The organism is Cupriavidus sp. 05N38, assembly GCF_056397345.1.
The window spans coordinates 1-50916 of sequence record NZ_JBFTNF010000051.1; the positions used below are offsets into that span (position 1 = coordinate 1).

The 50916-nt window shown below is 69.1% G+C and carries 43 protein-coding genes and 1 pseudogene; 24 read left to right on the top strand and 20 right to left on the bottom strand.

From position 1 onward, the window contains the following. Window positions 1–146: 146 nt before the first annotated feature. From AC1DK4_RS29235 to AC1DK4_RS29250, 4 genes are all read right to left on the bottom strand, one after another. Window positions 147–1319 carry an acyl-CoA dehydrogenase family protein gene (locus tag AC1DK4_RS29235; RefSeq protein ID WP_477131936.1) on the bottom strand — a complete coding sequence of 391 codons (1173 nt, stop codon included), beginning with the start codon at window positions 1317–1319 and terminating at the stop codon, window positions 147–149. Window positions 1320–1326: 7 nt separating this feature from the next. Further along, window positions 1327–2313, bottom strand: a complete 987-nt coding sequence (locus tag AC1DK4_RS29240; RefSeq protein WP_441617017.1) for a tripartite tricarboxylate transporter substrate binding protein — start codon at window positions 2311–2313, stop codon at window positions 1327–1329. 106 nt (window positions 2314–2419) lie between these two features. Further along, a complete protein-coding gene (locus AC1DK4_RS29245) occupies window positions 2420–3397 on the bottom strand; it encodes a tripartite tricarboxylate transporter substrate binding protein (protein ID WP_441617114.1) in 978 nt (325 codons plus the stop codon). A gap of 77 nt (window positions 3398–3474) precedes the next feature. After that, a complete protein-coding gene (locus AC1DK4_RS29250) occupies window positions 3475–3885 on the bottom strand; it encodes a cupin domain-containing protein (protein WP_441617019.1) in 411 nt (136 codons plus the stop codon). A 244-nt stretch (window positions 3886–4129) separates the two neighbouring features. Between AC1DK4_RS29250 and AC1DK4_RS29255 the strand changes: the two genes are divergently transcribed. Continuing rightward, window positions 4130–5059, top strand: a complete 930-nt coding sequence (locus AC1DK4_RS29255) for a LysR family transcriptional regulator (RefSeq protein ID WP_441617021.1) — start codon at window positions 4130–4132, stop codon at window positions 5057–5059. Window positions 5060–5090: 31 nt separating this feature from the next. Here AC1DK4_RS29255 and AC1DK4_RS29260 read toward each other — a convergent pair whose 3' ends face one another. Continuing rightward, window positions 5091–6221 carry an alkene reductase gene (locus AC1DK4_RS29260; protein ID WP_441643252.1) on the bottom strand — a complete coding sequence of 377 codons (1131 nt, stop codon included), beginning with the start codon at window positions 6219–6221 and terminating at the stop codon, window positions 5091–5093. Window positions 6222–6563: 342 nt separating this feature from the next. On the opposite strand from AC1DK4_RS29260, the gene AC1DK4_RS29265 reads away from it, so the two are divergent. The 3 genes and pseudogenes from AC1DK4_RS29265 (at window position 6564) to AC1DK4_RS29275 (ending at window position 9414) form a co-directional block, all read left to right on the top strand. Continuing rightward, window positions 6564–7301 (top strand): Gfo/Idh/MocA family protein, encoded by a 738-nt coding sequence (locus AC1DK4_RS29265; RefSeq protein WP_441617025.1) that lies wholly within the window; start codon window positions 6564–6566, stop codon window positions 7299–7301. A 60-nt stretch (window positions 7302–7361) separates the two neighbouring features. Continuing rightward, window positions 7362–8603, top strand: coding sequence for an MFS transporter (locus AC1DK4_RS29270; protein WP_441643253.1), 1242 nt, complete (start codon window positions 7362–7364; stop codon window positions 8601–8603). A gap of 113 nt (window positions 8604–8716) precedes the next feature. Next, window positions 8717–9414: pseudogene (locus AC1DK4_RS29275) on the top strand (oxidoreductase). An 81-nt stretch (window positions 9415–9495) separates the two neighbouring features. Here the strand turns inward: AC1DK4_RS29275 and AC1DK4_RS29280 are convergent. Further along, window positions 9496–10581, bottom strand: coding sequence for a ferritin-like domain-containing protein (locus AC1DK4_RS29280; protein ID WP_441617029.1), 1086 nt, complete (start codon window positions 10579–10581; stop codon window positions 9496–9498). A gap of 414 nt (window positions 10582–10995) precedes the next feature. Here AC1DK4_RS29280 and AC1DK4_RS29285 point away from each other — a divergent pair, with 414 nt between their 5' ends. Next, a complete protein-coding gene (locus tag AC1DK4_RS29285; RefSeq protein WP_441617031.1) occupies window positions 10996–11676 on the top strand; it encodes a TetR/AcrR family transcriptional regulator in 681 nt (226 codons plus the stop codon). On the opposite strand, the gene AC1DK4_RS29290 is transcribed toward AC1DK4_RS29285, so the two are convergent. Then, complete coding sequence (locus tag AC1DK4_RS29290) at window positions 11677–12687, bottom strand: GlxA family transcriptional regulator (protein WP_441617033.1); 1011 nt, start codon at window positions 12685–12687, stop codon at window positions 11677–11679. 201 nt (window positions 12688–12888) lie between these two features. Between AC1DK4_RS29290 and AC1DK4_RS29295 the strand changes: the two genes are divergently transcribed. From AC1DK4_RS29295 to AC1DK4_RS29320, 6 genes are all read left to right on the top strand, one after another. Further along, a complete protein-coding gene (locus AC1DK4_RS29295; protein ID WP_441617035.1) occupies window positions 12889–13947 on the top strand; it encodes an ABC transporter substrate-binding protein in 1059 nt (352 codons plus the stop codon). Further along, the gene (locus AC1DK4_RS29300; protein WP_441617037.1) at window positions 13928–14974 is read left to right on the top strand and encodes an ABC transporter permease; all 1047 of its coding nucleotides are present in this window, start codon (window positions 13928–13930) and stop codon (window positions 14972–14974) included. Before AC1DK4_RS29295 ends, AC1DK4_RS29300 begins: the two co-directional genes overlap by 20 nt. Next, entirely contained in the window at window positions 14968–15795 is an 828-nt protein-coding gene (locus AC1DK4_RS29305) for an ABC transporter ATP-binding protein (protein WP_441617039.1), read from the top strand. Before AC1DK4_RS29300 ends, AC1DK4_RS29305 begins: the two co-directional genes overlap by 7 nt. Before the next feature lie 42 nt (window positions 15796–15837). Further along, the gene (locus tag AC1DK4_RS29310) at window positions 15838–16767 is read left to right on the top strand and encodes a type 2 periplasmic-binding domain-containing protein (RefSeq protein WP_441617041.1); all 930 of its coding nucleotides are present in this window, start codon (window positions 15838–15840) and stop codon (window positions 16765–16767) included. A gap of 66 nt (window positions 16768–16833) precedes the next feature. Beyond that, window positions 16834–18111 (top strand): acyl-CoA dehydrogenase family protein, encoded by a 1278-nt coding sequence (locus AC1DK4_RS29315; protein WP_477131937.1) that lies wholly within the window; start codon window positions 16834–16836, stop codon window positions 18109–18111. Window positions 18112–18118: 7 nt separating this feature from the next. Further along, the gene (locus tag AC1DK4_RS29320) at window positions 18119–19561 is read left to right on the top strand and encodes an FAD/NAD(P)-binding protein (protein ID WP_441617045.1); all 1443 of its coding nucleotides are present in this window, start codon (window positions 18119–18121) and stop codon (window positions 19559–19561) included. A gap of 82 nt (window positions 19562–19643) precedes the next feature. Here AC1DK4_RS29320 and AC1DK4_RS29325 read toward each other — a convergent pair whose 3' ends face one another. Together AC1DK4_RS29325 and AC1DK4_RS29330 are read right to left on the bottom strand one after the other, a co-directional pair. Continuing rightward, entirely contained in the window at window positions 19644–20486 is an 843-nt protein-coding gene (locus AC1DK4_RS29325) for a substrate-binding domain-containing protein (RefSeq protein WP_477131938.1), read from the bottom strand. A 144-nt stretch (window positions 20487–20630) separates the two neighbouring features. After that, the gene (locus AC1DK4_RS29330; RefSeq protein WP_441617049.1) at window positions 20631–21554 is read right to left on the bottom strand and encodes a LysR family transcriptional regulator; all 924 of its coding nucleotides are present in this window, start codon (window positions 21552–21554) and stop codon (window positions 20631–20633) included. Window positions 21555–21839: 285 nt separating this feature from the next. On the opposite strand from AC1DK4_RS29330, the gene AC1DK4_RS29335 reads away from it, so the two are divergent. After that, a complete protein-coding gene (locus tag AC1DK4_RS29335; RefSeq protein WP_441617051.1) occupies window positions 21840–23057 on the top strand; it encodes a GGDEF domain-containing protein in 1218 nt (405 codons plus the stop codon). Here the strand turns inward: AC1DK4_RS29335 and AC1DK4_RS29340 are convergent. Further along, on the bottom strand, window positions 23054–24163 hold the full coding sequence (locus AC1DK4_RS29340; protein ID WP_441617053.1) for an AraC family transcriptional regulator: 1110 nt from the start codon (window positions 24161–24163) through the stop codon (window positions 23054–23056). The genes AC1DK4_RS29335 and AC1DK4_RS29340 overlap by 4 nt on opposite strands. 169 nt (window positions 24164–24332) lie before the next feature. Between AC1DK4_RS29340 and AC1DK4_RS29345 the strand changes: the two genes are divergently transcribed. From AC1DK4_RS29345 to AC1DK4_RS29365, 5 genes are all read left to right on the top strand, one after another. Beyond that, a complete protein-coding gene (locus tag AC1DK4_RS29345) occupies window positions 24333–25466 on the top strand; it encodes an acyl-CoA dehydrogenase family protein (protein WP_441617055.1) in 1134 nt (377 codons plus the stop codon). 63 nt (window positions 25467–25529) lie between these two features. Further along, window positions 25530–27056 (top strand): CoA-acylating methylmalonate-semialdehyde dehydrogenase, encoded by a 1527-nt coding sequence (locus tag AC1DK4_RS29350; RefSeq protein WP_441617057.1) that lies wholly within the window; start codon window positions 25530–25532, stop codon window positions 27054–27056. A 25-nt stretch (window positions 27057–27081) separates the two neighbouring features. Further along, window positions 27082–27984, top strand: coding sequence for a 3-hydroxyisobutyrate dehydrogenase (gene mmsB, locus AC1DK4_RS29355; RefSeq protein ID WP_441617059.1), 903 nt, complete (start codon window positions 27082–27084; stop codon window positions 27982–27984). After that, window positions 27981–28751 carry an enoyl-CoA hydratase gene (locus tag AC1DK4_RS29360; RefSeq protein ID WP_441617061.1) on the top strand — a complete coding sequence of 257 codons (771 nt, stop codon included), beginning with the start codon at window positions 27981–27983 and terminating at the stop codon, window positions 28749–28751. The genes mmsB and AC1DK4_RS29360 overlap by 4 nt, the downstream gene beginning before the upstream one ends. Before the next feature lie 8 nt (window positions 28752–28759). Continuing rightward, on the top strand, window positions 28760–29917 hold the full coding sequence (locus AC1DK4_RS29365) for an enoyl-CoA hydratase/isomerase family protein (RefSeq protein ID WP_441617063.1): 1158 nt from the start codon (window positions 28760–28762) through the stop codon (window positions 29915–29917). Window positions 29918–29926: 9 nt separating this feature from the next. On the opposite strand, the gene alaC is transcribed toward AC1DK4_RS29365, so the two are convergent. The 4 genes from alaC to AC1DK4_RS29385 form a co-directional block, all read right to left on the bottom strand. Then, window positions 29927–31183, bottom strand: coding sequence for an alanine transaminase (gene alaC / locus AC1DK4_RS29370; protein WP_441617065.1), 1257 nt, complete (start codon window positions 31181–31183; stop codon window positions 29927–29929). Window positions 31184–31336: 153 nt separating this feature from the next. Continuing rightward, the gene (locus tag AC1DK4_RS29375) at window positions 31337–31843 is read right to left on the bottom strand and encodes a winged helix-turn-helix transcriptional regulator (protein WP_441617067.1); all 507 of its coding nucleotides are present in this window, start codon (window positions 31841–31843) and stop codon (window positions 31337–31339) included. Between the two features lie 146 nt (window positions 31844–31989). Beyond that, window positions 31990–32805, bottom strand: coding sequence for a siderophore-interacting protein (locus tag AC1DK4_RS29380; RefSeq protein ID WP_441617069.1), 816 nt, complete (start codon window positions 32803–32805; stop codon window positions 31990–31992). A gap of 81 nt (window positions 32806–32886) precedes the next feature. After that, window positions 32887–33603 (bottom strand): PadR family transcriptional regulator, encoded by a 717-nt coding sequence (locus AC1DK4_RS29385; RefSeq protein WP_441617071.1) that lies wholly within the window; start codon window positions 33601–33603, stop codon window positions 32887–32889. Window positions 33604–33872: 269 nt separating this feature from the next. Here AC1DK4_RS29385 and AC1DK4_RS29390 point away from each other — a divergent pair, with 269 nt between their 5' ends. Together AC1DK4_RS29390 and AC1DK4_RS29395 are read left to right on the top strand one after the other, a co-directional pair. After that, window positions 33873–34088 (top strand): hypothetical protein, encoded by a 216-nt coding sequence (locus AC1DK4_RS29390; RefSeq protein ID WP_441617073.1) that lies wholly within the window; start codon window positions 33873–33875, stop codon window positions 34086–34088. Between the two features lie 175 nt (window positions 34089–34263). Then, complete coding sequence (locus tag AC1DK4_RS29395; RefSeq protein ID WP_441617116.1) at window positions 34264–36570, top strand: patatin-like phospholipase family protein; 2307 nt, start codon at window positions 34264–34266, stop codon at window positions 36568–36570. Between the two features lie 281 nt (window positions 36571–36851). Here AC1DK4_RS29395 and AC1DK4_RS29400 read toward each other — a convergent pair whose 3' ends face one another. After that, on the bottom strand, window positions 36852–37616 hold the full coding sequence (locus AC1DK4_RS29400) for a TetR/AcrR family transcriptional regulator (RefSeq protein WP_441617075.1): 765 nt from the start codon (window positions 37614–37616) through the stop codon (window positions 36852–36854). Between the two features lie 201 nt (window positions 37617–37817). On the opposite strand from AC1DK4_RS29400, the gene AC1DK4_RS29405 reads away from it, so the two are divergent. The 3 genes from AC1DK4_RS29405 to AC1DK4_RS29415 all read left to right on the top strand — a co-directional run bounded on the left by AC1DK4_RS29405 (window position 37818) and on the right by AC1DK4_RS29415 (window position 41878). Beyond that, window positions 37818–38969 (top strand): branched-chain amino acid aminotransferase, encoded by a 1152-nt coding sequence (locus tag AC1DK4_RS29405; protein ID WP_477131939.1) that lies wholly within the window; start codon window positions 37818–37820, stop codon window positions 38967–38969. A gap of 409 nt (window positions 38970–39378) precedes the next feature. Then, window positions 39379–40371, top strand: coding sequence for a Bug family tripartite tricarboxylate transporter substrate binding protein (locus AC1DK4_RS29410; RefSeq protein WP_441617079.1), 993 nt, complete (start codon window positions 39379–39381; stop codon window positions 40369–40371). A gap of 4 nt (window positions 40372–40375) precedes the next feature. Next, a complete protein-coding gene (locus AC1DK4_RS29415; protein ID WP_477131940.1) occupies window positions 40376–41878 on the top strand; it encodes a M20/M25/M40 family metallo-hydrolase in 1503 nt (500 codons plus the stop codon). Here AC1DK4_RS29415 and AC1DK4_RS29420 read toward each other — a convergent pair. Then, window positions 41875–42783: a LysR family transcriptional regulator gene (locus AC1DK4_RS29420; protein WP_477131941.1), complete on the bottom strand. Its 909-nt coding sequence runs from the start codon at window positions 42781–42783 to the stop codon at window positions 41875–41877. The genes AC1DK4_RS29415 and AC1DK4_RS29420 overlap by 4 nt on opposite strands. Before the next feature lie 304 nt (window positions 42784–43087). Next, a complete protein-coding gene (locus AC1DK4_RS29425; RefSeq protein ID WP_477115795.1) occupies window positions 43088–44245 on the bottom strand; it encodes a porin in 1158 nt (385 codons plus the stop codon). Window positions 44246–44553: 308 nt separating this feature from the next. On the opposite strand from AC1DK4_RS29425, the gene AC1DK4_RS29430 reads away from it, so the two are divergent. Further along, complete coding sequence (locus AC1DK4_RS29430; RefSeq protein WP_441617087.1) at window positions 44554–45807, top strand: alkyl sulfatase dimerization domain-containing protein; 1254 nt, start codon at window positions 44554–44556, stop codon at window positions 45805–45807. A 41-nt stretch (window positions 45808–45848) separates the two neighbouring features. Continuing rightward, window positions 45849–46859, top strand: a complete 1011-nt coding sequence (locus AC1DK4_RS29435) for a Bug family tripartite tricarboxylate transporter substrate binding protein (protein ID WP_441617090.1) — start codon at window positions 45849–45851, stop codon at window positions 46857–46859. Window positions 46860–46896: 37 nt separating this feature from the next. Here the strand turns inward: AC1DK4_RS29435 and AC1DK4_RS29440 are convergent, their stop codons facing one another. The 3 genes from AC1DK4_RS29440 to AC1DK4_RS29450 form a co-directional block, all read right to left on the bottom strand. Beyond that, window positions 46897–48309, bottom strand: coding sequence for a DUF2252 domain-containing protein (locus AC1DK4_RS29440; RefSeq protein ID WP_441617092.1), 1413 nt, complete (start codon window positions 48307–48309; stop codon window positions 46897–46899). Between the two features lie 38 nt (window positions 48310–48347). Continuing rightward, window positions 48348–48935 (bottom strand): hypothetical protein, encoded by a 588-nt coding sequence (locus AC1DK4_RS29445; protein WP_477131942.1) that lies wholly within the window; start codon window positions 48933–48935, stop codon window positions 48348–48350. A gap of 194 nt (window positions 48936–49129) precedes the next feature. Continuing rightward, the coding region (locus tag AC1DK4_RS29450) for a spermidine synthase (protein WP_477131943.1) at window positions 49130–50916 on the bottom strand (1787 nt) is incomplete at its 5' end.

Consider the following 50916-nt stretch of genomic DNA (forward strand, 5'->3'; position numbering starts at 1 on the left):
GCTGTCGCCAGCGGCGCGTTTTTTATTATTTTCATCGCTGAAAGAATGAGACGCCCAGGAGCGGGATTGCCAGGATAAACGCTAAAGAATCGCGGCCCGCACGTCCCGCCCCGGCACGCGGATGCCTTCGCTCCGTGCCTTCGGTTTCAGTACGACTTCGGCAAACCCAGTACCCGCTCGGCGATATGGCACATGATCAGCTGGGCGCTGACCGGCGCGATGCGGGGGATGTACGACTCCCGCAGGTAGCGCTCCACCTGGTACTCGCGCGCATAGCCCATGCCGCCCAGCGTCAKCACCGCSGTCTGGCAGGCCTGATGCGCGGCCTCGGCGGCGAGGTACTTGGCGGTGTTGGCCTCGGCCCCGCAGGGCTTGCCCTGGTCGTACAGCCACGCGGCCTTCCACACCATCATGTCTGCCGCCTCCAGCGCCATCCAGGCCTGCGCCAGCGGGTGCTGGATGCCCTGGTTCTGGCCGATCGGCCGGCCGAACACGGTGCGCTCGCGGGCGTAGCGGGTGGCCGCCTCCAGCGCCGCGCGGCCCAGGCCCACGGCTTCCGCGGCGATCAGGATGCGCTCCGGGTTGAGCCCGTGCAGGATGTACTCGAAGCCGCGCCCTTCCTCGCCGATGCGGTCCTCCACCGGCACCTGCAACCCGTCGATGAACAGCATGTTCGAGTCCACCGCCGCGCGGCCCATCTTGTGGATCTCGCGCACTTCGATGTGCTTGCGGTCCAGGGACGTGTAGAACAGGCTGAGCCCCTGGGTCGGCTTGGCCACCTTGTCCAGCGGCGTGGTGCGCGCCAGCAGCAGCATGCGGTCGGCCACCTGCGCGGTGGAGATCCAGATCTTGCGCCCGTCCACGCGGTAGCTCTTGCCGTCCGCCGACAGCACGGCCTGGGTCTTGAGATGCGTGGTGTCGAGCCCCGCGTCCGGCTCGGTCACGGCAAAGCACGCCTTCTCGGTGCCGGCGATCAGCGGCGGCAGCGCAGCCTCCTGCTGGCGCGCGCTGCCGAACACCACCACCGGATTGAGCCCGAACACATTCATGTGGATGGCGGACGCACCGGAGAAACCGGCGCCGGAGGCCGACACCGCCTGCATGATCAGCGCCGCCTCGGTGATGCCCAGCCCGGCACCGCCATAGGATTCGGGCATGGCAATGCCGAGCCAGCCGGCCTTGGCCATGGCCTGGTGGAAGGCTTCGGGAAACTTGCCTTGCTCGTCCAGGCCCGACCAGTAATCGGCGCCGAAGTCGCCGCACAATTGCGTCACCGCCTCGACGATGGCGCGTTGCTCGGGGGTTCTTTCAAAGTTCATGCCTGCCTCATTCCGGCTGGATGCCGGCGTCCTTGACCAGCTTGGTCCACTTGACCAGTTCGCCGGCCACGAAACCGGAGAACTGCTTGGGCGATTGCCCGAATGCCTCGAAGCCCAGCGCCTCGAAGCGTGGCGCCACTTCCTTGCTCGAAGCGATGCGCGAAAGCGCCTGGTTGAGCTTGTCGACCACCTCGGCCGGCGCATGCGCGGGCGCGAACACGCCGTTCCACGAGGTGATGTCGAATCCCTTCAGTTCCGGCGCGTCGGCCAGCGGCGGCAGATCCGGCAACAGCCGGCTGCGCTGCGCCGTGGTCACCGCCAGCGCGCGCAGCTTGCCAGCCTTGACGTTGGCAATGCCAGCCGCCACGTCGACGAACATCATCGGCACCTGCCCGGCGATCACGTCGGTCATGGCCGGGGGCGTGCTCTTGTACGGCACGTGCAGCAGGTCCAGCTGCGTCAGGCGCCCGAAGGTCGCACCCGACACGATGCCGGTGCTGTTGCCACTGGCGTAGGACATGCCCGGATGCGTGCGCGCATAGGCGATCAGCTCCGGCACCGTCCTGACCGGCAGCTTGGGGTTGACCACCAGCATGAACGGCAGGTTGCCCATGCGCGCCACCGGCGTGAAATCGCGGATCGGATCGTACGGCAACTTCTTCATCAGGGAAGGATTGGCCGAGTGCGTCGTGTTCGTGGTCATGAACAGCGTGTAGCCGTCCGGCGCCGCCTGCGCGACGATCTCGGCGGCGATGGCGCCATTGGCGCCCGGGCGGTTATCCACCACCACGTTCTGCCTGAGGGCGTCGCCCAGCTCCTTGGCGGTGATGCGCGCCACCGCATCGGTGCCGCTGCCGGCGGCAAACGGCACCACCAGTCGGATCGGCTTGGTGGGATAGGCGTCGGCGGCTGCCGCATGCGGTGCGGCAAACGGCACCGCCGCCAGCGCCAACGATAAGAAAGCCGCGCGCCGCCGCGTGGTGAACATTGCCATGTCTTTGTCTCCTGTTGTTTCCGGCCGTATCCGGGTTGATCCCCACTGCGTCCCGTTGCCGCCGGCTGCAAGGGTCGCGCCGGCCATGCGTGATCGACGGCCACGCTCAAGGCGCGGTCTTGTCCTTGTAGTTGGTGTCCTTGACCAGCCGGGCCCAGCGTGCGGCGTCGTCGGCGATGATGGTGGCGAACTGCTCCGGCGTGCTGCCGACCGCCTCATAGTCGATGGCTGCCAGCCGCGCCTTGATATCGGGCTGCGCGACGATGCGCACGATCTCCTGGTTCAGCCGCGCCACGATCTCCCTGGGCGTGCCGGCGGGCGCCAGCAAGCCTGCCCAGGAATTGAAGTTCAGCCCCTGGATACCCGCTTCCTGCATGGTGGGCACATCGGGCAGCGCCGGCGAACGCCTGGGCGACAGCACCGCCAGCGGCCGCAGCTTGCCGGCGCGGATCATCGCCATCGCGTTGAACGGATCGATGGTCATGTCCACCTCGCCGGCCACCACCGCCTGCATCTGCGGCCCGGTGCCGCGGTAAGACACGCTGACCACGTCCGGCGTGCCGGCGGTCGCCTTGAAGGTCTCGCCGATCAGCTCGATCATGCTGCTGCCCGCCGACAAGCTCAGCGGCCGGCTCTTGGCACGCGCCAGCGCCACGAATTCCTGCACCGTCTTTGCCGGCACCGAGGGATGGACCACCATGACAAAGCCGATGCTGCTGATCAGGCTGATCGGCGCAAAGCTCTTGAGCGGCTCGTAGCCCGCCTTGTAGAGCACCGGGCTGAGGGTCTGCGCGCCGGCCGTATTGAGCAGGATCGTGTAGCCATCGGGCGCGGCGCGCGCCACCGCGTCGGTGCCGATGATGCCGTTGGCGCCCGGGCGGTTTTCCACCACCACCGGCTGCTTCAACGCCTCCGCCAGCTTCTGCGAGACCAGCCGCGCCACGACATCGGTGGCCCCGCCCGGCGCGTACGGCACCACCATGCGGATGGGCCTGCTGGGGTAGCCGTCACTCCAGGCCGCGCCCGGCAGGCAGGTCAATAGCGCCGCGCACAACAGCCACCGGCGTCGGGAAGACAAGGTCATCTGCATCTGTCTGCATCTCCTTCCAGGCTTGAACTACGAACGTCGCAAGCGCACACCCGCGCCGCGGGCGGCAAGGCTCAGGCCGGACGGATCACACGCTGCGGCGATTCCTCGTAAGGCGGGGCGTAGATCACCAGCAACTTGACCGGCTCGTCGCTGATCACGGTAAATACATGCATGGCATCGGCCGGGAAGAAGCAGCAGTCGCCTGGGCCCAGTTCGCGCGAAAGCCCGTTCACCTCGGCGCGTGCCCTGCCCTCCAGCATGTAGCAGACCTGCTCGATGCCGGGATGCGCGTGCGGCAAGGCGCCCTTGCCACGCTCGATGGTGCCGTGGATGACCTCCAGCTGGGTGGCGCCCACGTTCTCCCGGCCGATGATGCGGCGGTTCAGCGTGCCGACGTGATTGGCAGGGTGATAGCCGGCGACATCCTCGGTACGGACGAAGAAGTTTGGCTGCGCGGGCAGCGGGGTTGGCGATGAGGCCATCGATCGTCTCCTTGCCGGCCGCGCTGCACGCTGATGGAGCATGAACGTGTGGGACCGGCTATTTTCATGTTTGTGAACTAGATTTTATACATGTGAAAAACCTAGTCAACTACTTATGGGGAAATAAGGCGGCCCGCAGACACCGCGCCGGACGGCGGGACGCGCCGGGCCCCTCGCCGCGCGCCCGCCCCTGCCGATATAGAATCCAGTGCACGACATAGCACCTGGGCGGACTGGAACGATCATGGACAACTTGGCGGCCCTCAATGTCTTCGTGCGCGCGGCAGAGGCGCGCAGCTTCACCGAGGTGGGGCGGCAGCTCGGGGTCTCGCCATCCGCCGTCGGCAAGACGGTCGCGCGCCTGGAGGAGCGGCTCCATGTGCGGCTGTTCCACCGCAGCACGCGGAGCATCTCGCTGACGCCCGAAGGCGGGATCTTCCTGGAAAGCTGCAAGCGCATCTTCGCGGAGCTGGAAAACGCGCAACTGGAACTGGCGCAGTCGCGCGGCGCGCCGAGTGGACGGCTGCGCGTCAGCATGCCGCTGGTGGGATCGGTGCTGACGCCGGTGGTCGGCCGCTTCATGGCTGCCTATCCCGAGATCGAGATGGACCTCGATTTCAGCGACCGCCTGGTCAACGTCATCGAAGAAGGCTTCGACGTAGTGGTACGCACCGGCGATGTAGGCGACACCCGGCTGTCGGCGCATACGCTGAGCCAGTACCAGTTGAAACTGTTCGGCTCGCCCGCGTACTTCAAGCGTGCGGGCGTCCCCCGCCGGCCGCACGACCTGAAGTCCCACGCCTGCCTGCACCACAAGTTCCCGACCAGCGGCAAGCTCGAGCGCTGGCCGTTCGCGGCGGATGCAACGGACCCCGACTTCGAGCTCCCGGTTTCCGCCACGGCAAGCTCGGTGGAACCGCTGGTGGAACTGGCCGAACAGGGGCTCGGGATCGTCTGCGTGCCGGACTACTCCGTGCGCCGGCAGCGTGCCGAAGGCACCCTGGTCAGCGTACTGGACGATTACCTCGATCACACCGGCTGGCTGCGCGCGGTGTGGCCTTCCAGCCGTTACCTGTCGCCCAAGGTGCGGGTGTTCGTCGACTATCTGGTCGAGCATCTGCTGCCTGAACAGAAGCCAACGCGCCCGCCGGGTGCGCGCGCGCGGCAAGCCTAGGCCCGCCACGCGCTCCCGGCAAGTAGGCGGATCAGGCGGCCTGGCGATTCCCGTCCTGATGCTCCCGGGCCTCCGGATAGGTCGGGAAGTCGTTGTAGCCACGCTGATCGCCGCCCCAGAAAGTATCCCGGTCGTACGGGTTCAGCGGCAGGTCCTGGCGCAGGCGATCCGGCAGGTCCGGGTTCGCGGAAAAATGGCGGCCGAACGCGACCAGGTCCGCGTGGCCGCGCTCCACGATCTCCTGCGCGTCGTGACGCTCGAAGCCACCCGCCGCGATGATCGGGCCCTTGAACAGCGCGCGGATCTGGGCGGCGGCCACCGGCGGCTTGCCCTCTTCCGGCGCCTCGCCGCCGGCGATACGCGGCTCGATCACATGCAGATAGGCCAGCCCGAAGCGATTGAGCTGTTGCGCAACGTAGCCGAAGGTCTGCTGCGGATCGCTGTCGGACATCGAGGCCCACGTCCCGCTCGGCCCGATGCGCACGCCCACGCGGTCGCCGCCCCAAACCGAAGCCACCGCCTCGACCACTTCAAGCAGCAGGCGCGCGCGGTTCTCCACCGGCCCGCCGTAGGCATCGGTACGCTTGTTGGTGCCGTCCTGCAGGAACTGGTCAAGCAGGTAGCCGTTGGCGCCGTGGACTTCCACGCCGTCAAAGCCCGCCCGCATGGCGCGCCGCGCAGCCTGGCGGAACTCTTCGACGATGCTCGGGATTTCTTCCAGCGCCAGCGCGCGGTGCGGCGATACGGGGACCCAGCCGTGCGCAGTGAATACCACCTGTTCGAACGGCACCACCGAAGGCGCTACCGGCGGCACGCCACCGGTCATGTCGACATGGCTCTGGCGCCCGACATGCCAGAGTTGCAGGAAGATGCGGCCGCCCCTGGCATGCACCGCGTCGGTGACCTTGCGCCAGCCTTCGACTTGCGCGTCCGAATAGATGCCGGGTGCGCCGAGATAGCCACGGCCCACCACGGAGACCGTGGTTGCCTCGGCGATCTGCAGGCCGCCTTCGGAGGCACGCTGGCCATAGTGGGTGGCCATCAGCGCACCGGGCACATCGCCGGGCTGCTCTGAACGCAAGCGCGTGAGCGGTGCCTGGACGACACGATGCGTGAGTTCGACGGCACCGATGCGGGTCGGGGTATAGAGCTTGCTGGTCATGATGATGGACTCCTGGCAGTGAATATCAGTGAATATCGTGCAGGGAATGTTGTGCACGGAATGCGATCTCCCGGTGCCGCCGCCCCTTGCTTTGCCTGCAGCAGCGGGCGCCGGCCTCATGACCCGATCTGGCGCCCGGCGGCCGCGGCGGTAGAGGGCCAGCAGGCAAATCACTGCGGACACCAGTGTCCAAAGTCACCCCCGGCCAGGGCAGTGGCGCCTGCCGGGGCCGCCCCCGATTACTTCCATGGCGCTCCAGAGTGTTCGGAGTCCGCGAGCGTTTTTCTTTTGCCTCCCCGCGCCTAGACTGCCTTCCTCGTCAAGCACGGATCCAGAGGCATCATGACTTCACACCCCATCGCCGCACGCGCCACGGGCGGCGCGCCCATCCGCGTCGGCATCATCGGCATCGGCAACTGGGCACGGCACGGCCACCTGCGCGTGCTGAGCCTGCTGCGCGACCGCTATGCCTTGTCGGCCATCTACAGCCAGCGGCGCGAGGCCGCAACGGCAGCTGCCAGGCAATACGGCTTCCTGCACGTCGCCGATTCGCTGGAAGCACTCGTGGCGCATCCCGAGGTCGACCTGGTCATCGTCCTTACCACCGCCCCGCAGCATGAGAGCGCCGTGCGCGCGGCCATCGCCGCCGGCAAGGACGTCTATTGCGAATGGCCGCTCTCGACCAGCACCGCGGCTTCGGAACAACTGCTGCAACTGGCGCAAGACCGGGGCGTACGCCACGTGGCTGGCCTGCAGCGCCGCCATGCGCCACACAACCGCTACCTGCGGGATCTGCTGGCGCAGGGCTACGTGGGCAAGCTGCGCTCCGTGCGCATGCACGTCAGCATGAATTACTTCCAGGCGCTGAGGCCGCTTGCGCTGCGCTGGACGGCGCCGCCGGAGAACTTCTCCAGCGTGATCGCCATCTATGCCGGCCACTTCCTCGACATGTTGCTGCATGCCACGGGGTGGCCCCGCTCGGTCGCGGCGCCGGATTTCGAGGACGCCGTGCGCATGCACAGGCTGCTCGACGCGGCTGCCGAATCGTCCGCAAGCGGCCGGCGTACCGACGTGCCCTGAGCCATCGTCGCCTCGTCCCGAAGCATCCCATCAAGCGCATCCCATCAAGCGCACCCCATCATGAACGCTCCATCAATGCACACTTCCCGACCACAAGCCGCCTTGCCGTGGTCCGTCTACTGGATGGCCTTCGGCGCCTTCGCCATCGGCACCGAAGGCTTCATGCTTGCCGCGCTGCTGCCGGAACTGGCGACGGATCTCAGCGTCAGCGTACAGACCGCGGGCCAGCTCGTCACGGTGTTCGCGCTGGCCTACGGCCTGAGCTCGCCGGTCCTGACGGCCCTGTCCGGCAACCTGGGCCGGCGCACCCTGCTGCTGCTCAGCATGTCGGCCTTCGCCGCGGCCAACCTGCTGGCCTGGGCGGCACCGGGCTACCTGGCGCTGATGGCCGCGCGCATCCTGCTGGCAGGCGCGGCGGGCTTGTTCGTGCCCGGCGCCAATGCATTGGCCAGCGTCATCGCCGGCCCGGAGCGCCGCGGCCGTGCCATCGCGGTCGTCAATGGCGGCATCACCGTCGCCATCGCACTGGGCGTCCCGCTCGGCGCCACCATCGGCCACCGGCTCGGCTGGCGCATGACGTTCYTGGCGATCGCCGCGCTCGCCGTGGTGGCCACGCTCGGCCTGGCGCGCGGCCTGCCGCGCGGCATCGGTGCCGGCGTGGCGACGGCCACGCTGCGCGAACGCCTCGCCGTGGCGAAGCGGCCGGTGATCCTGCTGACGCTGATCAGCACCGCCTTGTGGGCCACGGGTGCCTATGTCGTCTACACCTACCTCGCCTTGTTCCTGGCGCAGGTCGCCGGATTCGGCGGCACGCAGATCAGCGCCGTGCTGTTCCTGTGGGGCGTGGCCGCGGGAATCGGCGTGATGACCGGTGGCAGCCTGGCCGACAAGCTGGGGGCCGCGCGCGTGATCGTGCCGGCCATCGGCCTCTCGGCGCTCGCCTTCCTGACGCTGTCCTTCAGCGCGGACTTCCTGTCGCCGTCGAGCGCCACGCTGCCGGTGCTCGGCGCGGTCGCTGCCTGGGGCCTGGCGCACTGGGCCTTCTATCCCGCGCAGCAGGCCAGGCTGGTGGCGCTCGCCGGCCTGCAGGCGACCCCGATCGTGCTCTCGCTCAATGCCTCGTTCATGTATCTCGGCTTCTCGGCCGGCGCGGCCCTGGGCGGCATCGTCGTCGCCAGGGCTTCGGTGGCGGACCTCGGCTGGGTCGCGGGCCTCTGCGAGATTGCCGCGCTGGGCCTTTCCGTCGCGTTGCTGCGCACGCGCAGCCGCAAGCCAGCCATGCCATGTCCCGCCGCGACCTGACACCCACATGGCATCCGACCGTTGCGATCGCCGGACACGGATTGCCGAACCAGCGCCCGCCTGAACCAGAACCACAACCACAACCAGAACCAGAACCAGAACCAGAACCCACCATGTCGAAGCTCTTTTCCCCCCTCCAGCTTGGCCCCTACAGCCTGAAGCATCGCATCGTCCACGCCCCCATGACCCGCCTGCGTTCCGATCCGGACGACACGCCGAGCGAGATGATGGCGCGGTACTACAGCCAGCGCGCCTCGGAAGGCGGGCTGATCATCACCGAGTCGTCACACACATTGCGCTCGGGCCGCGGCTACCTCGGCGGCCCGGGCATCTATGAAGACAGGCACATCGCCGGCTGGCGCAGGATCGCCGATGCTGCAAATGGGGCGCGATCTCCGACAGCAACCCCGAAGCCACCTTCGCCTATGCCGCCGGGCAGCTGAACCGCTTCGGGCTGGCCTACCTGCACGTGGTCGAGCCGCGCGTGATGGGCGTCGAGACGCTCGATGCAGATCGCCCGCCGGTGGCCGCGGTGTTCCTGCGCAAGATCTTCAAGGGACCGGTGATCGCCGCGGGCGGATTCGACAAGGCTGGCGCAGATGCGATTCTCGCCAGGGGCGATGCCGACCTGTTCGCATTCGGCCGCTTCTACGCTTCCAATCCCGATCTGCCCGAGCGCCTGCGGCGCGACCTGCCACTCGCCCCCTACGACCGCTCGGCGTTCTGGGGCGGCGACGAGCGCGCGTATGTCGACTACCCCGAATACGGCGAGGCCGGCGCACCAGATGCGCTGGCAAGCGAGGCCGGATAAGCCGCTGCGGACAGCGCCGACCGGCATGCGCTGCGGGGAGGCGCCTCCCGCCTCCCCGCACGCGGGCCCGGCGTTGCGGCGTCAGTTCGCCGCAGGCGATTGCGCGCTGTCGATGGAGGCCATCACATGGCGGCGCGCATCGAACTCCTCGGCAATCTTGTGGTCCTGGGCAAATTGCGCCTCGACATCGATATTGGCAAATTCGATGGCCCCCATGTCGGCAAACGCGTTCTGCACGCGCGGGCTCCACAGGCCGATGTCCTTGACCGTCGGGACGATGCGGCTGAACAGGCGCTGGCGGAACTGCCGCATCGTATCCGACTCCCGCACTGCCTTCGCGCACTCGTCTTCCGGCAGGCCGAGGCGGCTCCATACCTCTTTCTGGTCGAAACGGTCACGCATCAGGTAGCAGGCCTCGATCACGAAGTCTTCGCGTTCCTTCTGCTCGGCCTGGGTCAACTGCGGATAGTAGCCGCGCAACGCGGTACGCCCGAAGGCGACATGGCGCGCTTCATCCTGCATGACGTACGCATTGATCGACGCCGCCAGCGGATTCTTCGAATAGTCCCGGATCCGCTGGAACGCCGCCAGCGCCAGCCCCTCGACCAGCACCTGCATGCCGAGGTAGCAGAAGTCCCAGCGCGAGTCCGTCAGGACGCTCTCGAGCAATGACTTGAGCCCCGGCGTGATGGGATAGAGGATGCCGACCTTCTCGTGCAGCAGGCGCGAGTACGCCTCGACGTGGCGCGCTTCGTCCATGGTCTGCGTGGCCGCGTAGAACTTCGCGTCCATGCCGGGCACCATCTGGACGATCCGCGCGGACACCATGAGCGCCCCCTGCTCGCCGTGCAGGAACTGCGACAGCGAATGTGCCTGCTGGTGACGGCGCACTTCGATGCGGTCGTGCTTTCCCATCTTCTCCCACAGCGGCGTGCCGAAGATCGGGATCATGCGGTCGTCGAGTTCCTGCGGGTTCTCGGGATCCAGTTCCTGCGACCAGTCGATCCGGTCCGAAGCGTTCCACTGGTGCTTCTTGCCGGTCTCGTAGAGCTGCAGCAGCTTCGAGCCCTCGTTGTCGTACTCCCAGTTGAACTCGGTGGCCACCTGGCTGCCGATCGACCAGCCCGTCTGAACCACGGGCAGCGTGTAGCGGTGAAGCGATGACATGCAGTCTCCTTTGGCGTTCATGGGGATCGACCAGTCTCCACGCCATTCTTTGCCGGAGGTGGGATCGGTCTTGTACTTGCTCTCGGGTCCGGCTATAAACAGAATCATAATTCTGTTTCTTCTTATATCAAGGACCGCATGGGGCCGCGGGCGCGCGGCGGGCGCTTCATGCAGTTGCACCAATTGGCCGTCGCGCAGATGATTCGGGAAGCCGCAGACATGCTCCCCTGCACGCCCGGGCTTTTGCGTGCGTCGCAGCAATCCCTGGCTTGCGGTGCCGCGCGGCGGGCCGCCTTCCGGGTAAACGTGGACAGGGCGGCGCAGCGGCGCAACTGGCTGCGCTCCAGGCCGCGCTCCTGGCCGCCGGGAGCAGGAAAAACCGCGGGGCGAACCGCTGGCATTCACCTTTGACCCATGACATCCGAAACCACGACCCCGGGCGCATCGGCGGCCCCGCGCGCCGGGATGAAGCAGCCGCAGCAAGAGCGCAGCGAAGCCACCCTGAAGGCGCTGCTGTCGGCGGGCAGGACACTGATCAACGAGGCCGGGAGCCTGACCGGCTTCTCCCTCGCCGATCTCACCCGGGCCGCCTCCACTTCGGTCGGCGCTTTCTATGCGCGCTTCTCCGACAAGGAGACCTTCTGTGCGCTGGTGCTGGAAGACACCCTGGCCGAGCTGCGCGCCGCGCTCGACTTCGCCCTGGCCACCGATGCGGCCTGGACGACAGGGCCGGCCGCCGTCATCTGCGGCCGCGTCGTCGGCTTCTATGCCGGTCAGCTCCGCAGGCACAGAGGCTTGTTCGCGGCCTATATGCGGCACGGGCCGGCGCAGAACCCGCTGTGGCAACCCATTCGCGAGGCCAATCAGCGCATGCTCGACACGATGGTGCCGCGCCTGGCCCGGCATATCCCGCCCGGGCGCTTTGCACGGCAGGAAGCCGAGACCCGGATCGCCATCCAGCTGGTCGTCAGCGCGCTGACCAGCATCGTGCTGCATGCCCCCAGCGGGCTGGACCTGGACGATCCGCTGCTGGAGCACCGGCTCACCGGGATGCTGCACCGCTACCTCGCGCTGCCGGCCGACGAGCCGGCCTAGTCAGGCCCTGCCGAACCGTTCGCGGTAGTCCCTCGGGGTGATGCCCAGTTGCCGCAGGAAGGCGCGGCGCAGGCCCTCGTCGGAGCCAAAGCCGGTCCGTGCGGCAATCGCCTTGAGCGGCAGGTCGCCCTGCTCCAGCAGGCGGCGCGCGCCTTCGATGCGGGCCGACTCGACGAACGCCATCGGGCTGACGCCTGCCTCTTTCGCGAACACGCGCCGGAAATTGCGCTCGCTCATGGCTACGCGCGCCGCCATTTCCGCCAGCGTGAAATCGTGCGCCAGGTCGGACAGGATCCAGTCCTGCAGGCCGCGGATGCCGGCGTGGCTGGTCGCCTGGCTGGCCAGGTGCAGGCTGTATTGCGACTGCCCGCCCGGGCGCTTGAGATAGACCACCAGTTCGCGCGCCAGGTCCAGCGCCAGCTCGCGGCCCAGGTCTTCCTCCACCACCGCCAGCGCGAGGTCGATGCCGGCGGTGACCCCGGCCGAGGTCCACAGGTTGCCCTGGCGGATGAAGATGGCGTCGGCATCGACTTCCACCGCCGGGAAGCGCTGGTGCAGCAACGTCGCCACGCTCCAGTGCGTGGTGGCCCGGCGCCCGTCGAGCACGCCCGCCGCAGCCAGGAAGAAGGTGCCCGAGCACAGCGCGATCAGCCGGCCGATGCGCGGCGCCACTGCGCGCGCCCACGGCACGATGCCCTGCGCCTCGGCCATGGCGCGCTCGATATCGCGCGCGCCCACGATCAACGCGATATCGGGCAGCAACACGGTATCGAGCCGGGCCGTGGCCTCCAGCGTCATCAGCGTGTCGGAGCGCACCGGCCCGGCCTCCAGCGCCACCACGCGCGTGGCATAGGCCGGCGGCTGCCCGCGCTGGGCCAGGCGCACATTGGCGTAGTCGAACACCGTCATCGGGCCGACCGCCTCCATCGCCTTGAAGCCGGGGTACACCACGATATCCACCCGCCGCGGGGCGGTGAGTTCCTGCGCTTGCATTGGCCTGTCCGCAATCAAAACCGGCGATCTTAACCCGGTGCGGCAAGTGCCTCGCCGGACAGGTACAAGGATATGCACCCACCGCCTAAAGCGCTGCCCGTGCAAGCTTGTGCCAACAAATTCGTTCTGTTGCCGGGAACCGCTACTTAGCATGATGCATATCTTCCACATCCTGCAGCCCCTGCCACGACATGGCGGGCAGCACAACCGAGGAGTGCCATGCATCGAGAGCCAGGGCAGCCGTCTGCCGTCAACCGTCCCGCCGACGCCCCGCGCGCCACCGGCACCCTGAGCCGCCGCGGCTGGCTGAAGGCCGCCGGCACGCTGGCGGTGACAGGCGGCGCCGCGCCGTTCGTGTGGGCGCCGCGCGCCCGCGCCGCCGGGCAGCTCAAGCCGGTCAGGCTGGCCTGGAACGCCAGCTCGGTGTGCCTGGCGCCGGTGGCCGCGGCGCTCAAGGAGAACATCTTCCGCAACCACGGGCTGGATGTGGAACTGGTCAACTTCGGCGGCTCCACCGACCAGTTGCTCGAAGCCATCGCCACCAGGAAGGCCGATGCCGGCGTGGGCATGGCGCTGCGCTGGCTCAAGCCGCTCGAGCAGGGCTTCGACGTCAAGCTCACCGCCGCCACGCACGGCGGCTGCATGCGCCTGCTGACCACGCGCAACTCCGGCGTGACCGACCTCAAGAGCCTCAAGGGCAAGACCGTGGCGGTGAGCGACATGGCCAGCCCGGCCAAGAATTTCTTCTCCATCCTGCTGGCCAAACGCGGCATCGATCCGGTGCGCGACGTGCAATGGCGCCAGTACCCGGCCGACCTGCTCGGCATCGCCCTGGAAAAAGGCGAAGCCCAGGCCGCCGCCGACGGCGACCCGCGCACCTACCTGCTGCGCAAGGAACGCAGCCTGGTCGAGGTGGCCACCAATCTCTCCGACGAATACGCCAGCCGCGCCTGCTGCGTGCTGGGTATCCGCGGCAGCCTGATCCGCGAGGACAAGGCCACCGCCGCCGCGCTGACCCACGCCGTGCTGCAGGCGCAGGACTGGACCGTGGCCCACCCGGAGGAAACGGCCCGCCACTTCGCGGAGTTCGCCAAGGTGCCGCAGGGCGATGTGGTGGCCATGCTCCGCAGCCACACCCACGGCCATCATCCCACCGGCGCTGACCTGAAGAAGGAACTGGCGCAGTACACGGACGAACTCAAGCTGGTGTCGGTGATCCGCCCCGGCACCGATTCCACCAAATTCGCGGAGCGCATCTATGCCAACGTACTCAGCTGACGGGCAGCGCGGCGCGCACGATACCTTCGATCGCGCTTTCGATGGCAACGACGATTTCCTCGCCCTGCCCGCGCCGGCCGTCCGGCGCGTCTGGCTCGGCGGCGCGCTGGCCGCGGCGGGCTGGCTGGCGGTGGCCGCCACGGTGAAGTTCTGGCCCGAAGCGGAAGACTGGCCGCTGACGCACGAGACCGCGCAGCTGTTCGCCGGCCTGGCCGCCGTGCTGCTGGTGCTGGCCTTCGTGCAGCACCGGCTGGGCGGCGTCGGCGCCGCCTTGCGCCGTGCCGGACCATGGCTGCTGGTGCTGGCGGTGCTCACCTTTGTCTGGGAAGTGGTCACCGCCAAGCTGGGTCTGCTGCCGCGGCCCTTCTTCGCACCGCCACAGGCGCTGCTCGAAGTCTTCCTGGACGACTACGCCAAGCTGGCCGACGCCGTGGCGCACTCGCTGCGCCTGCTGGCCACCGGCTACCTGCTCGGCGCGCTGGCGGGCTTCCTCACCGGGGTGGCGATCGGCTGGTCCAGCCGCGCCGGCTACTGGGTCCACCCGGTGCTGCGCCTGCTCGGGCCGCTGCCGGCCACGGCCTGGCTGCCGATCGTGTTCTTCGCCTTTCCCAGCAGCGCCAGCGCGGCGACCTTCCTGGTGGCCCTGGCCACCTGGTTCCCGGTCACGGTGCTGACATGGTCCGGCGTGGCCGCGGTGGACCCGGCCTACTACGACGTAGCCCGCACGCTGGGCGCGAAGGAGCGCTTCCTGGTGCTCAAGGTGGCGGTTCCCGCCGCGCTGCCGAGCGTGTTCGTGGGCCTGTTCATGGGGCTCGGCGCCTCGTTCTCGGTGCTGGTGGTGGCCGAGATGCTGGGCGTCAAGTCCGGCCTTGGCTGGTATCTGCAATGGGCGCAGGGCTGGGCCGCCTACGCCAGCATGTACGGCGCGCTGCTGGTCATGGCAATCCTGTTCTCGGGCCTTATCACCCTGCTGTTCCGCTCACGCGATCGCCTGCTGGCATGGCAGAAAGGAGTCGTCAAATGGTAAGCGCTGCCGCAGCCGTGCAAGCCCCGGCAGCCGCTTCGCCGGACACATCGCTGGCCGCGGCCAGCAACGGCGTGCGCCTGACCATCGACCAGGTCAGCCACCATTTCAGCCTGCGCGACCAGGTACTGCCGGTGCTCAACCGCGTCAGCCTCACCGCCGAGCCCGGCGAGTTCGTGGCCCTGCTCGGCCCCAGTGGCTGCGGCAAGTCCACGCTGCTGCGCCTGGTGGCCGGGCTGGAAGCGCCTCGGCGCGGCACGCTGGCCGTGGATGGCGTGCCCATCAGCGGGCCGGATCCGAGCCGCGTGGTGGTGTTCCAGGATCCCACGCTCTACCCCTGGCGCACCGTGTGGGACAACGCCGCGCTCGGGCTCGAGGCGCGCGGCCTGCTGGGCAGCCAGCGCGGGCGCGTGGACGACGCACTGGCGCGCGTGGGCCTGAGCGATTTCGCCCGGGCCTATCCGCGCCAGCTCTCCGGCGGCATGGCGCAGCGCGCGGCGCTGGCGCGCGCGCTGGTCAACGAGCCGCGCCTGCTGATCCTGGACGAGCCGCTGGGCAAGCTCGATTCGCTCACGCGCCTGAGCATGCAGGGCGAACTGGTCTCGCTGTGGCAGCGCGCCGGCTTCACCGCACTGCTGGTCACGCACGACGTGGAAGAAGCGCTGCTGCTGGCCACGCGCGTGATCGTGTTCAGCGAGCGTCCCGCGCGCATCACGGCGGAACTGAAGATCGACCGTGCCTACCCACGTCACCGCGACGACCCCGAACTGATCCGGCTGCGCCGCGAGATCCTCGGCCTGCTGGGACTAGGCCAGGGATGGTAGGCCGGCGCATGCAGGGCCCACGCCCCGCACCGCGGGATCGCCATGCCGGATGAACTCTGGCACCTGCACGGCGCCTGGTGGCTTGGCGCCGACGTGCTGCCCGGACGTGCCGCAACGCCGCCGCGCCTGGCACGCGCGGCGCGGCGGATCGCCGGCATCACCCTGCGTGCCCTGGCCGGCGCCGCCTTGCTGGGCTGGCTCCTGCCAGGCTTGCCGTGGCAGCAACAGCCTGTTCCCGGCCCGCTGCTGCAACAAGCGCAGGCCCGCGGCGAGCTGGTGGTCGGCGTGCACGCCTATGCGCGCGCCACGCCGCCCGGGCGGCCGCTGGTGCCGGTGCCCGATCCCGCCGAGGCTGCGCTGGCGGCTGAGCTCGGCCGTGCGCTGGGCGTGCCGGTCAGGCTGCGCCACCTCCCCGCCCCGGCGCCCGGCGGCGATGCCGGGCCACCCGGCGCCGGCACCGACCTCGTCTTCGGCAACGCCGGTGCCGCGCGGCCGCGCGCGGCCACCGTGCATGCGCCCGCCATTCCCCCAGGCACCCTGCTGACGCTGCGCTTCACACCGGTGGACCGGCTCGGCCTGCTGGCCGGCAAGACCGCATGCGCGAGCCAGGACAGCCCTTATGCGCCCGCGCTGGCCCGCGCCGGTGCCGAATTGCGCCGCTATCCGTCCGCGCTGCAGGCGCTGCTGGCTTTCCGCCGCGGCGAGTGCGCGGCGGTGGCGGCCGACGCCGCGCTGGCCGCGCGCGTCATGCGCCTGCCCGAATGGCGTTTCTTCGCGGCAGCGCCGCTGCTGCTGCACGGCGAAGGCCCGCTGCTGACCCTGCCCCGCGCCGATTCGCAATCCGTGCGCTACCTCGAGCAGTGGCTGGCGAGCCGGCAGCGTGACGGCCAGCTCGCCCGGTGGCGCGACGCCGCCGCCGGCGAGGCGGCTTTCAACACCATGCTGGTGGAGAGCGGCCTGATCTGCCACTGAGGGCGCACCGGTGCGCCGCACACTTCGAACACACAAGCAGCAGAACATCGCGACACAGGAGCAAGAATGAGTTTGTCACCGGGCGGCACGAGCAACCGCCAGCGCATAGCGGACTGGCATCGCCAGAGCGGCTTCGCCCCCGCCTCCCTCGAACCCGATGCGGCACCCGGCCCGGCACCACGCGCCCTGCCCCCTGACGACATCCTGCGCGCGCTGTCCGAGCGCTTCGCCGCGCGCGCCGCCACCCATGACCGCGACGCCAGCTTCGCCCACGAGAACATCGCCGAACTGCATCGGCTCGGCCTGCTCTCGCTCACCGTGCCGCGCGCGCTCGGCGGCGCCGGCGCGGGGCTGGCGGAGGCACGCCGCGTGATCCACCACGTTGCCGCGGGCGACCCGTCGACGGCACTGGTGCTGGTCATGCAGACGCTGGGCCACCGCAACCTCGCCAACGACACGCAGTGGCCGCAGGCGGTGCGCGAGGCCGTGCAGCGCAGCGCGGTGGCGCATGGCGCGCTGATCAATTCGCTGCGCGTGGAGCCGGAGCTTGGCTCGCCCGCGCGCGGCGGCCTGCCCGGCACGGTGGCGCGCCGCCATGGCGACGGCTGGATCCTGTCCGGCCACAAGATCTACGCCACCGGCATCCCCGCGCTGGACTGGCTGGCCGTGTGGGGCCGCACCGACGAGGCCAGTCCGCGCACCGGGGTGTTCCTGGTGCCGCGCGACGCGCCGGGCATTACCGTGGTGCCGACCTGGGACCACCTCGGCATGCGCGCCACCGGCAGCCACGACGTGATCTTCGACAACGCCCCGCTGCCGGCCGAATACGCCGTGGACCTGCGCCAGCCGGCCGCCTGGGCCGAGCGCGTCGACCCGGCCTGGGCCACGTGGACCGCCACCCTGCTCGGCACCTTGTACGATGCCGTGGCGCGTTCGGCGCGCGACTGGTTTGCCGGCTGGCTCAACCTGCGCGCGCCCGGCAGCCTGGGCGCGCCGCTCGCCACGCTGCCGCGCTTCCAGGAAGCGGTGGGCCGCATCGACGCCTGGCTGCTGGCCAACCRCGTGCTGCTGGACCGCTTCAGCGCCGACGCGGATGCGGGCGCGCCGGCCAGCGTCACCGACAGCAACCTGCTCAAGCTCAACGTCACCGACAACGCCATCGCCGCCGTGGAGCTGGCGCTCAGGCTGGCCGGCAACCCGGCCTTGTCGCGCGGCAACCCGCTCGAGCGCCATTACCGCAACGTGCTGTGCAGCCGCATCCATACCCCGCAGAACGACGCCATCCTGGCGGGCGCGGGCGCGCAGGCCCTGCGCGCGGCCACCGGCGCCCCCGCCGCAACCTGAGACTGCCATGACCCGACCCCGCTACAGCCCGCGCCGCATCGCCATCGTCGGCGGCGGCATGGCCGGCACCCTGACCGCCATCCGCCTGCTGCGCGACAGCAGCGTGCCACTGGCCATCCACCTGTTCGAGCCGCGCGCCGAGGTAGGCCGCGGGCTGGCCTACAGCACACCGGACCCGGCGCACTACCTGAACGGGCCCGCGCTGAACTTCAGCCTGTTCCCGGAAACGCTGGAGGATTTCTCGCACTGGCTGGTCGGGCACGGCCACGCCCATGCCGCCACGGCCGACGACACCTTCGCCCCGCGCAGCGTCTATGGCGACTACCTGCGCGACACGCTGGCGCGCGCGCTGTCCGCCGCCGCCGGGCGTGCCACGCTGGAGCATGTGCGCACGGAGATCACCGACCTGACCATCGGCGTGCCGCACCGTGTGCGCGGCGCCGACGGCCGCGGCTGGGACGCCGACCATATCGTGCTGGCCACCGGCGTGCAGCCGGCACGGCCCGCGCTGGCGCAGGACCCGGCGCTCGAAGCCGACGGCCGCTATGTGCCCGATCCCTGGCAGCCGGATGCGCTGGCCGCGCTGGCCGGCGCGCGCGACATTGCGCTGGCCGGCACCAGCCTGACCATGCTCGACGTGGTGGCGACACTGGAGCGGCTCGGCTTCAGCGGCACCTACCATGCCTTCTCGCGGCGCGCGCTGTTGCCCTGGCTGCGCCACGGGGCGGGACCGTGCGACGACTTCCTTGCCGCCGCCGGGCCGGCGGCGCTGGCCGCCCCCACCGCGCGCGACGTGGTCCGCCGGGTGCGCGCCCAGTGCCGTGCGCTGACCGCGCAGGGGCTGGACTGGCAGAGCGTGCCGCCCGCGCTGCGCGCCCATATCGGCCCGCTGTGGGCAGCCGCCAGCGTGCCGGAGCGCCAGCGCTTCCTGCGTCATGCCCGGCCGTTCTGGGACAACCTGCTGCACCGGGCGGCGCCGCCCACGCATGCGGTGCTAGCGGCAGTCCGCGCGCAAGGCCGGCTGCGCGTCCATGCCGCGCGGGTCACGCGCCTGGATCGCTCGGGCGATGGCCGGCTGGCGCTGCGCCTGTCGCGCGAGCTGCCCGCGGTGCCCACGGTGGACGGGCTCGTCAACTGCACCGGCGCGGAATATGGCTGGCATGCCGGCAACGAGCGGCCGCTGGTGCGCAGCCTGCTGGCGCGCGGCCTGGTGCGCCCGGCCGCGGCGGGATCCGGCGTGGACGGCGACGCGCGCGGCATCGTGTTCGACCGCGGCGGCCGCGCGGTGCCGGGCCTCAGCGCCCTGGGCGCGCCCTTGCGCGGCGCGCTCTGGGAGTCCGGCACCATCATCGACGTGCGCAACCAGGCCGCGGCGCTGGCCGCGAGGCTGGTCGGGGAACTGGAGCTGTCTGCCTGGCCCGAGGCGGTGATCCAGGCCGAGGCAGCCTAGGCGGGCAGAAGGGCAAAAGGGCAGAAGGCCGCCGGCCGCCGCCTGAACAAGCTGCCTGACCGCGCTGTCTAATCGCGCTGTCTTAGCGCACCGCCTTCGGGCTGACGATCGGGTCAAGGCCGCTGCGCTCCACTTCCGCGCGCGCGGCCGGGGAGGCCAGGTAGCGGATCAGGGCCCGGCCCGCATCCGGATGCTCGGCGCCGACGGGCACGCCGGCGGCAAWGGTGGTGATCTTCTGCATCGACTCCGGAATCTTGCCAACGAAGGTGATGCCCTGCACCGGCAGCAGTTCGCTCACCTGCTGCAGGCCGACCTGGTAGTCGCCGCTGGCGACCACGCTGCCCACGGGGATCTTCTCGATCATATGGGCGCGGCCCTTGACCTGCTCCTCGATGCCGAGCTTCCTGAACATCTCTTTCTCGACGTACACCCCGCTCGCGCTGTCCGAATAGGCAATCGAGCCGRCCTTGAGCAAGGTGTCGCGGAAGGCGTCCACGGTGCCGATATCCGGCCTGGCCGCCCCGGCCCGCACCGCCAGCCCGATGCGCGAATCAGCCAGGTCGGTGCGGCTGTCCGGTATCACCTTGCCCTGCTTGACGAGGTCATCTAGGGCATAGCCCACCATGATCACCACGTCGGCATGCTCGCCGCGCGCCAGGCGGTTGGGAATCGCCTCGGGCGACTTGCCCATCGAGGGGCCCCAGGCCGTGCTCAGCGTGTGGCCGGTGGCCTTCTCGAAGCTCGGGCCGAGCGCCTTGTAGGCGGCGGTGAAGCCGCCCGAATTCATGACCTTGACCTCGTCGGCCAGCGCATTGCCGGCAGCCAGGACCAGGCTGGCGGCCACGGCCAGCGCCAGCGCAGGCCACGGCTGGCGGGATTGGGGAAAGGAGTGACGGACGGGCCGGCTGGCCGATGAGATAGACATATGCGCTCTCGGTGGGCATTGAAGGGAAAGACCCGCCGCCGCGGAGGTCTCGCATCGGTGTTTCGGCGGGTGGGCCGCTCATTCTATGCAAGGCCGCCGGGCCGCGATAATGCAATCTTTCTTGGCATTGATCGCTTCCTTGCATCAATGCGCGCCCCGCTTTCTGCCCCGCCCGGGCACGGCTTCCAGCACCATCTCGTACAGCGCCTGCGCATGCGGCGACAGCATCTGCCCGCGGCGGCGCAGGATGCCGAGCGTGCGGGTCACGGCAGGCTCGCGCAGCGGGACCGCGGCCAGCGCGGCGCGCTCGCCGCCCGGCAGCGCCAGGCGCGGCACCGCGGCGATGCCCAGCCCGGCCTCCACCAGCGCCAGCACGCTGCTGACGTGGCGCACCTCGTAGAACGCCGCCGGCCGCCCCGGGACGTCGGCCAGCGCCAGATCCAGCATGAGCCGGTTGCCGCTCGAGCGGGATAGCGCCACCAGCGTGTACTTGCCCAGCTCGGCCCATTTCACCGAGCGGCGGCGCGCCAGCGGATGCGCCGGGTGGCAGGCCAGCACGAAGGGATCGCGCAGCAGCGGCTCGAACAGCAGGTCGGCCTCCTGGGTGCCGATGAAGTTCAGGCCGAAGTCCGCCTCGCCGCTGGCCACGCTGTGCAGGACCACATTGGCGCCTTCGTCCACCATCTTGACGCGCACATTGGCGAACTGCGCATGAAAACGCGCGATCACCGCCGGCAGGAAGTAATGCGCGGCCGAGGGCACGCAGGCAATGGTCACCTCGCCGCTGCGCGCGGCCGCCGGATCGCCGATGCCGAGCAGTTGCGCTTCCACCTCCGCCAGCACCGCGCGCGCCTTGCCGACGAACTCGCGTCCCACCAGCGTCAGCGTGACCCGGCGCGTGGTGCGCTCGAACAGCTTCACGTTGAGCGCCTCTTCGAGCTTCTCGATGCGGCGCGAAAGGGCTGGCTGCGACAGGCTGAGCGCCTCCGCCGCGGCGCGGAAGCCGCCCTGCTCCACCACCGCCACCATGGCCTGCAGGTCGCCGAGGTCGAATCTGATCTGTTGCATCGTGTCTTGGTGGTTTCGGGGTGGTATCAGGGTGGTACGGGGTGTATCCCGGTGGATCGGGGTGGCATCGAGCGGCGCGCAGGCCAGCCGCAAGCGGCGCATGCCAGGCGGCATTGATGCGCGCCGCCGATCAAAGGCCCGGGCCTGCCATTCTAGCGCCGCCCGGCGCCCGCGCGTGCCCGACACCCCACCTGCGTAGGTGAATGGGCGGCGCCGGCCTGCGGTATTCTCCGGGGCTTCGCCTGCCCGCCCCGGGCCGGCCCCCCACCCGGAGGAAACCGGCCGATGAACGACCCGTTCGCCCTGCTGGCAGTCACGACGCTGCTCAGCGTCATGATGCTGGGCATCGTCTGGTCGCTGCGCCGCAGCGGCCAGCCGGGCGTGACGCAGTGGTGGTACTGCGCCCTGACGGCCATCGGCGCGCTGACGCTGTTTACGCTGCGCGGCAGGATCACGGACGTGCTGGCCGTCGTGGTGGCAAACGGCGCGCTGGCATGGGCGCTGGCGCTGTTCTACGCCGGCACGCTGCGCTTCTGCGGGCGCGAGCCGCCATGGCGGCGCCTGGTGGCCTGCACGCTGGCCGTGATGGGCGGCATCGTGACCTGGCGCTACATCTTCCAGGACTTCAACACGCGCGTGGTGATCGTCTCGGCCTTCCACGCGTGGTTCTGCGCCGCAACCGGCGTGGCGCTGGTGCGCTACCGCCCGCGCGGGCGCGCCACCAGCCATCACCTGACCACCGCCGGCTTCGCTTTCTTCTTTGCCGCGGCGCATACGCTGCGCGGCGTGCTGTCCGCACTGGCCGTCATGGACGACCCCGCCACCATGGCCTCGCCGGGGCTGAACGCGGGCTTCCTGGTGGTGGGCGCGCTGGCCATCCCGGCCCTGAGCATGGGCGCGGTGCTGATGGTCCACGACGCCATGGTGCGCCGGCTGGAAACCATCGCCAATACCGACTTCCTGACCGGCGTGCTGTCGCGCAAGGCCTTCGAGGACGAGGCCGGGCGCGAGCTGGCGCGCGCCGCGCGCGGCGGCCGGGCGCCGGTGCTGCTGATCGTCGATATCGACCACTTCAAGGCGGTCAACGACACGTTCGGCCATGCCACCGGCGATGCGGTACTGGCTGAGTTCGCCCGCCTGGCGGCGGCCAGCCTGCGCGCGCCAGACCGCATCGGCCGCATGGGCGGCGAGGAGTTCGTGGTGCTGCTGCCCGCATGCTCGCTGGACGACGCCCGCCACGCCGCCGAGCGCATCCGCGCCCAGGCCGAAGCCAGCCACGTGGGCCACGCAAGCAATACAGGCAATGCAAGCCGCCCGCCGGACAGCGTGCGCTATACCGTCAGCGGTGGCTACGCCGCATGGCAGCCCGGCGAGACCCTGGCGCAGCTCATGGCGCGCGCCGACGCCGCGCTCTACATGGCCAAGTTGTCCGGGCGCAACCGCATGCTGCCGGACGCTGCCGGCATCCAGGCGCCGGCACCCGTGGGCATGGCGAGTCGCTAGGCCTTGGCCGCGGCCATGGCGGCGCCGGAAGTGTCGGCAGCGGCRCAAGCGCTGGTGGCGCGGTAGGCGCCGGGCCGTGAGCCGGTCCAGCGCCTGAACGCGCGGTGAAAGGCGCCGGGCTCGGCAAACCCCAGCTCGGCGGCGATCTCCGCCAGCGGACGGCTGGAATGGCTGAGCGCCTCGATGGCGAGGTCGCGCCGCAGCTCGTCCTTGAGCTGCTGGTAGGTCCCGCCCTCTTCCATCAGCCGGCGCCGCAGCGACGACGGCGACATGTGCAGCCCCTGGGCCAGTTGCTCGAAGGTGGGCCACCGCTCCGGCGCCAGGGCCCGCAACTGGCGCCGCACGCGCGCCATGATGCTGCTGCGGTCGTTGTACTTGACCACCACGTTGTGCGGTGCGTCGCGCAGGAAGGCCTTGAGGCTGCGCTCGTCCTGGTGCACCGGCTGTTCCAGCCAGGCCGCGTCGAACACCAGCGCCGTGGCGGGCTGGTCGAAGGCCAGATGGCGCGAGTACATCAGCCGGTATTCGGCGGCATAGGGCGGCTGTGCATAGCTGAACGCCGCCAGCAGCACCGGCACGCGCCGGCGCAGCAGCCAGCTCATCAGGCCATGCAGCATGATCAGCATGGTCTCCTGGGCGAATACGCCCGGCGGCCGCTGCGAGGTAGCCGCCAGTACCAGCGCCGCGCGCTCGTGCCCGGCGGCGGCTTGCCCGGCCATGGCCTTGCCGAGGTCGTTGCCGGCCGCCACCGCGCCCTCGCGCACCAGGCGCACGCCGATATCGTCGAGCAGCAGGCCGAAATAGCGCGCCACCCGTTCCAGCCCCTGCGCCAGCGTCTTGCTGCCCGCCACCGCGTGGCACAGCATGGCGAAGCTGCCGCATTTCATCCGGCGCGAATCCTGGCCGAAGAATTCGTCGTCGAGCGCGGCGGCCACCTCCATCCACAGGGCGCTGTAGCTGGCGGCCGAGACGCGCGCCTGCGGCACCGCCAGCAGCGCCGGCGCGATGCCGGCGGCCTGCAGCACCGGCTCCGGGGCAATGCCGCGCGCGCGCAGGCCGGCAATGGCGTGGTGGACGAAACAGATGGCGACGCTGTGTTTTTCCATGGGCAGGCAGGCGGGGACTGGCGAAGGAACTGGCAAACGAGTTCAGCAAATCTGGCGGATTCTGGCATAGGACCGTCCCTGCCGTCTTCCTACACTGCTGCCAGGCCTTGCCGGAACGTTGCACCAGCGCCCCGGCCAGCAACCCCACCTACCYCCACCGCGACCCGCCATGCCACACGACCTGACCGAACAGCAAGCCATGATCCGCGATACCGCCCGCGCCTTCGCCGGCGAGCGCCTGGCGCCGCGCGCGGCCGCGTGGGACCGCGCCGCCGAACTGCCGCCCGAGGTGGTGGCCGAGATGGGCGCGCTCGGCCTGCTGGGCATGATCGTGCCGGAGCAATGGGGCGGCACCTACACCGACTATGTCGCCTACGCGCTGGCCATCGAAGAGATCGCGGCCGGGTGCGCAGCCTGCGCCACGCTGATGAGCGTGCACAACTCGGTTGGGTGCGGGCCCATCCTGCACTACGGCAGCGAGGCGCAGAAGGCCCGCTACCTGCCCCGCCTGGCCGCGGGCGAGATCATCGGCGCATTCTGCCTGACCGAGCCGCAGGCCGGCTCCGAGGCGCACAACCTGCGTACCCGCGCGCGGCCGACGGACGATGGCTGGGTGCTCAACGGCAGCAAGCAGTTCGTCACCAACGGCCAGCGTGCCGGCGTGGCCATCGTGTTCGCCGCCACCGAACCGGAACAAGGCAAGCGCGGCCTGTCGGCCTTCGTGGTGCCCACCGACACGCCCGGCTTCGTGGTGCACACGCCGGAGCGCAAGCTCGGCATCCGCGCCTCCGACACCTGCGCCATCACGCTGGAAGACTGCCGCGTGCCGCACGACGCGCTGCTGGGCGAGCCCGGCGAGGGCCTGCGCATCGCCCTGTCCAACCTGGAGGGCGGACGCATCGGCATCGCCGCGCAGGCGCTGGGCATCGCGCGCTCGGCCTTCGAGGCGGCGTGCCGCTACGCCGCCGAACGCGTGCAGTTCGGCCGCCCGCTGCGCGAGCACCCGCCCATCGCCAACATGCTGGCCGACATGGCCACCGAACTGAACGCCGCGCGCCTGCTGGTGCACCGCGCCGCGCATATGCGCAGCGCCGGCCTGCCCTGCCTGTCCGAGGCCTCGCAGGCCAAGCTGTATGCCTCCGAGCTGGCCGAGCGCGTATGCTCCAAGGCACTGCAGATCCATGGCGGCTACGGCTACCTGGAGGACTACCCGGTCGAGCGCCACTACCGCGACGCCCGCATCACACAGATCTACGAAGGCACCAGCGAGATCCAGCGCATGCTGATCGCGCGCAGCCTCTAAGCAGCATGCCTGCCCCTTTCCCGCCTTGTACCACCCGAACCTAGAACCGACGGAGACCACCCAATGAGTGCCCAGCCCGCTACCGCAACCACCGCCGTTCCCACCGTCAAGCTGCTGATCAACGGCGAGTGGGTGGAATCCGCCGCCACCGAGTTCCGCGCGGTGGTCAACCCCGCCACCCAGGAAGTGCTGGCACGCGTGCCGCTGGCCACGCCGGCCGAGGTGAACGCGGCGGTGGGCGCCGCGCAGCACGCCTTCGCCACCTGGCGCCACACCCCGCTGGGCGCGCGCCTGCGCATCATGCTCAGGTACCAGGCCCTGATCCGCGAGCACAGCAAGCGCATCGCCGCCATCCTCACCGCCGAGCAGGGCAAGACCCTGGCCGATGCCGAGGGCGACATCTTCCGCGGCCTGGAAGTGGTGGAGCACGCCTGCTCGATCGGCACGCTGCAGCAAGGCGGCTTTGCCGAGAACGTGGCGTCCACGGTGGATACCTACACCCTGCAGCAACCCATCGGCGTGTGCGCCGGCATCACGCCGTTCAACTTCCCCGCCATGATCCCGCTGTGGATGTTCCCCATGGCCATCGTGTGCGGCAACACCTTCGTGCTCAAGCCGTCGGAGCAAGACCCGCTGTCCACCATGGAACTGGTCAGGCTGGCGGTGGAAGCCGGCGTGCCGGCGGGCGTGCTGAACGTGGTGCACGGTGCGCGCGAGGTGGTGGATGCCCTGTGCACGCACCCGGATATCAAGGCAATCTCCTTCGTCGGCTCCACCGCCGTGGGCACCCATGTGTACGATCTGGCCGGCGCGCACGGCAAACGCGTGCAGTCGATGATGGGCGCCAAGAACCACGCCGTGGTGCTGCCCGACGCGCACCGCGAGCACACGCTCAATGCGCTGGTGGGCGCCGCCTTCGGCGCGGCCGGCCAGCGCTGCATGGCGACCTCGGTCGCGGTGCTGGTCGGCGCGGCGCGCGAGTGGCTGCCCGAACTGGTCGCCAAGGCTGCCACGCTCAAGGTGGGCGCCGGGCACGAGCCCGGCACCGATGTCTGCCCCGTGGTCTCGGCGGCGGCAAAGCAGCGCGTGACCGCCCTGATCGACAGCGGCGTGCGCGAAGGCGCCGCCCTGCTGCTGGACGGACGCGGCGTGCAGGTGCCGGGCTACCCGGAAGGCAACTTCATCGGCCCGACCGTGTTCGCCGACGTGACCACGGAGATGTCCGTCTACACCCAGGAAATCTTTGGCCCGGTGCTGGTGGTGATCGGCGTGGACACGCTCGACGAGGCCATCGCCCTGGTCAACCGCAACCCGTTCGGCAACGGCACCGGCGTGTTCACGCAGAGCGGCGCGGCGGCGCGCAAGTTCCAGAGCGAGATCGACGTGGGCCAGGTCGGCATCAATATCCCCATCCCGGTGCCGGTGCCCTACTTCAGCTTCACCGGCTCGCGCGGCTCCAAGCTCGGCGATCTCGGCCCCTACGGCAAGCAGGTGGTGCAGTTCTACACCCAGACCAAGACGGTCACGGCGCGCTGGTTCGACGACGCCACCGTGAACGACGGCGTGAACACCACCATCAACCTGCGCTGAGCAGCGTCAACGGCAAGGAGCAAACATGCATATCGCCTTTATCGGTCTCGGCAACATGGGCGCGCCGATGGCCCGCAACCTGCTCAAGGCAGGCCACAGCCTGACCGTGTTCGACCTCAGCCCCGCCGCGCTGGCTTCGCTGCAGGCGGACGGCGCCGCGGTGGCCCGGTCGGCGCGCGAGGCGGCCGCCGAAGCCGACTTCGTCATCACCATGCTGCCCGCCGCGGCACACGTGCGCGCGGCCTATCTCGATGCCGATGGCGTGCTGGCCAGCGTACGGCCCGGCGTGCCGCTGGTGGATTCGAGCACCATCGACCCCGCCACCATCCGCGCGCTGGCCGTTGAAGCCGGCAAGCGCGGCAACCCGATGGCGGACGCGCCGGTCTCCGGCGGCACCGGCGGCGCGCAGGCCGGCACGCTGACCTTCATGGTGGGCGCGCAGCCCGAGCTCTTCGAGCGCATCAAGCCGGTGCTGGCCGGCATGGGCCGCAATGTGGTGAGCTGTGGCGATACCGGCACCGGACAGGTCGCCAAGATCTGCAACAACCTGATCCTCGGCATCTCGATGATCGGGGTGTCGGAGGCGATGGCCCTCGGCGCGCGCCTGGGCATCGAGGCGGGCGTGCTGGCGGGCATCGTCAACACCTCCACCGGGCGCTGCTGGGCCGCCGACACCTGCAACCCCTATCCGGGCGTGATCGAGACCGCGCCGGCCTCGCGCGGCTATAGCGGCGGCTTCGGCGCGGACCTCATGCTCAAGGACCTCGGCCTGGCCGCCGACGCCGCGCGCAGCGTGCGCCAGCCGCTCTTCCTGGGCGCGCTGGCGCAGCAGATCTACCAGGCCATGAGCCATGCCGGCGACGGCCAGCTCGACTTCTCCGGCGTGATCCGCCAGTACCTGGCGCAACCGCAGGAGCCGGCGGCATGATCGAGCACGCCATCGACGGGCATATCGCCCGTATCACGCTCAAGCGCCCGCCCGCCAATGCCTTCCATGCCGAAGGGCTGGAGCAGTTGCGCCAGCTGGTGGCCACGCTGGACGCCGATGCGCGCGTGCGCGCCATCGTCATCACCGGCGACGGCAGCAAGTTCTTCAGCGCCGGCGCCGACCTCAACGGCTTCGCCGAAGGCGACCGCGCCCATGCGCGCGAGATGGCCCGGCGCTTCGGCGAAGCCTTCGAAGCGCTGCAGAACGCGCGCCCGCTGGTGATTGCCGCCATCAATGGCTATGCGATGGGCGGCGGGCTGGAATGCGCGCTGGCCTGCGATGTGCGCATCGCCGAGGAGCAGGCACAGATGGCGCTGCCGGAGGCCGGCGTGGGTCTGCTCCCATGCGGCTGCGGCACGCAGACGCTGCCGTGGCTGGTGGGTGAAGGCTGGGCCAAGCGCATGATCCTGGCCAACGAGCGTGTCGATGCCGCCACGGCCCTGCGCATCGGCCTGGTGGAGGAAGTGGTGCCGGCCGGGCAAGCGCTCGACAGCGCCCTGAAACTGGCCGAGCGCGCCTGCAACGTCAGCCCGCGCGCGGCGGCATTCAGCAAGCAGCTGGTGCACCTGGCACGCCAGGGCGTGCCGCGCGGACCCGCGCTGGCGCTGGAACGCGAGCGCTTCGTCGACCTGTTCGACGGCGAGGACCAGCGCGAGGGCGTCAACGCCTTCCTGCAGAAACGCGCGCCGCAATGGCGCAACGCATAGGAGCACGCATGCGCCTGAACCCGAACGAGGCTGGCCAGCAAGACCCGGCGAGCGCAGCGCAAGCCGCGGCAGCAACTGCAGCCGCGCCCAGCGTGCGCTTCGAAGCGATCAACGGCGTGGGCGTGGTCACGCTGGACCGCCCGCGCCAGCTCAATGCCCTGTCCTACCCGATGATCGGCGCGCTCGACGCGCAGCTCTCGGCATGGGCCGGATGCCCCGACATCGTCGCGGTGCTGTTGCGCGGCGCCGGCGGCAAGGCTTTCTGCGCCGGCGGCGATATCCGCGCGCTGTACGACAGCTTCCACGCCGACACGCCGCTGCACCGCGAGTTCTTTGTCGACGAATACCGACTGGACTTCCGCCTGCACCGCTATCCCAAACCCGTGGTGGCGCTGATGGACGGCATCGTCATGGGCGGCGGCATGGGCCTGGCGCAGGCCGCGCAGCTGCGCGTGGTCACCGAGCGCTCGCGCGTGGCCATGCCGGAGACGGGCATCGGCCTGGTGCCGGATGTGGGAGCGAGCTTCTTCCTTGGCAAGCTGCCGGTGGCGCTATCGCTCTACGTCGGGCTGACGGGCGTGACGCTGGGCGCGGCCGATACGCTGCTGTGCGGACTGGCCGACCTGTCCGTGCCATCGGCCAGCCTGGAGAACCTGGCGCAGACGCTGGCCGCCATCCGCTGGGACGGCGATGTGCTCGGAAAACTGCGCTCGGCACTGCAGCCGCATCTCCATGCCGCGGCAGAGCAGGCCCCGTTGCAGCCGATGCTGCCGGCCGTGCTGAAGCATTTCCGCGCCGACGCCAGCGTGTCCGAGCTGTTCGCCAGCCTCGCGGCGGAAGCCGACCCGCGCTACGCGCAATGGGCGGCCGCTACGCTGGAGGTGCTGCGCAAGCGTGCGCCGCTGATGCTGGCGGTCACGCAGGCGCTGCTGCTGCGCGGCAGGCGGCTGGACCTGGCGAGTTGCTTCCGCATGGAGCTGGGCGTGGTGTCRCACGCGTTCACGCAAGGCGATTTCATCGAAGGCGTGCGCGCGCTGATCGTGGACAAGGACAATGCGCCGCGCTGGCGCGTGCCCTCGCCGAAGGAAGTCAGTGACGCCACGGTGCAATCGTTCTTCGCCAGCCCGTGGCCGCCCGAGGCCCACCCGCTGGCGGACCTCGGCTAGGCAGCCCGCTCAGCCACGCGCCTTGGGTGCGTGGCCGTGCGGCGCGTGCTCGTCCACCGGCACCTTGACCAGGCCGTCGGTGCGGAACATCGCCTTGATGCCGCGCACGGCCTGGCGGATGCGCCCTTCGTTCTCGATCAGGGCGAAACGCACGTACTCGTCGCCATAGTCGCCGAAGCCGATGCCCGGCGACACGCAGACCTTGGCCTTGGCCAGCAACTGCTTGGAAAACTCCAGCGAACCCAGCGCGCGATACGGCTCGGGAATACGCGCCCAGATGTACATCGAGGCCTTGGGGATCTCCACCGGCCAGCCGGATTCGATCAGCCCGCGCGCCAGCACGTCGCGGCGCGTCTGGTAATGCGCGGCGATTTCCTTGACGCATTGCTGGTCGCCTTCCAGCGCGGCGATGGCGGCCACCTGCAGCGGCGTGAAGGTGCCGTAGTCGTGATAGCTCTTCATGCGCGTGAGCGCCGCCACCAGGTCCGGGTTGCCCACCATGAAGCCGATGCGCCAGCCGGCCATGTTGTAGCTCTTGGACAGCGTGAAGAACTCCACTGCGATGTCCTTGGCGCCGGGCACCTGCATGATCGACGGCGCCTTCCAGCCATCGAACACGATGTCCGCGTAGGCCAGGTCGTGCACCACGAAGATGTCGTGCTTGCGCGCCAGCGCGATCACGCGCTCGAAGAAGTCCAGCTCCACGCATTGCGCGGTGGGATTCGACGGAAATCCCAGCACGATCATCTTCGGCTTGGGATAGCTGCCGCGGATGGCGCGCTCGAGCTCGGCGAAGAAATCCACGCCCGGCACCAGCGGCACCGAGCGGATATCGGCGCCGGCGATCACCGCGCCGTAGATATGGATGGGGTAGCTCGGGTCCGGCACCAGCACGGTGTCGCCGCGGTCCAGCGTGGCCAGCATCAGGTGAGCCAGGCCTTCCTTGGAACCGATGGTGACGATGGCTTCGCTGTCCGGGTCGATCTCCACCGCATAGCGCTCCTGGTACCAGTGGGAGATGGCGCGGCGCAGGCGCGGAATGCCCTTGGAGGCGGAGTAGCCGTGGGTGTCGGGCCGCTGCGCGGCTTCGGTGAGCTTGGCGACGATATGCGGCGGCGTGGCGCCGTCCGGATTGCCCATGCTCATGTCGATGATGTCTTCGCCACGGCGGCGCGCCGCCATTTTCAGCTCGGCGGTGATATTGAAGACGTACGGGGGGAGACGATCGATACGCGCGAAGCGGCGCTTGCCTGCGGAGGCGGACATGAATTTTCCTTGAACGTAAGCGCCCGGAACCGTCCGAGCGACGCTGCCGGCCGTTGTTTGCGGCCGAACGGAAAAGATCTTAGCGGCGAATGCGCGTGGCGTCCACGGGTTTTCGCAGCGCGGCGCTATCCAACGCTACGCACGCTACCCACGCTATCCACGCGATGCACGGGATGTGCGCGGCCTGCCGGCGCTGACCGCCTTGCCGCCGGCGCCGTCCACCTTGCGCACCACCGTATCGTCCGGCCCCAGCAGGCGGCCGTCTTCGGCGCGTACCTCGAGGGGCCGCACGGGCTTGCCGGCCACGGCGTCCACCAGCACGGAATGCGCTTCGCCGGGCGCGAAGAAAAAAGCCTCGCCCCACTGGCGCAGCCCCACCACCACCGGGAACAGGCCACGGCCCTTTGCCGTCAGCACGTATTCCTGGTAGGCGCTGCCGTCCGAGGCCGGCACCTGTTCGAGGATGCCGTGCGCCAGCAGCGTGCGCAGGCGGTCGGACAGGATGTTCTTGGCCAGGCCGAGGCTGCGCTGGAACTCGCCGAAGCGGCGCAGGCCGTCGAAGGCATCGCGCACGATCAGCAGCGACCACCAGTCGCCGATCACATCGAGCGAGCGGGCCACCGGACACTCGGCGCCTTCCAGGCTGGTTCGCCGCACCATAGACGCAACTCCGTGAGCAGGCCGCCGGTGCCACGCCGCGGAATGCGGCGCGCGGCGTTGGCGCGGCCCCGGCGGGAACGGCGCCCGCGGCGGAGCGGTTGCATTGTAAAACCGCCTTGCGCCAGCGACAAGGACAAGCCGCGCGCTCAGTCGTCCAGGTTCTCGTGCACGGCGGCGGCACCGGCCTTCCAGTAGCTGGCCGCGCGGATGCGGCCCTTCTCGATGCCGCGCTCGCCCACCAGGTACTGGCGCACGGCGCGGATCGCGGCGCCCTCGCCGGCGGCCCATACATAGCCTTCGCCGCGCGGCAGCGTGATCTCGCGCAGGGCCCGTTCGAGCAGCCCTGCATCACCGTCCGGCGCGCTGTCGCGATGCTGCCAGCGGACTTCCACCTCGGCGCGGCTGGGCAGCGGGATCCGGGCCGCGGCATTGTCCACCGCCACCACCGCCAGCGCGCGCACGCCGGCCGGCAGTTCTTCCAGGCGGCGGCCGATGGCGGGCAGCGCGGTCTCGTCGCCCACCAGCAGGTGCCAGTCGAAGCCGTCGGGAATCACGAATGAGCCACGCGGGCCGCCCACCCCGAGATACTGCCCGGGCGCGGCCTGCGCGGCCCAGGTGGAGGCGGGGCCGTCGCCATGCAGCACGAACTCGAGGTCGAGTTCGCCCGCCACCGGATCGTAGCGGCGCGGCGTGTAGTCGCGCGCGGCCGGCCTGGCCGCGCCTTCGGGGAACACCGGGCCGTTGGGGCCAAGTTCCGGCAGCGCGGGCTTGTGCTGGCCGGGGGCGGGGAAGAAGACCTTGACGTGATCGTCGAAGGAGGCGGAGACGAAGTCCTTGAGGTCGCCCCCGGCCAGGGTGACGCGCAGCAACTGCGGCGACACGTTTTGCGTGCGCACCACCTGCAGCAGGCGCATCTTGAGGGTATGGCGAACGCGTTGGACGGTGAGGTCGCGGGTAGTCATCGGTATCTGGTCCTGTTGGTTGGCTTGTGTCGTGCGGGTGTCCGCAGGGACAGGGGCAAGGGCAAGGGCAAGGGCCGGCGCTCAGCGCGGCGCGGCTTGCGCGGGCGGCTCTGCTTCGATCTCCGCGGTCGCCCGCGCGAGGATGGCGGCGATACGCCGCTGCTCGGCCGGGCTGGCTTCCGTGCGCAGCAGCAAGGCACGCTTGAGCGCCAGCCGCGCCTGCACGAACTCGGGCAGCCAGCCGCCGCGGGTGTCGGCATCGTCTTCGGCAACGCCCGCCTCGGCGTTGTCGCCCGACAAGGCGCGCCGCACCCATTCCATCTTGCGCGCCACGTGCTTGAGCTTGTTGAGCATGAGCGCGAGCCGCTCGCGGTTGGCGTCGAGGTGCGAACGGCCCGGTTCGGCCAGCTGGTAGCGCTTCTTGTTGCCCTCGCTGTCCACGGTGGCGTAGCCCACCTCCTCCAGGAAGGTCAGGGCCGGATACACCATGCCGGGGCTGGGCTTGTAGAAACCATTGGTGCGGGTCTCGAGCGCCTTGATCAGCTCGTAGCCGTGGCTGGGCTTTTCTTCCAGCAGCGACAGCAGCATCAGTTGGAGGTCGTCGGAGCTGAACTTGCGGCCGCGGCGCCAGCTGTCGCCGTCGCCGTCGAAGCCGTCCCCGCCGCCGCCGAAGAAGCCGCCGGGTCCGCCGCCATGGCGGTGGCGCCCGATGGCCTGATGCGGGTGGGACGAAAAGTGAGAAGAAAGGTGGGCAAGCATGTGGTGACCCATCCTGCCCATCATGAGGGGGTGACGCATGGCGAGTGCTCCTGACTATCTAAAAACATATCTTAAGATATATATCGTAAGTAATAAAGTCAAGGCCGGAGAGAACGGAAGCCGTCAGCCAGGCGCGTGGCCGGGTGCGCACGGCATGTTGTGCAGCACAAACCGCGGTAAATCACGAAAACATTCAATTGCCCTGCCCCGGCCCATGATCGAACATGAAAGACGCCTCCCGGCTCTAAGCAGGCACGGCGCGTAGCGCGTCGTGCGCCGCAACGCGCCGCCCACCCGAGGAACACGCCATGGAATTGCACCTGGATGCCGCAAGCCTGCGGCCGCCCCCCGCGGGCGCGGCGCATGCGCAGAAGCACGCCGTGTATCGGGCCAGCGGACCCGGCGCGCGCCGGCGAGGCAAGGACGAGGCGGGCTATGCGGGCCCGCTCAAGCAATCCACGGGCGTGACGCCGGCCACGATGGCCCCGATGCCCCCGCCGGGCCGCGGCCACACCCTGCCCTAGTCGTTATCCGGGCCGGAGCGCATGCCGGCAGCGCAGCGCCGGGCCTTCCGGCAAGCCTTCGCGCGAGCGAGGAAGCCAAAGCCAGCCGTTGCCGTCGCCATCCATGCACTCTTCGTCCTTCCGTACCCGCATATACCGGCTGCCGGCCATGCTGGCGGTCCTGGCGTTGCTGGCCATGTCGGGCGTATCGCGCGATGTGCCGGCCCAGACGGCGGAGCCGGTCCAGCCCAGCGCAGCGGCACCGCTGGCGCCCGCGCAACCCGCGCAACCCGCGCAACCGGCGCAACCGGCCCAACCTGCCCAAGCTACACAGCCCGGCACGCCCGCTGCCCCGGTGGCAGGCCCCCCACCAGTTGTCGGGCGCCCGCGCATCTGCCTGGTGCTGTCGGGCGGCGGGGCGCGCGGCGCCGCGCATATCGGCGTACTCAAGGTGCTGGATGAGCTGCGCGTGCCGATAGACTGTATCGCCGGCACCAGCATGGGCTCGCTGGTGGGCGGGGCCTATGCCACGGGCATGGCGCCGGACGAGATGGCGCAACTGGTCGGCGGCCTTTCCACCGAGAAGCTGTTCAAGGAGCGCCCGCCACGCCAGGACCTGGCGATCCGCCGCAAGATAGACGACCACACCAACCTGGTCACGCCCGAGATCGGCGTCAGCGGCAAGGGCCTGCTGCTGCCCAAAGGACTGGTGTCGGGTGTCCAGCTCGAAACCGTGCTGCGCACGCTGGCGCGGACGCCCGGCTATCGCGATTTCGACTCGCTCCCCATTCCGTACCGCGCGGTGGCCACTGACCTCGTCGCCGGCACCGCGGTGGTGTTCAGCCAGGGCGAACTTGCCAACGTGATGCGCGCCAGCATGTCGGTGCCCGGCGCGGTGGCGCCGGTCGAATACGAGGGGCGGCTGCTGGTGGACGGCGGCCTGACCGATAACCTGCCCGTCGACGTGGCGCACCGCATGGGGGCGGACATCGTCATCGCGGTCAATCTCGGCACCACCCTGATGAAGCGCGAAGACCTGACCTCGGTGATCGGCGTGACCAGCCAGATGCTCAATATCCTCAGCGAGCAGAACGTGCGCGCCTCGCTGGCGCAGCTCAAGCCGCAGGACATCCTGATCCAGCCGGAGCTGGGCGATTTCTCCGCGGGCGACTTCGACAACTTGCTCAAGACCATCCCCATCGGCGAGGCGGCGGCGCGCAAGGTGGCGGACCGCCTTTCGGCACTGGCCTTGCCACCGCAGGCGTATGCCGCGCTGCGTGTGCGCCAGCGATCCCTCGCGCCGCCCGACTCCCGCGGCGTCGACGAAATCCGCTTCGCGCCGATGAAGCGCGTCAACCCGGACTTCGCTGCCGCCACCATGGAGACCAAGCCTGGCCAGCCGATCCAGCAGGACCAGCTCGACCAGGACATGCGGCGCCTGTTCGGCACCGGCGACTTCGAGCACGTCAACTACCGCTTTCTCGAAGAGCCCGGCAAGCGTGTGCTGGCGGTGGATGCCGTCGAGAAATCCTACGGCCCCAACTACCTGCGCTTCGGACTTGGCCTGAACTCGGATTTCCGCGGCGATGCCTTCTTCAACGTACTGGCCAGCTACCGCCGCACCTGGCTCAATTCGCTCGGCGCGGAATGGCGAACCGATCTCCAGGCAGGGCAGACCAGCAGCCTCGTCAGCGAGTTCTACCAGCCGCTCGACGTGCACCAGTACTTCTTCGTCGCCCCGCGCATCGAACTGGAGCGCCGGCCGGTGAATATCTACAGCGGCGGCAACCGCGTTGCCATCTACGACCTCCGGCGCATGGACGCCGCGCTCGACGTGGGCAGCCAGTTCACCAAGTACGGCGAGGCGCGCCTGGGTGTCCTCACCGGACATGAAAACGCCTCGCTCAGCACCGGCCCGGCCCTGCTGAGCCCGGGACCGGGCAGCTTCGGCCGGGGCGCCATCACCGGGCGGCTGCTGTTCGACCAGCTCGACAGCGTGAACTTTCCCCGTTTCGGCTATGGCGGCGCCCTGCGCGTCTACGCGTCGCAGCACGCACTCGGCGCCGACCAGGCCTATGTCAAGGCGGATACCGACGGCACCTTTGCGTGGTCGTACGGCGAGCATACGATCAACGTGGGTTTCAAGGCGGGCAGCAATATTGGTGGCAATCCGCTGCCGCGCTACGACCTGTTCCAGTGGGGCGGCTTCCTGAAGCAATCGGGCTATAGCACGGGTGAACTGATCGGCAGCAACCTGGAGTTCGCGCGCCTCGTCTACTACAACAAGTTCGTCAAGCAGACCCTGCTGGAGGGCGTATATGCCGGCATGTCGCTCGAAGCCGGGCGCATGGGCGGGCCGCTGGTGGCGGGCAGCCCGACCGGGCTGCTCAAGTCAGGCTCGCTGTTCCTGGCGCTGGATAGCCCGGTCGGCCCGTTCTACCTTGCCTACGGGCGGGCCCCGGGCGGGCGCTACAGCTTCTACCTGTTCCTGGGCAAGCCTTGAGGGGATGCATGCGCCTGAACGGCCAGGGAGGCCAGCACATCGAGGCCCGCACCGTACGAGCCGGAAACCCGGCCAAAGAAAAGCCCCTGGCCGGGGTGGTCAAGGGCTGAAGGACTAAAGAGGCGGGTCGCGGGGCACGCCTCAGCGCCGGATCATAGAGAGTCCGGCAGGCGGCGCCATCACCTGATCGGGTGACACATGCACGCGCCTCTGGCTTTTCAGCGCTTTTTTTGCATTTTTGGCGTTTCCTGCTGCGCAAAAACTACACTGGCGGCCGCAATCTACTCGCCCTTGCCTTCTGCCCGCGCGCCAGCCGGCACGATGCGCGGCTTGCTGATCGGCGCGGTCAGGCCTGCCGTGCAGTAGTCCACCAGCTCGGCCACCGGCGGCAGCCCGCGCGGCCCGCGCGCGCGCCGGCACCACTGCGCCAGCGAATACACCGCGCTGTTGTTGAACCAGACCTGCCGCAGGTGCAGCACCTTGCGCGGCATCGCGGGCAGCGCGGCGGCGATCATCCTGCGCGCGCGCAACACGCCGGTCATGGCGTCCGGATCGATCAGGTCGGCATTGACCAGGCTGGGACTGAACGTGGCTTGCGCCAGCACCTGCACGTAGCGTGCGCCCCAGGGGGTATCGCGGATGGTATCGGCAAGCGCACTGATCGACGCTTCCACGATGGCGCGCACATCCCCCGCCAGGCCGGCGGCCTCGACCTCGTCCAGGTAGCGGTTGCGCACCTTGTTGACATGCGTGAGCCGAAAATTCAGCAACTGGCTGACCAGCGCCTCGCGCGAACCGAAGTGATAGTGCAGCGCTGAACGGTTGCGCTGCCCCGCCTCCACCACGATCTGGCGCAGCGGCACCAGCTCGACCCCGTGCTCGGCGAACAGGCGTTCCGCGATCTCCAGCATGCGCCGTGCCGTCTCGTTCTCCAGCGGGCCGGCGGCGGCCTGCGCCCCTTCGGCCGACTTGCGCGGCAGCGGCTTGTCGAGGACGGCGCTGTCGGCGAGTATGGTGGCGAGAGAACGATTGCGTGTACGGGTCATAGGCTCGAAGGATGCCGGCAATGTAATGCATCGGATTATGGGTCTAACGCCATGGTCCCGGCAAGCAAGGGGAAACCGCCGGCAAGCCTTGCTGGTGCAGCGGGCCGCCCCGACCCATCCTCAGGCAGCACATCCATGTAACTTCTACGCCTTCCCTGGCGGCGCGGCCTGCCCGGAGAGCCGCGGCATTGGTACCATCTCGTGGCGTCCTCGCTGGTTCTCGGCGGGGTGGCGCCGGTCACCCCCGCCAATCCAGTTCCGGGCAGGGAATCCTCGGATCATGACAATGGCATCATGATCCTGTTCAACTCAATGGAGAGCTCAATGACAAACGCAGACACCCCCGCTATCGACTGGGACCGGCTGGGGTTCGAGTACATCAAGACCGACCTCCGGTACCGCGCCCACTGGAAGGACGGCGCCTGGCACGAAGAAGGATTGGTCGCGGACAACGTCCTTCATGTCAGCGAGGGCTCGACCGCGCTCCACTACGGGCAGCAATGCTTCGAAGGGCTGAAGGCCTATCGCACGGAAGACGGCTCGATCAACCTGTTCCGCCCCGACCAGAACGCCCTGCGCATGCAGCGCAGTTGCGACCGCCTGCTCATGCCGAACGTGCCGACCGACATGTTCATCAACGCTTGCAAGGCAGTCGTGTCGGCCAACGCCCGCTTCATTCCCCCCTACGGCACCGGCGGCGCGCTCTACCTGCGCCCGTTCGTGATCGGCGTCGGCGACAGCATCGGGGTTCGCACCGCGCCCGAATTCATCTTCTCTATCTTCTGCGTCCCGGTCGGCCCTTACTACAGAGGCGGCCTGAAGGCGCAGATCTTTTCCGTCTCCGACTATGACCGCGCCGCGCCGCACGGCACCGGCGCTGCCAAGGTGGGTGGAAACTACGCGGCCAGCCTGCTGCCCGGCACGCAAGCCAAACAGGCCGGGTTCGCCGACTGCATCTACCTGGACCCCAGGACACGTACCAAGATCGAGGAAGTCGGGACGGCGAACTTCTTCGCGATCACGAAGGATGGCCGCTTCGTCACGCCCCACTCCCCGTCGATTCTCCCCGGCATCACGCGCCTTTCCCTGCTGCATCTGGCGCATGCGTACATTGGCATGCCCGCGGTGGAAGCCGATGTGCTGATCGACCGGCTGGACGAACTGGAGGAAGCCGGGGCGTGTGGTACCGCCGCGGTGATCACGCCCATCCGGGCAATCTCGTACGGGGGGAAACTCCATGTCTTCCACGAAGAGCATGAAACCGGGCCGATCACGCAACGGCTGTTCGATACGCTGACCGGAATCCAGACCGGCCGCATCGAGGCGCCCGAGGGCTGGATCGTCAAGGCCTAGGCATCACCCCTTTCAAGGTGATCAAACGACACGTCCGGCCTTGAGGACGCGCATGGTCGAGACATGACATCGCGCCCCGCAGCCGGCAACGTAGCCTTTCTTCCTGGAGGCTTTGGGTCCGCGCGGATGCTTGCGCGGCGCGCGGGGTCAACGTGAATCGCCATTTTTCTCAGGGCCCGGCCAAGCTGGCCGGGCGTGAGTCGACCATAGCCATCTTGTTGGCAAGTGCTACGGTGACCACGTTCGGCCATCGTCGTTTCTGTTTTTGCTCGACCCACGTCCGGCATGCTCTGCCAGGGCGCAGATTCTCGATCTGGAAAACAAATAGTTTGACCTGAACAATCGATTTCACAACTCAGTCTCGGAATCGTAGAGTGCATGCAAGACCGATCCACCACGAGTTCCCTTCATGCTTTTTGCCCCCCTGAGCCGACGCCTTGGCGTTGCGCTTCTGCTCTCTCTGTCAGGCTTCCCGCTTGCCTCCACCGCCTCTGATGCCGATCCCTATCCCCAGCGCGCGGTCAGGATCGTCGTACCGTTCGGCGCGGGCGGTACTACCGATATCGCGGCACGAGCGCTGGCCTCCAAGCTCCAGGCTCGCCTGGGCCAACCCGTGATTGTCGAGAACCGTGCCGGTGCGGCGACGGCGATTGGCAGCGAATTCGTCGCCAAGGCTGCCCCGGATGGGCTGACGTTGCTGTATTCGGGTTCGACCACTTTCTCCGTGCTGCCAGCGCTGCGGCAGGACCTGCCGCTGAATCCCGACACCACCTGGGCGCCGATCGGCATGGTGGCGCAGACCGCCGTGGTGGTATCAACGCGCGCCACCGGCAAGATCCATAGCTTCGCAGATATCGCCAGGCAGGCCAATGCAGGAGGCGCCGGCGTGACCTACGGCACCTTCGGTCCCGGCTCCGCACCCCACCTGGTTGGCGCGATGATCGCCCGCAGCATCAAGGCAGACATGACGGCGGTGCCGTACAAGGGCAGCGCGCAGGTCTTCACCGATGTCATCGGCGGGCAGATCGACCTGAGTATCGATCCGGTGGCGGTCGTGCAGGGGAATATCAAGGCCGGCAAGCTGCGTCCGCTGGCGATCAGTTCGGCCACGCGTTCACCCTTGCTACCCAACGTGCCGACATTCGCCGAGGTGGGCGTCGCCGGTGGCGAGGCCTCGTTCTGGTATGGACTGGTCGCCCCCAAGGGCACCCCGGCGCCGATCGTGGACCGGCTGCAGGCGGAACTGCGTGCGATCGTGCACGACGCCGGGTATCGCGAAGTCCTGGCCAAGCAGGGCCTGGAAACGCTGTTTGGCGGCGCGGAGGAGTTCCGGCGCAGGACGCGCGTCGAGATCACGCAGTTCCGCCAGTTGGCGCGGGATGCAAACATCCGCATGGAGTGACGCTATGCTGGCTAAATCGACCATGCGCGCTGCTCCCGACCATGCGACGGAAGATGTGCGCGCCGTACAGACCGCGCGCGCGAGCTGGAGCGAGTTTCTCGCGCTGCTGAGGCTGCCGAACGTGACGGCCGACGCCGCGGACGTATGCAAGACGGCCGACTGGCTGTCGCAGGCATTCGCGCGCCGCGGCTTCGCGGTGACGTCGCTGCCAAACGGCGAACGTCCCATGCTGCTGGCCGGGCGCCGCTGCCCGGATCCGGCAGCGCCGACCATCCTCTGCTACATGCATATGGATGCGCAGCCCGTGGCCAACCAGCCATGGAGCCAGCCCAGCCCGTGGCAGCCAACGCTGCGCCCCTCCAGGTCGATGCCGGATGGCGCATACGTCGATCCTGCCGATGCGCTTGCCGGCGACACGATCGATCGCGATGCGCGGCTCGTGGCACGCGCGGTGGCGGATGACAAAGGGCCCATCATGATGCTGCTGGCCGCGCTGGACAGCCTGGCCGAAGAGGCACGCGGCACGTCGGTGCATCTCAAGGTGCTGYTCGACAGCGAAGAAGAGATCGGCGCGCCCAACCTCGGGACGGTGGTGTCGGCCAATCGCGAGGCCCTGAAGGCTGACGCGATGCTGGTACTCGACGGCTCGATGCACGCCAGCAATCGCCCCACCATGATCCTCGGCAATCGCGGCGCGTTCATGACCACGCTGACCGTATTCGGCCCCCGCCGCGACCTGCATAGCGGCCAGTTCGGCAACTACGCGGCGAACCCCGTGTTCCGACTGGCAATGTTGCTGGCATCGATGAAGGACGACGATGGCAGGGTGCGGGTGGACGGGTTCTACGACGGCATTGCGTTGACCGATGCCGACCGCCGCCAGTTCGAAGCCGTGCCGGACGACGACGGTGTCTTGCGCGCGCGTGCCGGTATCGCGCAGCCGGAACGCGTGGGCGGGACCTACCAGGAAGCGCTGCAGTACCCGACGCTCAACGTGGTGGGCGTCGCCGCCGCTCAGGTCGGCGCGGCGGCGCGCACCATCATTCCCGCGCAAGCCACGGCATCGTTCGATGTCCGCACTGTGCCGGAGACAGACCCGGAAAGGCTGTTCGGACTGCTGCGCGCGCACGTCCTGGCGCAAGGCTTCCACCTCATCGAGGGCGAGCCCACCGAGGACGATCGCCGCCTGTACCCGAAGCTGGCGCGCCTGGTGCAGCCACGCTTCAACGGCATGGCCCATGCGGTGCGTACCCCGGCCGACGAGCCCGTGTGCCGCTGGGTGGAAGGCGCACTGGTCGCGGCGCATGGCGAAGCGCCGGTCTGCATCCGCATGATGGGCGGCTCGGTTCCCACCGGCATCGCGGTGCGCGAACTCGGCATCCCGTGCGTGCTGTTGCCGCTGGTCAACGCCGACAACAACCAGCACAGCCACGACGAGAACCTGCGCCTGGGCAACTACATCGACGGCATCCGCACGCTGCGTCAATTGCTGACCCGTCCGTTCTAGCGCTTGCGCGTCTGCGGCGCCGCTTCGGGCGGATGGCCCCGGATAAAGTCGAACAGCGCGGCCGCCGCCGTGGAGAAATTGCGCGGCTCGCGCGTGACCAGGTAGATGTCCCGCGTCAGGCTGCGGTCCAGCGGAATCGCAACCTGATCACGCAGAGCCAGTGCCTGCAACGCCAGGTTGGGAGCGACGCTGATGCCCACGCCAGCGCGCACCATGCCCAGCATCGTATGCAGGTGCTCGACTTCGTGCACGACATTCAGCTGCGCGGGCGCGATCCTGGCGGCGAGCCGCGCCGTGGCGACGCTGCCACGCGGTGCGGCAATGAAGGGATAGGGCAGCAGGTCGTTTGGCTTGAGCGTGCGGCGCGTGGCGAGGGGATGTCCCTTGGGGCAGATCACCGAGAAGCGGTCCGCGTGGAAATGCGCGAGCCGCATGCCGGGCAACATGGACTCCGCCGGTGTCGCGATGGCGAAGTCCGCGTCGCCGTCGCGCGCGGCGGCGATCGCTTCGCGCGAGAACTCGTCCCGCAGCACCRCGCTGATGTTCGGGTGCAGGCGCGCGAATGACTGCAGGATGTCCGGAAACCAGCCGCCGGCAAGGCTCGGTATCACGGCAACCGTGGTCCGTCCGCGCTTGAGCGAAGCATGGTCGCGCACGCTGCCGACCGCATCGTTGATCTCCGCCAGCAGCCGGGCCGCGTGTTCGGCAAAGAGCTTGCCTTCCGGTGTCAGCGCGATGGTACGCGTGGAGCGGTCGAACAGCTTCGCACCGACGTGGTTTTCCAGGGCCGCGATCAGGGCGCTGAAGGCCGGCTGCGAGAGCGCCAGCACACTGGCGGCGCGCGTGAAGTTGCGCGCTTCCATCAAGGCCAGGAAGGCGCGCAGGTCGCGCGTGGAGATGTCCATATTGGGGGTCGGTAAGCAAAGTCCTGTGTCGCGTTCAGCGCTGGGCTGCCGTCACGGCGGACAGGGGACGAGATGCCCTGGTCGCCGCTGAAGCGCGCCTCATGCAACAGCGGTGCAGGCACTATAGCGGATGCCAAATAATGGCTATCGTACAGCATGGAATACGCCGCAACGCGGCGATGGCGACATGCTGTTTCCCTGCGCCCGGCACCGGCCACGCCGTATTGCCTCCGCGGCGATGCGCCCGGACGAACGGCAAGCCAGCGCTATCCGTTCGATCCCGGGCGTACCTGCGTTGCGGCACTCAGAAGATCGTGCGGATACCCAGCGAAATCCCCATCTGGCCGCTCGCGCCCGGCGTCTTGTAATAGGTCTGCGAGGTGGCCGGCAGGTAGCCCACCGACTGGCCGTTCGGCAGGTAGGCGATGTTGTCCCAGTTCAGCGAGGCATTGCGCGCATAGATGACGGCGGCGTAGAAATCAGTGCGCTTCGAGAGGTTGTAGTCGGCCATGGCGAGATACTGCTGCGGATTGGCCGGATTGACCTTCACGCCGCCGATGGTAGCGTGCTTGATGTCGTCGTAGTAGTAGGCCAGTGTCAGCCGCAGCGCGGCGGTGGCCTCCCAGTTCAGGCCCAGCCAGTACATGTCGTCGCGGTGCGGCAGCAGCGTGAAGCCGCCCGTGCCTGGCGCCACCGAGTTGCCCCAGCGATAGCCGCCCGTCAGCTTGACCTTGCCGATCTGGTAGCTGGCGCCGACGGCGGCGCGCATGTCGCGGCCGTACTCGCTGGCCCCGGAGGCGCCGCTGGCTTGCGCCTGGTTGAGCGTCTTGACTTCATCGTAGGCCACGCCCAGCGCGAAGGCTTCGGCCGAATAGGACAGCCCGATGCCATATGCCGAGCCCGCCGTGGCCGAGCCCGCGCGCTCGCCGAAGGACCAGTGCGTATTGAGCGCCACCGGGCCGAACTGGCCTTGGTACTGCACCATATTGCTCTCGCGGAAATTCGGCCCCGCGAAGCCAACCACCGGCTCGAACTCCGGCGCGTACGCGGCGGGCATGAAGTTGGCCATCGTCAGGAAGGACGAAGTGTACTGGCGCCCGAAGCTGACGCGGCCATAGGCGTTCTTGAGTCCGACATAGGCCTGGCGACCGAACATCAGCCCGCCGCCGAGCTGCCCGTTGTCGGTATTGAACTGGTTCTCCAGCACAAACAGGCTCTGCAGGCCGCCACCCAGGTCTTCCACGCCGCGCAGGCCGAAACGCGATTGCGCGATGCCGGCCGAACTCATCAACACCTGCGAGCCGCTGCCGGGTGCCAGCACGCCGCCGCTCACATTCTGCGCATGATTCACGTATTGCAGGCCCGCGGTCACCACGCCATACAGCGTCACCGACGACTGCGCATAAGCTCCCTGCGCCAGCAGGCCGGCGCAGGCCGCACCGGACAATATCTTCTTCTTCATCATTGCTACCCCGTTCTGCTTCGTGAATGAAATCCTGGCCGGCCCGCGGGCTGTTCCTGCCAGGCAGGTTGCGATTAATCTCTCGCATTAGTTGTAATACCCGAGATTAAACTCGGCAGAACGGGTTCGGACATCTGGGGATTACCCCAGCCTCGTCCCTGAGCAGGGCCGGTACCCGGCGCCGCCTGCCGAGGACAGGGCCCAACCGGCGCACGCCGGCTTCCACTAGGGATAATTCCCGAGATTAATCTCTGAGATTATTGCTATGCTCATCGGCAACGACACACAGAGAACAGGAGGCAGGAGACATGCAGGACATCAAGAACCGGGCAGACGCCCTGATCACCGGCACGGGCTGCGAGGCCATCGCCGACGGCGTATGGCTGCTGCACGGGCAGGGCCAGTCTTTTGTTGCCGATATCGGGGGCGCGCTGCTGCTGGTGGACGCGGGGCCCGGCGGCAAGGTCACGCGCGGCATGATCTCGGCGCTGCGCGAGCACACCGCCCTGCCCCTGGCCGCCATCTGCTTCAGCCATGGGCACCTCGGCTACAACGCCGGCCTGTCCGAATGGCTGGCTCACGCGGCGCAGCGCGCGGACCCGCCGCCGCGCGTGATCGCGCATGCCAATGTGCCGGCGCGCCGCGCGCGCTACCTGGAGACCATGGGCTTGCAGGAACGCATGGCGGAGATCCAGTTTCGCCACCCGGCGGGCGCGCTGGCCGGGCGCCTGGTCAGCCCCGCGCCAGGCGAGACCTTTACCGATTCTCTCGTGCTCGGCAGCGGCCCGCGGCGCGTGGAGATCCTGTGGGCGCCGTCGGAAACCGACGACGCGGTTGCTGTCTGGCTGCCGGAGCAGCGGCTGCTGTACGGTGGCCCCGCCGTGATCGACTCCATCCCGAATATCGGCACGCCATTGCGCACCCTGCGCGATACCGTGCGCTGGGCCGACACGCTGGAGCGGCTGGCCGCGCTGGCGCCGCGCACGGTGATCCGCGAGTTCGGCGCCGCGCTCGAAGGCGAGGCACAGTGCCGGCAGGTGCTGACACAGACGGCGCGCGCGCTACGCTGGCTGCGTGCCGAGGTGGTCAGGTTGATGAATGAGGGCTGCGGGGAGCGCGAAGTCCTCGCCAGGCTCGAGCTGCCGCCCGAACTGTTCGAGCAGCCGTGGATGCGCCCCGCCTACGGCGACCCGAGCTATATCGCGCGCGACATCTATCGCTCCGAGAACGGCTGGTGGGACCGCAATCCGACCTCGCTGCACCCGTGCGCGCCCGACCGCGCCGCCGCGGAGATCGCCGCCGCCGTGACGGATCATGATGCGCTGATCCGACATGCCGAGTCGCTGGCCGCGCGCGGCGAGACCCAGCTGGCGCTGCACGTGATCGACGTGCTGGCCACCGCCGACGGCGACTCGCCCACGCTGGCGCGTGCCCGCGCATGCAAGGCTGCCCTGCTGCGCCAGCGCGCCTCGCAGGTGCGCAGCTACGTGTCGCGCAGCCTCTATACGGCCGCTGCCGGCGCGATCGAACAAGGTGGCCGCAACGCCCTGGGCATCCGCTGATGCCCGCCGCCGCCTCGGACACCACCGCAATGGAGACAGACATGCGAAACCCCGACCGACGCCGGACACTACGCCACGCCGGCTGCCTTGCCGTGGCGATCCTGGCCGCCGCCGGTAGCCTGGCCCCGCTCCAGGCGGCCCGTGCGCAAGCCCCCTGGCCCGCGCACCCGATCCGCCTGGTGGTGCCCTCCTCCGCCGGCAGCGGCACCGACCTGTTCGCCCGCCTGCTGGCCGAGCGCCTGGGCAAGGCGCTCGGCCAGACCGTCGTGGTGGACAACAAGGCCGGCGCCACCGGCATGATCGGCAACGACACGGTGGCCAAGGCCAGGCCGGATGGCTACACGCTGCTGTTTACCTTTGCGGCCTCCGTGGTCATCAACCAGACCTTGCAGCCGAAGTTGCCCTACGACGCGCTGCGCGATCTCGTGCCGGTGGCCCAGGTCGGCGCCGGCGGCAATTTCCTGGTGGTGTCGCCGGACTTCCCCGCGCGCGACCTGAAAGAGTTCGTCACCTATATGAAAGCCCACCCGGACGCCTATGACTACGCGTCCTGGGGCGTGGGATCGGGCGGCCACCTGACCATGGAATCGCTCAAGATGCAGACCGGCATCAAGCTGCGCCACGTGCCCTACAAGACCGTGCCGCAGATCCTGAACGACCTGCAGGGCGGCATCATCAAGGTGGCCTTCGTCGACTCGTCCTCGCCGCTGCAACTGATCCGCGCCGGCAAGATCCGGCCGCTGGCCCTCAGCGGCACCCACCGCGGGCCCGCGCTGCCCGGGCTGGCCACCATGACCGAGCAGGGCGTGCCGTTCGATACGGATAGCTGGTACGGCATGTTCGCGCCGGCCGGCACCCCGGCGCCGATCGTGCAGCGGCTCAATGCGGAAGTGAACCGCATGCTCGGCGACCCGGCCATGCGCGAGCGCTTCCGCCAGCTGAACCTGGCGCAGATGCCGGCCAAGAGCAGCGAGCAGTTCGCGCAGACCGTGCGCAGCGACATCCAGGCCTGGGGCGAAGTGATCCGCGTCAACCGGATCAGCGCCGAGTAGGCGCTGGCGGACTGAGGCCGCCGCACCGGCTGCCGCGCTAGACGCGGAAGTCCGCCGCCATGTCGGCGTCGGTGCGCGCCTCCAGCCGGCCGGAGCGGCATGCGTTGACGAAGATCTCGAAGTCGCGCTCGACCTGGTCGGCGTAGGCGTTGGAATAGGCCACCAGGGCATCGGCCATGGCGTCGCTGCTGCCGAGGTAGCCGCTGATCTCGATCGCACTGCCGCTGGCCTTGGCGTGGGCGCGCGCCAGCACCCACCCGCACAGCGCCGCATAACCTCCCAGCGTGTCGACATCCATCAGCTCTATCTCCGGCGACAGCTTCATGTCGCGCAGCTGGCGCAGGTAGAAATGGCGGCCGAACGGACCGTCGTTCCAGCCCAGGAAGACATCGCTGGCGGCCTGCATCAGCCTTTGTCCCTCCACCACGCGCCGGCCCTCGTGCGCGACCGGCGCCGACTTGAAGAAGCGCGCCACCACCGACTGCGTGGCCTGCTTGCTCTGCAGGAACAGCGGCTTGCCGTGGTTGTCGATCATCAGCACGACCAGGCAGCGCGTGCCGACGCTGCCCACCCCGACCACCTTGAAAGCCACGTCGTGCCGGGTGAAATGGCTAAGCAGCTGGCGCCGGTCCGGCGACAGCGTGGACATGTACGCATCGAAGGCTTTGTCCATGGCCTTGTTGACATCGGTGACCTTCATCCAGTTGTCCTCGGGCGAGAACAGCGTGTTCTTGCCCTGGACATGGAATACCGCGGGCGGCGCGTCGCGAATGATCCAGCGCTCCCCCACGCGCTCGGCCAGCTTGGACAGCAGCGCTTCGCTGGTGCGCTCGGCGGCGCGTTCCATGCCGCGCTCCAGGCGCTTGCGTACCTGCGGCGCCTGCGTCTGCGCCATCAGCCGCTCGAAGGTGATGCACTCATACCAGGTGTCCAGGATGCCCATGCCGGCATACTCGGCCATGTGCTCCTGGTAGCTGCGGACCGCGCGGTAGACCAGCTCTTCGGCCACGCCCCGCTTGTGGCGCAGATGCCTGGCCGCCACCACGAAACTGCCGGCGAGCCGCTTCAGGTCCCATTCCCACGGGCCGGGACTGGTCTCGTCGAAATCGTTGAGGTCGAACATCAGCGACCGCTCCGGGCTGGCGAAACCGCCGAAGTTGGCCAGGTGGCAGTCGCCGCAGATCTGGATCGTCAGGCCCGAATTGGGCGTGCCCGCCAGGTCGTGCGCCTGCAGGATGGCGCTGCCGCGGTAGAACGCGAACGGCGATTCGATCATGCGCCCGTAGCGCAGCGGCACCAGCCGCTCGACGCGGCCTGCGCTGTTGATCTCCAGCAGTTCCACGGGATCCCGGTCCACGTTGCCGATCGCGGCGTGGGAGCGCCGCGGCACGTGCTTGCGGGTAATCCTGCCGCTTTCGCGGCGGCCATCGGACTCGGCAGGTGTTTCCACGTTCGGCTCCGCTGCGCCCTGCGGCGGGCGCCCACGCCTCAGGACTTGGGCGAACTGACGGTGATCGAGACGATCTGGCGATAGACGATCTTGGCGAGCCGGCCCGCCTGGATCTTGCTAAGGTCGATGTTGGGATCGCGCACGGCCACGGTACRCAGTGTCTCTTGCGGACCGCGGAACGTGATGGTGCGGTTCTTGGCATCGACCTTGGTGACCTGCGCAGTGACCGTGGTGGTGATCTCGCGCGCGAAGCCGGGCTTGTCGCCTTCGCCGGCGCGCGCGGTACGCTCCACCGTTTCCGTCATCGGGGTGTCCTTGCTGTCGATCGGCTCAAGCCCCGTCACCAACACGGCCTGCCGCGCCAGCGTGACGATATCGCCCTTGCGGACCTGCTTGAAGTTCTTGACTTCGTCCCCGCCGATCAGTTCGACCACGTTGCCGCGCGGACCCTGCACCAGCACCGCCTTGGTATCCGGATCGATGGCGACGATGCGCCCCGATATCACGGCCTCCTCGGCAATGCCCACGGCCTTCGGCGGCGCAGCGTGAACCGCGGATGCGAACGCCATGGCGGCGCCGAAGCCGAGCGCGGAGAGGGAATGGGAGAACAGGCGGCGTGTTGGCATGGGTTTTCCTGGTCTTGTTTCTGAAGGTCTGCGAAAGGAGGATATGCAACGCCGGCGGCACGCAAGACTTGGCTGGGGCTTTGGCGGCGCATCAGCTTCAACATAGCGCGCAATGCGGGCCCACGGCATGCCGCTTGAAAGATTTCATATCGGGCACCGAGAAAATAAAGTGACGGGGAAACGGTATCGCCGCGCTAGTCGGCCATGCTCCGCCGCCCGCCCACGAACCAGTTGTAGTAAGGGTTGCCCGGGTCCGCGCGCATGACTTCGCGGATATCCTGCAGCCACTGCTCGCGGTCGCCCCGGTAGGCATTGAGGCCCGCGCCATAGAAGGTCATGAGATTCTGCCGCTCGGTCGCGATGGCGCGGCGCAGGCCGTCGTCCGCGCCGCGCAGCGGCGGCTCCGTACGCAGCGCCAGCAGATGCTCCAGCACCAGCGGGAAGTCCGTGCGCCGCACCCACGGCGCGTATTCGATACGCGGGCGGTCGTCGGTCACCGGGCGGGCGTCGCCCGCGTATTGCTCCAGCCCCTCGCGGCCGGTCACCCAGGTGGCCAGCAGCGCCGCTGGCGAGGCGATGCCCACCGCGCGCAGCGCGGCGCCCACGTCGGGCTGCGCGAAGCGCGCGGCGATGCGCGCGGCATCCAGCTCGATGGGCGCGGGCGATCCCACCAGCATCATCTCGTGCAACTCGGTGGTCCACAGCGTGGCGTAGGGAAAGGCATCGAGGAAGCTGCGCACCAGGGCCCGGGTGTCTTCGTCGTTCTGCGTGGGCAACGGCAGCCACTGGGCGACCAGGCCGGCGGGCTGCAGCCGCGCGGCGGCAAGCCGGTAGAAATCCGTCGAATAGAGGTTGACCACGCCGGCGGCCGACGGCGGCGGCGGCTCCAGCGTGATGAGGTCGTAGCGTTGCTGGCTTTGCAGCAGTTCGCGCCGGCCGTCGCGCAAGCGGATCTGCACGCGCGCATCGGCGCTGACGCCGTAGTTGCCGGCGAACTGCGGCACCGCGCGCGCCACCGCCGGCAGCAGTTCGGCCACCACGCGCTGCTCCAGGCCGGGATAGGCCAGCATGGCACCGGCCGTGATGCCGGTGCCCAGGCCGATCACCAGCGCCGAGCGTGGCGTCTCGCGGTGGATAAGCAGCGGCAGCAGCGTCTGCAGCCGCATATAGCGCAGCGAGGTCATGGTGTCGCCGGAATTGGACACGCCCTGGATATACAGCCGCTTGAAGCGCTTCTGCCCGAAGGCTTGTTCCACCACGGCCACGGTGGCGCCGCGGCTTTCCTCGTAGAACACCAGCTCGCCGCCGCGCGCGCGGGTCAGCAGCACGGCCAGCCGGTCGGGCGGCGCCAGCAGCGCGACGCCCAACGCCAGCACGGCCAGCAGCGCGCCGCCCCAGCGCGCCGGCCTGCCCACGCCCTGCCCCATCAGCACGGCCGCCAGCGCCACCGCGCACGCCGACACGGCCAGCGCCGCCAGCGCGTGCACCAGCCCCAGCGCCGGTACCAGCACGAAACCCGCGATGGCACTGCCGGCGATGCCGCCCACGGTGTTGAGGGCGACCACCGCGCCCACATCCCGCCCCATCCGGCTGCTGTCCACGGCGATGCGCAGCATCAGCGGAAAGGCCGCGCCGAGCAGCAGCGTCGGCACGAACACCACGCTTAGCGCCGCCACCGCGAAGCGCGCGCACATGGCGACAAGCTGGCTGCCGCCCGCCGCCACCATCCATGCCGACGCCAGCGCCTGCCAGCGCAGCAGCCAGTCGCCCAGCCACACGATCTCCAGCAGCGCCGCCAGACCGGCACCGGCGATCAGCAAGGCGAACAGGCCCCATGGATCGCGCACGCGGTCGGCGCGGCGCGCCATCAGCGCGCTGCCGGCGACCAGGCCGCACAGGTAGGTGGCCAGCACCACGCTGAAGGCAAAACTGCGGGTGCTGATGAATTGCACGATGGCCTGCGACCACACCACCTCGTAGC

Bases quoted from the DNA above. Each gene is read 5' to 3' on its own strand.
- AC1DK4_RS29240 (WP_441617017.1), bottom strand. From the start codon at position 2,313: ATGGCAATGTTCACCACGCGGCGGCGCGCGGCTTTCTTATCGTTGGCG.
- AC1DK4_RS29245 (WP_441617114.1), bottom strand. From the start codon at position 3,397: ATGACCTTGTCTTCCCGACGCCGGTGGCTGTTGTGCGCGGCGCTATTG.
- AC1DK4_RS29250 (WP_441617019.1), bottom strand. From the start codon at position 3,885: ATGGCCTCATCGCCAACCCCGCTGCCCGCGCAGCCAAACTTCTTCGTC.
- AC1DK4_RS29255 (WP_441617021.1), top strand. From the start codon at position 4,130: ATGGACAACTTGGCGGCCCTCAATGTCTTCGTGCGCGCGGCAGAGGCG.
- AC1DK4_RS29260 (WP_441643252.1), bottom strand. From the start codon at position 6,221: ATGACCAGCAAGCTCTATACCCCGACCCGCATCGGTGCCGTCGAACTC.
- AC1DK4_RS29265 (WP_441617025.1), top strand. From the start codon at position 6,564: ATGACTTCACACCCCATCGCCGCACGCGCCACGGGCGGCGCGCCCATC.
- AC1DK4_RS29280 (WP_441617029.1), bottom strand. From the start codon at position 10,581: ATGTCATCGCTTCACCGCTACACGCTGCCCGTGGTTCAGACGGGCTGG.
- AC1DK4_RS29285 (WP_441617031.1), top strand. From the start codon at position 10,996: ATGACATCCGAAACCACGACCCCGGGCGCATCGGCGGCCCCGCGCGCC.
- AC1DK4_RS29295 (WP_441617035.1), top strand. From the start codon at position 12,889: ATGCATCGAGAGCCAGGGCAGCCGTCTGCCGTCAACCGTCCCGCCGAC.
- AC1DK4_RS29300 (WP_441617037.1), top strand. From the start codon at position 13,928: ATGCCAACGTACTCAGCTGACGGGCAGCGCGGCGCGCACGATACCTTC.
- AC1DK4_RS29305 (WP_441617039.1), top strand. From the start codon at position 14,968: ATGGTAAGCGCTGCCGCAGCCGTGCAAGCCCCGGCAGCCGCTTCGCCG.
- AC1DK4_RS29310 (WP_441617041.1), top strand. From the start codon at position 15,838: ATGCCGGATGAACTCTGGCACCTGCACGGCGCCTGGTGGCTTGGCGCC.
- AC1DK4_RS29320 (WP_441617045.1), top strand. From the start codon at position 18,119: ATGACCCGACCCCGCTACAGCCCGCGCCGCATCGCCATCGTCGGCGGC.
- AC1DK4_RS29330 (WP_441617049.1), bottom strand. From the start codon at position 21,554: ATGCAACAGATCAGATTCGACCTCGGCGACCTGCAGGCCATGGTGGCG.
- AC1DK4_RS29335 (WP_441617051.1), top strand. From the start codon at position 21,840: ATGAACGACCCGTTCGCCCTGCTGGCAGTCACGACGCTGCTCAGCGTC.
- AC1DK4_RS29345 (WP_441617055.1), top strand. From the start codon at position 24,333: ATGCCACACGACCTGACCGAACAGCAAGCCATGATCCGCGATACCGCC.
- AC1DK4_RS29350 (WP_441617057.1), top strand. From the start codon at position 25,530: ATGAGTGCCCAGCCCGCTACCGCAACCACCGCCGTTCCCACCGTCAAG.
- mmsB (WP_441617059.1), top strand. From the start codon at position 27,082: ATGCATATCGCCTTTATCGGTCTCGGCAACATGGGCGCGCCGATGGCC.
- AC1DK4_RS29360 (WP_441617061.1), top strand. From the start codon at position 27,981: ATGATCGAGCACGCCATCGACGGGCATATCGCCCGTATCACGCTCAAG.
- alaC (WP_441617065.1), bottom strand. From the start codon at position 31,183: ATGTCCGCCTCCGCAGGCAAGCGCCGCTTCGCGCGTATCGATCGTCTC.
- AC1DK4_RS29375 (WP_441617067.1), bottom strand. From the start codon at position 31,843: ATGGTGCGGCGAACCAGCCTGGAAGGCGCCGAGTGTCCGGTGGCCCGC.
- AC1DK4_RS29380 (WP_441617069.1), bottom strand. From the start codon at position 32,805: ATGACTACCCGCGACCTCACCGTCCAACGCGTTCGCCATACCCTCAAG.
- AC1DK4_RS29385 (WP_441617071.1), bottom strand. From the start codon at position 33,603: ATGCGTCACCCCCTCATGATGGGCAGGATGGGTCACCACATGCTTGCC.
- AC1DK4_RS29390 (WP_441617073.1), top strand. From the start codon at position 33,873: ATGGAATTGCACCTGGATGCCGCAAGCCTGCGGCCGCCCCCCGCGGGC.
- AC1DK4_RS29395 (WP_441617116.1), top strand. From the start codon at position 34,264: ATGTCGGGCGTATCGCGCGATGTGCCGGCCCAGACGGCGGAGCCGGTC.
- AC1DK4_RS29400 (WP_441617075.1), bottom strand. From the start codon at position 37,616: ATGACCCGTACACGCAATCGTTCTCTCGCCACCATACTCGCCGACAGC.
- AC1DK4_RS29410 (WP_441617079.1), top strand. From the start codon at position 39,379: ATGCTTTTTGCCCCCCTGAGCCGACGCCTTGGCGTTGCGCTTCTGCTC.
- AC1DK4_RS29425 (WP_477115795.1), bottom strand. From the start codon at position 44,245: ATGAAGAAGAAGATATTGTCCGGTGCGGCCTGCGCCGGCCTGCTGGCG.
- AC1DK4_RS29430 (WP_441617087.1), top strand. From the start codon at position 44,554: ATGCAGGACATCAAGAACCGGGCAGACGCCCTGATCACCGGCACGGGC.
- AC1DK4_RS29435 (WP_441617090.1), top strand. From the start codon at position 45,849: ATGCGAAACCCCGACCGACGCCGGACACTACGCCACGCCGGCTGCCTT.